The sequence below is a fragment of the Streptomyces sp. NPDC051555 genome, assembly GCF_044454405.1.
GTDB lineage: Bacteria > Actinomycetota > Actinomycetes > Streptomycetales > Streptomycetaceae > Streptomyces.
This window is the reverse complement of sequence record NZ_JBITDP010000019.1, coordinates 113,141-165,837: the sequence shown is the minus strand read 5'-3', so window position 1 is coordinate 165,837 and position 52,697 is coordinate 113,141. Positions and strand designations below refer to the sequence as shown.

The following is a 52,697-nucleotide window of genomic DNA, read 5'->3' as shown; positions in this document are numbered from 1 at the left end:
GGAGCGACATCGCGCAGCGACGCGACGAAGGAGCGCCCTTGACAGGTCGCCCCGGCACGGAGAGACAGTCGAACTGACGGGCAGCCCCCGGAACCCCACCGACCCCGCCCCACCCGAAGCCCCCGCCCCCGCGGCGAAGCCGCGCTACCCCCGCTTGCGGGTCGTCTGGGCGCGGACCGCGCCCATGCTCGCCGCGATCACCAGGGCGATCGCGAGGGCGTCCAGCGCGGAGAGGGCCTGGTGCAGGATCAGGAAGCCCGCGGTCGCGGCGATGGCCGGCTCCAGGCTCATCAGGATCGCGAAGGTGGGCGCCGGCAGGCGCCGTAGGGCCAGCATCTCCAGCGTGTACGGCAGCACCGAGGACATCACCGCGACCCCGACGCCGAGCGCCAGCGTGCTGGGGACGAGCAGGGCCGGGCCCGCCTCGATGATGCCGAGCGGCAGCGACAGCACCGCCGCGACCGCCATCGCCAGGGCGAGGCCGTCGGCCTGCGGGAAGCGGCGGCCCGTACGGGCGCTGAAGACGATGTACGCCGCCCACATCGCGCCCGCGCCCAGCGCGAACGCGGCCCCGACGAGGTCGAGGGAGCCGAAACCGCCGCCCCCGCCGTGGCCGGAGAGCAGCACGATGCCCGCGAGGGCCAGCCCCGCCCACAGCAGGTTCACCAATCGCCGCGAGACGATCACGGACAGCGCGAGCGGTCCGAGCACCTCCAGGGTGACGGCCGGTCCGAGCGGGATCCGGTCCACCGCCTGGTAGAACAGCCCGTTCATGGCCGCCATCGTGATCCCGAAGACCACCACCGTGGTCCAGTCGGCGCGCGCGTACCCGCGCACCTTGGGCCGGCAGATCAGCAGGAGCACGATCGCGGCGGCCGCCAGCCGCAGCGTGACCACGCCCGCCGCGCCCGCGCGCGGCATGATCATGACCGCCAGAGCCGCTCCGAACTGCACCGAGAGCCCGGCCGAGACGACCAGCGCGACCGGCCCGAACCGGCTCGTACCGCCCGCGGGCGCGGGCGTCGAGGGGATGACGGAGGCGGCGGGCGTCGAGGATGCGGAGGGGGCCGGGGCGGGCGCGGGGGAGGGTGCGGACATCTCTCCAGGCTAAGGGGTTGGTAAGGAGTCTGGCTCTATGTGTTTCCTTACAACCGTGTTTCCCGCCCCTGTTTCCGACCCTGTGGCCGTTCCTGTTTCCGCCCCTGTGGCCGTTCCCTCACAGCCCCTCCGCCAGGAGTTCCGCCAGGTGCAACGCCCGCTGCCCGCCCAGCTGGGCGATCTGGGTGCGACAGGAGTAGCCGTCCGCGAGGACCGCGGTCCCCGCGTCCGCCGCGCGCAGCGCCGGGAGCAGCTGTTCCTCGGCGCAGGCCACCGACACCTCGTGGTGGCCCGGTTCGAAGCCGAAGTTCCCCGCCAGCCCGCAGCAGCCGCTGCTGAGCCCGCCGGCCAGCCCGGCCCGTTCGCGCAGTCGGCGCTCCGCGCCGTCGCCGAGGACGGCGTGCTGGTGGCAGTGGGTCTGTCCGACCACCGCGCGGTCCAGCCGGGGCGGCCGCCACCGCGGGGCGCGCTCCTCCAGCACCTGCGCGAAGGTCCGTACCGACGCGGCCAGCCGGGCCGCCCGCGGGTCGTCCGGGAGCAGCGCGGGCAGGTCGGTGCGCAGCGCCGCCGCGCAGCTGGGTTCCAGGACGACGACGGGGGCCCGTACGCCGCTCCCCTCGTCCGCCGCACCCGGCCCACCGACCGGATCCACCGCGTCCAAGGTGCGCCGCAGCACCGCGCGCGCCCGGTCGAGGCGGCCCGTGGACACGTACGTGATCCCGCAGCAGAGCGCCGTCGAGCGGCCGCCGGCGCGGGACACCCGTAGCCCCGCCGCCTCCAGGACGCGTACGGCGGCCCGCCCGACCTGCGGGGACAGGTGTTCCGTGAAGGTGTCGGGCCACAGCAGCACCTCCGGGCCGTCCGCCCCCGGAAGGTCCGCCCCCGGGCCGCCCCACTCGCGGCCGAACGGCGCCCGCGCCAGCTGCGGCAGCGATCGTTCCCGGGCCAGCCCCGGCACCGGCACCACCCGCCCGACCGCGTTGACCAGCGGGGCGGCGCGCAGCGCGGCGATGAGGCGCAGCCACTGTGGGAGCCCGCCCATCGTGTAGTGGGCCAGCGGTCGGATCCGGCCCGCCCAGTGCCGGTGCAGGAACTCGCTCTTGTAGGTGGCCATGTCCACACCCACCGGGCAGTCGCTGCGGCACCCTTTGCAGCCGAGGCACAGGTCGAGGGCCTCGTGCACCTCGGCCGAGCGCCAGCCGTCCGTGATGATCTCGCCGGCCAGCATCTCGTGCAGCAGCCGGGCCCGGCCGCGCGTGGAGTGCCGTTCCTCCCCCGTCACCCGGTACGAGGGGCACATCACGTCCGCGGCGGGCCCGGTGGACCGGCACTTCGCGACCCCGACGCAGCGGGCGACCTCCCGGGCGAGCCCGCGCGCGGACCCGAGCCCGCCTTCGGCCCCGGACGCGGCCCCCTCCCCCAGCGGCAGCACCGCGAAGCGCAGGTTCTCGTCCAGAGCGGCCGGGCGGGCGAGCATGCCGGGGTTCATGCCGCCGGCCGGGTCCCACACGTCCTTGTACGCGCCGAAGAGGCGGACCAGCTCCGGTCCGTACATCCGGGGCAGCAGTTCGGCGCGCGCCTGGCCGTCGCCGTGCTCCCCCGACAGCGAGCCGCCGTGGGAGACGACCAGGTCGGCGAGTTCCTCGGAGAAGGTCCGGAAGCGGGCCACGCCCGCCGCGGAGACCAGGTCGAAGTCGATGCGGACGTGCACGCACCCCTCGCCGAAGTGCCCGTACGGCGTTCCGCGCAGCCCGTGCGCGGCGAGCAGGGCCCGGAACTCGCGCAGGTAGGCGCCGAGCCGGGCGGGCGGGACCGCGCAGTCCTCCCAGCCGGGCCAGGCCATTCGTCCGTCCGGCCCCCTCGTCGCCGTGCCCGCGGCGTCCTCGCGGATCCGCCACAGCGCGCGCTGTCCGGCCGGGTCGGCGATCACGCGCGCGTCCAGCGCGTCGGCGGCCCGTACGGTCTCGCGCGCGGCGCCCGCGTCCCGCGCCTCCACGAACAGCCAGGCGCCCCCGCGCGGCAGCGATCCGGCCTCCGCGTCCCCCACCAGGTCCGCCGCCATCCCCTCCACGGTCAGCGGCCCCAGCGGCAGCAGCCCCGCGGCCGCGTCCGCCGCCGCGCCCTCGTCGGCGTAACCGAGCACCACGAGGACCGGCGCGGGCGGCGCCTCCACCAGGCGCACGACGGCCTCGGTCACCACCCCGAGCGTGCCCTCGCTCCCGCAGAAGGCCCGGGCCAGCCCCACGCCCCGTTCGGGCAGCAGCGCGTCCAGCGCGTACCCGGAGATCCGGCGCGCGAGGTCGCGGGGCATCCCGGTGCGCAGCGGTTCCAGGTTCTGCGCGACCAGGTCCCGCAGCCCGGTCGGGGCGCCGGCCCAGCCGGTGCCGATCCGGTGCGCGGCGCCCCCGTACGTGGTGACCGCGAGCTCGTGCACGTTGTCGGCGGTGGTGCCCCAGGCCACCGAGTGGGCCCCGCAGGCGTTGTTGCCGATCATGCCGCCGAGGGTGCAGCGGGAGTGGGTGGAGGGGTCCGGTCCGAAGGTCAGGCCGTGCGGGCGCGCCGCGTCCCGGAGCCGGTCGAGGACGAGGCCGGGCTGGACCACCGCCGTCCGCGCGGCCGGGTCAAGCGACACCAGGGCGTTCATGTGCCGGGTGAGGTCGAGCACCACGCCGGTCCCGGTGGCCTGGCCGGCGATGGAGGTGCCGCCGCCGCGCGGGACGACGGGCACGCCCGCGTCGGCGCACACGCGCAGGGCCGCCGCCACGTCCTCGGTGTCGCGCGGGGCGACCACGCCGAGCGGGACGCGGCGGTAGTTGGAGGCGTCCATGGTGGTCAACGCCCGGGCCGCGGCGCCGAAATCCACCTCTCCGCGCAGCTCGACCCGCAATGCCCGTTCAAGATCCCCGGTTCCCGTCACGCGAACACCCTGCCACCGTCCCCGCGCGTCTCACCGGGTGGACGCGCCTCCGAGGGGCGGCCCGGTACCGGATACGCTCCGCTCGTGGCCGAGATCCAGATTCCCGCTGACATCAAGCCCGCCGACGGACGTTTCGGCGCGGGCCCCTCCAAGGTGCGGACGGACGCGCTGGACGCGCTGGCCGCCACCGGTACCTCCCTCCTCGGAACCTCCCACCGACAGGCCCCGGTCAAGAACCTGGTCGGTTCGGTGCGCCAAGGCGTCCGGGACCTCTTCTCCCTCCCCGAGGGTTACGAGGTGATCCTGGGCAACGGCGGCTCCACCGCCTTCTGGGACATCGCGACCGCCGGTCTGATCGAGCGGAAGTCCCAGCACCTCACCTTCGGCGAGTTCTCGTCCAAGTTCGCGACGGCCGCGAAGCTCGCGCCGTGGCTGGACGCGCCGTCCGTCATCTCCTCCGAGCCGGGAACCCACCCCGAGCCGGTCGCCGAGGCGGGCGTGGACGTGTACGCGTACACGCACAACGAGACCTCGACGGGTGTCGCCGCGCCCATCAAGCGCGTCGTGGGCGCCGACGAGGGTTCACTCGTCCTGGTGGACGCGACCTCGGGCGCCGGCGGCCTGCCGGTGGACATCACCGAGACCGACGTCTACTACTTCGCCCCGCAGAAGTCCTTCGCCTCCGAAGGCGGCCTGTGGCTGGCCGCCTTCTCCCCGGCGGCCCTGGAGCGCGCGGCCCGCGTGCACGCCTCCGGCCGGCACATCCCGGAGTTCTTCTCGCTGCCGACGGCGATCGACAACTCGGTCAAGAACCAGACCTACAACACCCCCGCGCTGTCCACCCTCTTCCTGCTGAACCAGCAGCTGGAGTGGATCAACAGCCAGGGCGGACTGGACTGGGCGACCGCCCGTACGGCGGCCAGCGCGGCCAACCTGTACGGCTGGGCCGAGGCGTCGAAGTACGCGGAGCCCTTCGTCACGGACGCCTCGAAGCGCTCGTCGGTGATCGGCACGATCGACTTCTCGGACGACATCGACGCGGCCGCGATCGCCAAGGTGCTGCGCGCCAACGGCATCGTGGACACCGAGCCGTACCGCAAGCTGGGCCGCAACCAGCTGCGCGTGGCGATGTTCCCGGCGATCGACCCGGCGGACGTACTGGCGCTCACCGCCTGCATCGACCACGTGATCGAGAAGCTCTGACCGTACGGGCCGCTCCGAACGAGCCCTGCGCGACCCCCGGTGACGATCCGTCGCCGGGGGTCGCGCGTTGTGGGGCGCGGGCCGGCCCACCTCCGGGACTTTGGTCCCAAAAATCAGGGCAAAGAGCCCGCAAACGGACCACCCCGATCCCCGCGCCCGCCTGCGGATTCACCCCGCGGGACCTTCGGCAGGGCCCTCCTCCACCGGTCCGGAGCCCTGCAACCGAGCACCCCAGGATGTCCCTCATGTCTGGTGTGCCGGGAAAAACCCCGGCCCGTTCAGGAGGAAATCCCATGCGCAAGGCACTTACCTTCTCGGCGATCGCCCTCGCCTCCTCGATGGCCCTGGCGGTCCCCACCGTCGCCTTCGCCGCCGATGCCAGCCCGACGGCGTCGAGCAGCCCCAGCCCCAGCAAGGACGCCCACGCCGCGCCGGTGGCCCTGAAGCTGTCGACCTCCGCCGCCAAGCCGGGCGACTCCATCTCGCTCTCGATGGAGGTGCCGGACGGTTCGACCAACCTCCACATCTCCTCCAAGGCGCTGGACGACGTCAAGATGACCGACGGCCGGGGCGCCACCGCCAAGGTCGCCAAGGTGGCCGCGGGCAACTACGGCGTCTCCCTCACGGGCACGGGCCCCGACGGCAAGAAGCTCGACGCCACCGCCCAGCTCACCGTCAAGTCCGGCAACCCGGACCCCAAGCCGCAGCCGTCCACCCTCCAGCTCTCCACCGACTTCGGCCACCCCGGTGACAAGGTCGTCGTCACCCTCAAGACCACCGAGAAGAACGCCTCCGTCACGTCGGACGCCTTCGGCGGCAAGGTGAACCTGAAGAACGACGGCAAGGGCACCTGGACCGGCACCGCGACCGTCGCCAAGGACGTGAAGACCGGCTACTACGGCGTCGACGCCTTCGCCGGCGGCAAGAAGTTCGACACGGTCAAGTTCTCGGTCGAGGCCAAGGGCAGCAAGGGCGACCACGACCTGAAGCCCCTGAACCCGAGCGAGCACAAGAAGCCCAAGGGCTCCGTGAACACCGGTCAGGCCCCCGTCGGATACGTCGCCGAGGACACCGCGAACAATGGCTGACCAGCTCCTCCCCCGCCAGGGCGGCCGCGCACGCCGCGCGGCCGCCCTGGCGGGCGCCGCCGGCCTCGCCGCCGTCCTCGTCACCGGCTGCTCCGGCAGCGGCGCCGACACCAAGTCCGCCCCTGCGGGCGCCTCGAACGCCTCGGTGCTGGAACCGTCCGTACCGGACCACATCAAGATCCCGGACATCAAGGTCGACGCCGCGCTCGACACGGTCGGCCTCGACGCCAAGGGCCACATGCAGGATCCGGACTTCGCCAAGCCGAAGGACGCGGCCTGGTACAAGGAGGGCCCCACCCCCGGGGAGAAGGGCGCCGCGGCCGTCGTCGGCCACATGGACACGCCGCAGGCCCCCGAAGCCGTCTTCTTCAACCTCAAGCAGCTGAAGAAGGACGAGAAGATCGAGATCCACCGGGCCGACGGCAGCACCGCCGTCTTCGCGGTGGACCGCATCGAGACCTACAAGAAGGACGCGTTCCCCACCGACACCGTCTACGGGGACACGCACGGCAAGGCCGAACTGCGGCTGATCACCTGCGGCGGCAAGCTCACCAACGACCGCCACTGGGACGCCAACGTCGTGGTCTACGCCCACCTCACGGGCAAGGCGTAGGCACCACCGGCACGGTCGGCCCCCGCCCGCGGCCCGGCGCGACCGGGCCGCCGCGACCGCGATACCTTCGGGGCTTCGGCATTCGATGAATGCGGTACAGCTGGGAGGCAGCGGCGTGAGCGTGCGAGTAACGGCGGCCGAAGGCGGCGTGGACCCCTTCGGGACGGCCCGGCTGCGACGCGGAGTCCTCGATTCCTGGGGCGCGGGCCCGACCCGGTTCCGGGAGGACGCCAACGCCGAGGAGGACCTGGCGCTCGGCGGCTACCGGGACCGGCTCGTCGTCGAGCTGGCCCAGAACGCGGCCGACGCCGCCGCCCGGGCCCACACCACCGGGCGGCTCCGGCTCACCCTGCACTCCGGCGAGGGCGGTCACGGCGTGCTCGCCGTCGCCAACACCGGTGCCCCGCTGGACGCCACCGGCGTGGAGTCGCTGAGCACCCTGCGCGCCTCCGCCAAGCGCGAGGCCGCCGGGGACCGACCCGGCGAGAGCGCCTGGGACAGCGTCGGCCGCTTCGGCGTCGGCTTCGCGGCCGTCCTCGCCGTCACCGACGAACCCGCCGTCCTCGGCCGGCACGGCGGGGTCCGCTGGTCCCTGGCCGAGGCGCGCGAGTTGGCCCGGGGCGCCTCCCAGGGCAGCCCCGGCCTCGGCGACGAACTGCGCCGCCGCGACGGCCACGTCCCGCTGCTGCGACTGCCGTTGCCCGCCGAGGGCACCGCGCCCGACGGCTACGACACCGTGGTCGTCCTGCCGCTGCGCGACGCGGCCGCCGCCGACCTCGTCGAGCGGCTGCTGGCCGGGATCGACGACGCACTGCTGCTGACCCTGTCCGGGCTGACCGAGGTGGTCGTGGAGACCCCGGCGGGCGTGCGCACGCTGCGCCGCCGCGCGGAGGGCCCGTACACGGTCATCGAGGACAGCGCCGCCGCCGGTGGCGACGGCGTCCGGCGTTGGCGCACCGTGCGGGACACCGGCGCCATCGCCCCCGAACTCCTCGCCGACCGGCCCGTCGAGGAACGGCTGCGGCCCGCCTGGTCCGTCTCCTGGTCCGTGCCCGTCGACGCGGACGGCGCGCCCGTGCGCCCGGCCACCGCACCCGTCGTGCACGCGCCGACCCCCACCGACGAACCCCTCGGCATCCCCGCGCTGCTCATCGCGACCCTGCCGCTGGACACCACCCGCCGCCACCCCGCGCCCGGGCCGCTGACCGACTTCCTGGTGCAGCGGGCCGCCGACGCCTACGCCGCGCTCCTCGGCGCGTGGGAGCCGGTGAGCACCGCCCTGGTCGACCTGGTGCCCGGACCGCTCGGCAAGGGCGAGTTGGACGGCGCGCTGCGGGCCGCCGTGCTGGAGCGGCTGCCCCGGACCGCCTTCCTCGCCCCGGCCGCCGTGCCGGCCGCCGCGCCCGACGCGGATCCGCAGGAGGGCCGGGCCGCGCTGCGCCCCTTCGAGGCCGAGGTGGTGGAGGGAGCGGGCGCCGACACCGTACGGGTCCTGGCCGAGGTGCTGCCGACCCTGCTCCCCGCCGGGTTGGAGCGGCGCGCCGAGCTGCGCACCCTGGGCGTCGGACGGCTCCCGCTCGGCGACGCCATCGAGCGGATCGCGGGCGCGGACCGGCCGCCGCACTGGTGGTACCGGCTGTACGACACCCTCGCGGGCGTGGACCCCGAGCGCCTGTCGGGCCTGCCGGTGCCGCTGGCGCCGACCGGCGAAGAGCCCGGGGGCCCCGGCGAGCACACCGCCTTCGACGCCTTCGACGCGTACGACACGTACGACTCCTTCGGCGAGCCGGAGCGCTCCGCCGCCCCCGGCATCCGCACCGCCATCGGCCCGCGGCACGTCCTGCTCCCCGGCCCCGACACCCCGGGCGGGCTGACCCGGCTCGGCCTCAAGGTGGCCCACCCGGACGCCGCGCACCCGCTGTTGGAGAAGCTGGGCGCGCTGCCCGCGACCCCGCGCGCCGTGCTGGGCACCCCGCAGGTGCGGGCCGCGGTGGCCGCTTCGCTGGATGCGGGCGAGATCTGGGACGAGGACGCGCTCGACCCCGAGGAGCTGGCCGACATCGTGCTCGGCCTGATCCGCGGCGCCGCCCTCGCGCCCGGTGACGAACCCTGGCTGGGCGCCCTCGCGCTGCCCGACGAGGACGGCGAGCTCACCCCCGCCGGCGAACTGCTGCTGCCCGACAGCCCCCTGGCCTCGGTGATCCGCGAGGACGAGATCCCGTACGTCGACGGCGAACTGGCCGCGAAGTGGGGGGCGGACACCCTCGCCGCGTGCGGGGTGCTCGCCACCTTCCAGCTGGTGCGGGCCACCGACGTGGTGCTCGACCCGGACGAACTGGAGCCGCGCGAGGGCGACTTCGCCGAGCCGGACGACGCGGGGCTGCTGGACGCGGTGGACGTCTGGTGCGAGGACCTGCTCGACCAGCTCCCCGAGACCCCGGTCCCGCCGGTCGCCACCGAGCTGGTCGCGGTACGGGACCTGGACCTGGTCGACGACGACTGCTGGCCGCGCGCGCTGGCCATGCTCGCGCAGCCGCCGCTGCGGGACGCCCTGACCCAACCGGTGCGGGTGTTGCTCCCCGACGGCACCACCCGGTCGGTGCGCTCGTACACCGCCTGGTGGCTGCGCGACCACCCGGTGCTCGACGGCCGCCGCCCGGCCGGGCTGCGCGCGGCGGGCGGGGACCCGCTGCTCGCCGGGCTGTACACCCCGGCCGACGCCACCGGGTTCGAGGACGAGCAGGTCCTGCGGGCGCTGGGCGTACGGACCTCCGTGGCCGCCCTGCTGGAGGAGCCCGGCGGCGCGGCCGAGCTGCTGGGGCGGCTCGGCGACCCGGACCGCGAGGTGAGCGGACACCAACTGCACGCCCTGTACGGGGCGCTGGCGGACCTGGACCCCGAGCAGGTCACGCTGCCCGACGCGCTGCGCGCGGTGGAGGACGGCGAGGTGGTCGTGGTGGACGCGGCCGACGCGCTGGTCGCGGACGCCCCGGACCTGCTCCCGTTGGCCGCGGGCCTGCCGCTGCTGCCGGTGGCTCCGGCGCGGGCGGCCGACCTGGCGGAGCTCTTCCAGGTGCGGCGGCTCTCGGACACGGTGGCCGCGGAGATCGACGCCCCCGGTGAAGAGCACGACGTACCGGAGCCGGTGCGGGTCCTGCTCGGGCCGGCCACGCCGGCGACGTACGTCGAGCACGAGGAGCTGCTCGCGGGCGGGGTCGAGCTGGACTGGCGCCGCACGCCGGACGGTACGGTGCACGCGGCCACGCTGGAGGGTGTGGCGGCCGGTCTCGCCTGGGCGGCGGGCCAGTGGCCGCGCCGCTTCGAAGTCGCCGCCCTCCTGGAGGACCCCTCCCGCACCCCGGAACTGGCCCGCGACCGCTGGTTCGACTGACCCCGCGCCTCAATCGCCGGCGAGGCTGGGCGATTCCAGCCCGCCCGCCGGGGCTGGGCGATCCAGCCCTCCCGGCGGGGCTGGGCGATTCCAGCCCGCCCGGCGATTGAGGGCCCGCCGGAGGCCCCACCGGGCCCCAGCCCGGACCACCCCACCAGCAGACACCTGCCCGGCCCGTCCAGCCTCCGGCGGCGCCTCAAACGCCGGCGAGGCTGAGGTTGGCCACCCCCGGGGCGATCCAGCCCGCCCGGCGATTGAGGGCCCGCCGGAGGCCCCACCGGGCCCCGCCCGGATCACTCCGCCAGGCGCACGGCCCCGGTGCCGGCTACGCGGGGAAGCGGCGGTCCACCCAGCGGAAGACGAGCTCGATCAGGGCGGAGGCGACCACCGCGATGCCGACGGCGGTCCACGGCATCACGGCCCCCTCCAGCTTCAGCTGGAAGAAGTCCTGGAGCCACGGCACCACCAGGACGATCAGGAAGGCCACGCCCATCGCACCGACCAGCGCGACCCGCCACCACGTGTACGGCCGGGCGATGATCGCCAGGACCCACATCGAGGTCAGGAAGAGCGCCAGGGTCGCGGCGCTGGTCTCGGCCTTGAGGGAGTCCGGCCCGGTGTAGTGGGCCCGCGCGATCAGGTACGTCACGAAGGTGGCCACGGCCGCGATCGCCCCGCCCGGGATGGCGTACCGCATGACGCGTTTCACGAAGTGCGGCTGCGCCCGCTCCCGGTTCGGCGCCAGGGCCAGGAAGAAGGCCGGGATGCCGATGGTGAGCGTCGACAGCAGGGTCAGGTGGCGCGGCAGGAACGGGTACTCGACCTGGCTGCACACCACCAGGACGGCCAACAGCACCGAGTAGACGGTCTTGGTCAGGAAGAGCGTCGCCACCCGGGTGATGTTGCCGATCACCCGACGCCCCTCGGCCACCACCGAGGGCAGGGTCGCGAAGCTGTTGTTGAGCAGCACGATCTGCGCCACCGCGCGGGTCGCCTCGGAGCCGGAGCCCATCGAGACGCCGATGTCGGCGTCCTTGAGCGCGAGGACGTCATTGACCCCGTCGCCCGTCATGGCCACGGTGTGGCCCTTGGACTGGAGGGCGGCGACCATGTCCCGCTTCTGCTGCGGGGTGACCCGGCCGAAGACCGAGTTCTCGTCGAGGACCTTGGCCAGCTCGTCCTGGTCGGTCGGCAGGTTGCGGGCGTCGACGGTGTTCTCGGCGCCCGGCAGGCCCAGCTTGGCCGCGACCGCTCCGACCGAGACCGCGTTGTCGCCGGAGATGACCTTCGTGTGGACGTTCTGCTCGTCGAAGTAGCGCAGGGTGTCGGCGGCGTCGGGCCGCAGCCGCTGCTCCAGCACCACCAGGGCGGTCGGCTTGACGGCGCTGGTGACCTGCTCGTCGTCCAGCTCGCGGGCGGAGCGGGCGAGCAGCAGGACGCGCAGGCCCTGTTCGTTGAGGTCGTTGATCTCGTCGAGGGCGGGATCGCCGACGGGCAGCAGGACGTCGGGGGCGCCGAGCAGCCAGGTGGAGTTCTCGCCGTCGCCCTCGCTGAAGCTGGCGCCGCTGTACTTGCGGGCGGAGGAGAAGGGCAGCGACTCGGTGCAGCGCCATTCCTCACTGTCGGGGTAGGCGTCGATGATGGCCTGGAGGCTGGCGTTGGGCCGCGGGTCGGACTCGCCGAGGGCGCCGAGGACCTTCTTCACGTACGCCGCGTCCGCGCCGCCGAGCGGGCGCAGCTCGGTGACGTCCATGCCGCCCTCGGTGAGGGTGCCGGTCTTGTCGAGGCACACGACGTTCACGCGGGCGAGGCCCTCGATGGCGGGCAGCTCCTGCACCAGGCACTGCTTGCGGCCGAGCCGGATGACCCCGATGGCGAAGGCCACGGAGGTGAGCAGGACCAGCCCCTCGGGGATCATCGGGACGATGCCGCCGACGGTGCGGGCGATGGAGTCCTTGAGGTTGGAGTCCTTGCCGACCAGCTGGCTGATGATCAGGCCGATGGAGGTCGGGATCATCATCCAGGTGACGTACTTGAGGATGGTGGAGATGCCGGTGCGCAGCTCGGAGTGGACGAGCGTGAAACGGGAGGCCTCTTCGGCCAGCTGGGCGGCGTAGGCCTCGCGGCCCACCTTGGTGGCGGTGAAGGCGCCGCCGCCGGCGACGACGAACGAGCCGGACATCACGGGGTCGCCGGGCTTCTTCAGGACGGGGTCGGCCTCGCCGGTGAGCAGCGATTCGTCGATCTCCAGGCCGTCGGCCTCGCCGGTGACGCCGTCGACGACGACCTTGTCGCCGGGTCCGAGCTCGATGACGTCGCCGAGGACGATCTCGGAGGTGGAGATCTCGGCGGTGGCGCCGTCGCGGCGGACGCTCGGTTTGGCCTCGCCGATGACGGCGAGGCCGTCGAGGGTCTTCTTGGCGCGCAGTTCCTGGATGATGCCGATGCCGGTGTTCGCGATGATCACGAAGCCGAAGAGGCTGTCCTGGATCGGCGCGACGAACAGCATGATCACCCAGAGCACGCCGATGATCGCGTTGAACCGGGTGAAGACGTTGGCCCGGACGATGTCCGGGGTGGAGCGCGAGGAGCGCACGGGGACGTCGTTGACCTCACCGCGGGCGACCCGTTCCGCGACCTCGGCGGTGCTCAGGCCGCCGGACCGGAAACGCGGTGCGGGCGGCGCCATCGGGTGCACCGGGTCCAGCTCCGCCCCTGCGTCGATGGCGGTGGTGCCGGCGGTGGTGCCGCCCGGCTCCGGCCCGTCGGAATCTATCCTCGCCCGCTGCGTCATGCTTTCGACGGTAAAGGGCCTTCGAACGGTTCACCCGCCGAGCAGTACGAAGATCCGACTTCGGGATGACCTGAATCGTCCCCCGGTACGCCCTTTAACCGGCGGTGTGGTTCCCGGGGGGCTTGACTGCGGCTCCCGACGCCTGTTCGGCCGCCCGGGCCTCGGACTGCCGGGCCTCGGACTGTCGAGTCTCGGACTGCTGCGTCTCGACCGCCTGCGTCTCGACCGCCTGCGTCTCGGCCGCCTCGGCAGCCGCGTGGCGCTTGAGGGCCGCGTCGCGGCCGCGGACGTACCAGACGCCGATCAGGCCGAGCACGCCACCCGCCGCACAGCACCACACCCACCACAGCAGGTCGTGGTCCGCGAACCAGCCGTAGAACGGCAGCTGGACGAGGAAGAGCGCGAACCAGAGGATCGTGCCACCGGTGACGGTCGCGACGATCGGGCCCTCCAGGGGCTCGGGCGCCTCGTGCTGTGCGGTCCATTTCGCCATGTCACCAGTCTATTGGGCGCGCGCCCGGGGCCCGCGGCGGGCGCCCGCTCGGCTCCCGCTCACCCCCCGCCCACCCCCCGCCCACCTCCCGGGTCGACTCCGGGCCGCCGCCACGCCCCTTTCACCCCTTGGCTCTACGCGCGGAGATGGCGCCACAGTTCTCATCTGTTCATACTGAAACGGTTTGCCTATGACGGGTTTCATTCGTACGAACCCACCAAAACGAACCAGTTTGAGGACCGCATGAGCACCTCGGCACCTGCCGCGGCCCCCACTCCGACGCCCACCAACGGCGTCGACCGCTACTTCAAGATCTCGGAGCGCGGTTCCACCGTCGCCCGCGAGATCCGGGGCGGCTTCGCCACCTTCTTCGCGATGGCCTACATCATCGTGCTGAACCCGATCATCCTCGGCAGCGCGAAGGACATGTACGGCCACCAGCTCGACGGCGGCCAGCTGGTCACCGCCACCGTGCTGACCGCGGCGTTCTCCACCCTGCTGATGGGCGTCATCGGCAACGTGCCGATCGCGCTCGCGGCCGGGCTCGGCGTGAACACCGTCGTCGCCCTCCAGCTCGCCCCGCGCATGAGCTGGCCCGACGCGATGGGCATGGTGGTCCTGGCCGGCTTCGTCGTGATGCTGCTGGTCGCCACCGGGCTGCGCGAGCGGGTCATGAACGCCGTGCCGCTGGGCCTGCGCAAGGGCATCGCGATCGGCATCGGCCTCTTCATCATGCTGATCGGCCTGGTCGACTCGGGCTTCATCTCCCGCATGCCCGACCTCGCGCACACCACGGTCCCGCTCCAGCTGGGCAGCAACGGACACCTGCACGGCTGGCCCGTGCTGATCTTCGTCGTCGGCGTCCTGCTCACCCTGGCGCTGATCATCCGCAAGACGCCCGGCGCGATCCTGATCTCGATCGTCGCCATGACCGTCGTCGCGGTCGTCGTCCAGCTGGTCACCGAGCTGCCGAACGAGGCCTGGGGCCTGACGGTCCCCGAACTCCCGGGCAACCCGGTGGCCGCGCCCGACTTCGGACTCGTCGGCCAGGTCAGCCTGTTCGGCGGCTTCCACAAGGTCGGGGTGCTGACCGGCGTCCTCTTCGTCTTCACCGTGCTGCTGTCGTGCTTCTTCGACGCGATGGGCACGATCCTCGGCGTCGGCGACGAGGCCAAGCTGATCGACGCGGACGGCAACTTCCCCGGCATCAACCGGGTCCTGCTGATCGACGGCCTCGCCGTCGCCTCCGGCGGAGCGACCTCCTCCTCGGCCACCACCTGCTTCGTGGAGTCCACGGCGGGAGTCGGCGAGGGCGCGCGCACCGGCCTCGCGAACGTGGTGACGGGTGGCCTGTTCACCGTGGCGCTGTTCCTCACGCCGCTCGCCACGATGGTCCCGTCCCAGGCCGCGACCCCCGCCCTGCTGGCGGTCGGCTTCCTGATCCTGGCGGGCTCGGTCAAGGACATCGACTGGAGCGACTTCACCGTCGCCGTCCCCGCCTTCCTGGCGATGACGATGATGCCCTTCACCTACTCGATCACCAACGGCATCGGCATCGGCTTCGTGAGCTTCTGCGTGCTGCGGCTGGCGACCGGCCGGGGCCGTGAGGTCCCGGTGGCCATGTACGTCGTGTCGGCGGTGTTCGTCTTCTACTACGCGATGCCCGCCCTGGGCCTCACGTGAGGCCCCGCCTCACGTGAGGATCACGTGAGGCCGTAGAACCTCTCCGTCTCGTCGACCGCCACCTTGAAGCGTTCGTCGAAGTCGTCGCGAATGAGCGTCCGGACCACATAGTCCTGGACGCTCATTCCGCGTTTTGAGGCGTGTTCCCGGAGCCGGTCCAGCAGCTCCCCGTCTATCCGCATGCTGAGCACATGAGTCCCCATGCCCACAGGGTCGGGCCACGGGGCGTGGACGCGTGTCACTTTCCGGAGCCGACTCACCCGTACGAGTGACGGAAAGAAGCCGGTGTTCTTTAGCTAGAGTAATGAGTTACTCTAATGAACATGCAAGACCTTTCCCATGGTGACGACGCCGCCGCCGTGAACGACCTCCGGTCCGCCGTGATGCGGCTCGGCCGACGCCTCAAGCACCAGCGCGTCGACGAGTCGCTCAGCCCGACCGAGATGTCGGTCCTCGGCACCCTCGCCCGCTGTGGCCAGGCCACCCCTGGCGAGCTGGCCCGCCGCGAGCACGTACAGCCGCCGTCGATGACCCGCATCGTCGCGCTGCTGGAGGCCAAGGGACTGGTCCGGCTGGAGCCGCACCCCGACGACCGCCGCCAGAAGGTGGTCAGCCAGACCGAGGAAGCCGAGGCGATGCTCGAAGAGAGCCGCCGCAAGCGCAACGCCTTCCTGGCCGGGCTCGCGGCCGAGCTGTCCGAGGACGAATGGGCCAAGCTGCGCGAGGCCGCACCCGTCCTGGAGAAGCTCGCGCACTTGTAACCGAACACGCCAGGAGGCGCACCCTTGAGTACGGGAAACGGAGCAGACTCCGCACCCGGCCACACATCCGCTCCCAACGCCACACCCGCTTCACCCACCGGCACCACCACGAACTCGATGTTCAGCTCGCTGAAGATCCGCAACTACCGGCTCTTCGCGACGGGACAGGTCGTCTCGAACACCGGCACCTGGATGCAGCGCATCGCCCAGGACTGGCTGGTCCTGTCGCTGACCGGCTCGGCCAGCGCCGTGGGCATCACCATCGCGCTGCAGTTCCTGCCGATGCTGATGTTCGGCCTCTACGGCGGCGTCCTCGCCGACCGGCTGCCCAAGCGGCCGCTGCTGATCGCCACCCAGAGCGCCATGGGCCTGACCGGGCTCGCGCTCGCCGGGCTCACCCTCGCCGGACACGTCCAGGTCTGGCACGTCTACCTGGCCGCCTTCCTGCTCGGCCTCGTCACCGTCGTCGACAACCCGGCCCGGCAGTCCTTCGTGTCCGAGATGGTCGGACCGGACCAGCTCGGCAACGCCGTCAGTCTGAATTCGGCCAACTTCCAGTCCGCGCGGCTGGTCGGCCCGGCACTGGCCGGCGTGCTGATCACCGCCGTCGGATCCGGCTGGGCCTTCCTGCTGAACGGGCTGTCCTTCGCCGCGCCGATCGCGGGGCTGCTGCTGATGCGGGCGCACGAGCTGCACCGCACGGAGGTCCAGCCGCGGGCCAAGGGCCAGCTGCGGGAGGGCCTGCGCTACGTCGCGGGTCGCCCCGAGTTGATCTGGCCGATCGTGCTGGTCGGCTTCATCGGAACCTTCGGCTTCAACTTCCCGATCTGGTTGTCGGCCTTCACCAGCGACGTCTTCCACGGCGACGCGGGCACATACGGGCTGTTCAACACGCTGATCGCGGCGGGCTCCCTCGCGGGCGCGCTGCTGGCGGCCCGGCGGACGCAGTCCCGGCTGCGGGTGCTGGTCGCGGCGGCCGTGCTGTTCTCCGTCCTGGAGATCGTGACCGCCTTCGCGCCCGGATTCTGGTTGTTCGCGCTGCTGCTGGTGCCGATCGGGATGTTCGGGCTGACGGTCAACGTCACCGCGAACTCCAGTGTCCAGATGACCACCGATCCCGAGATGCGGGGGCGGGTCATGGCGCTGTTCATGATGGTCTTCACCGGGGGTACGCCGGTGGGCGCGCCGCTGGTCGGTTGGGTGACGGACACCTACGGGGCGCGGATCGGCATGGCGGCGGGGGGTGTGGTGGCGCTGGTCGCCGCGCTGGCGATCGGGCTGGTGCTGTCCCGGGTCGGGAACCTCCGGCTCCGCGTGGACCGCCACCACGGCCTGGCCCTGGTCCCCCGCCAGCCGTCCCGAACCCTGGTCCCCGCGGCCTGATTGCCCTCAAACGCCGGGCGGGCTGGATCTGAACCCTTCAGCCCCGCCGGCGATTGAGGCGCCGCCGGAGGCGCCACGGGCACGCGGTCGTCCCACGGCCGGGCGGGCTGGATCTGTCCGGAGGCGGGGGGCGGGGATATGGTCGGGGGATGAGACTGTTCGCGGCCGTGTTGCCGCCCGCGAGGGCCACCGCGGAGCTGGCGACAGCCGTCCGCGCCGTCTCCGCCGCACCGGACCTCCGCTGGACCGCACAGGACGGCTGGCACTACACCCTCGCCTTCATGGGCGAGGTCGGGGAGGAGCTCCTCCCCGACCTCCACGCCCGCCTGGCGCGGGCCGCCGCGAAGTCGGCCCCCTTCACGCTCCGCGTGCACGGCTCGGGCCACTTCGGCGACCGCGCCCTCTGGGCCGGCGCGGCCGGCGGCCTGGACGGCCTGCGGATGCTCGCCGAGGCCGCCGACGCCGCCGCCCGGCGGGCCGGCGTACCCATGGAGCAGCACCACCGCTACACCCCGCACCTCACCCTGGCCCGCAGCTCCGAAGGGACGGACCTGCGCCCGTACACCGAGGCCCTCGCCGGCTTCGAGGGCACGCCGTGGCCGGTGCGCGAGCTGAGCCTGGTGCGCAGCAACCTCACCCCGGCGGACGGGCCCCGCTACGACGTCGTCGGGGCCTGGCCGCTCGGCGGCTGACCCCGACGCGTTAGTCTCAACAGGTGGATCCCAAGACCCGTAACCGTGTGATGGCCGGTGTGCTCGTACTGATGTTCGTCGTCGTGGCGGTGGCCGCCGCCGTCGGACAGTAGGCGGCGGCCCCCGCACCCGCCGCTACCAGGCGAAGGCCTCCGGTGAGGCGCCCGGTCCCGGGAAGATCTCGTCGAGGCCGTCCAGCACCTCCTGCGAGAGCTCCAGCTCGATCGCGCGCAGCGCGGAGGCGAGCTGCTCCGGCGTACGCGGCCCGACGATGGGGCCGGTGATGCCGGGGCGGGTCAGCAGCCAGGCGAGGGCCACGTCACCCGGCTCCAGGCCGTGCTTGTCGAGCAGGTCCTCGTACGCCTGGACCTGCGCCCGCACCGTGCTGTTGGACAGCGCGTCCGCCGAGCGGCCCGTGGCGCTGCGACCGGATTCCGCGGACTTGCGGATGGCGCCGCCGAGCAGCCCGCCGTGCAGCGGGGACCAGGGGATGACCCCGAGCCCGTACGCCTCGGCGGCCGGGATGACCTCCATCTCGGCGCGTCGCTCGGCCAGGTTGTAGAGGCACTGCTCGGTGACCAGGCCCAGCCGCCCGAGCCGCGCCGCCGCCTCGTTGGCCTGGGCGATCTTCCAGCCGGGGAAGTTGGAGGAGCCCGCGTAGAGGATCTTGCCCTGCTGGACCAGGACCTCGACGGCCTGCCAGATCTCCTCGAAGGGGGTGTTCCGGTCGACGTGGTGGAACTGGTAGACGTCGATGTAGTCCGTGTTCAGGCGCTTGAGGCTGGCCTCGACGGCCCGCCGGATGTTCAGCGCCGAGAGCCGGTCGAAGTTCGGCCACGGGTCGCCCTCGGCGGCCATGCTGGCGTAGACCTTGGTGGCGAGGACCGTCTTCTCGCGGCGGCCGCCGCCCTGGGCGAACCAGGTGCCGATGATCTCTTCGGTGCGGCCCTTGTTCTCACCCCAGCCGTAGACGTTGGCGGTGTCGAAGAAGTTGATCCCGGCTTCGAGCGCGGAATCCATGATCGCGTGGCTTTCCGGCTCCCCGATCTGGGGGCCGAAGTTCATCGTGCCGAGGACAAGTCGGCTGACCTTGAGGCCGGTGCGTCCGAGCTGCGTGTACTTCATGGGACCCAAGCCAACTGCCTGGAGCGCGCTCGAAGCAAGGCCCCACGGTGAAGCGCGTGTTACAGCCCCCCGGCCGCCGCATACGGCGCGCCGATCCCCCAGGCCTGGTGCATGACGGCCGCGAACTCGCCGGCGAGCCGGTGTTCGCCCGAGGCGCTGGGGTGGGTGCCGTCGTAGGTGTCGTGGCTCAGGGCGTAGTCCTGCGGGCGCGCGGCCAGCAGCAGCGGCGAGGCGTCGGTGGAGAGGTCGGCGACGGCCTTGGCGAGCAGCTCGTTGAAGCGGGCCACCTCGGTGGCGAAGGGCGCGTCCACGTCGGCGCGGACGTTGGGGATGACCGGGAGCAGCACCATCCGGATGCGGGGGCGTGCGGCCCGGGCCGCGGCGACGAACAGCCGGACGTTGGCGGCGGTCTGCTCGGCGTCCGTGTAGAAGCCGAGGTCGATCAGACCGAGGGAGACGAGCAGCACGTCCGGCCGGTGGGTGCGGGCGGCGTCGCCGATGAGCGGGACCATGTGCTGCCAGCCCTCGCCCCAGCCGGCCAGGTGGCGGCGTGCGTGGTCGGGGAAGTCGGGGTCGGCGTAGACGTGGCTGGTCGGCGCGTCGGCGCAGGTGTCGTAGACCTCGCTGCGCGGACCGACGATCTCGTGGGGGCCGCCGAAGTGGGCGCTCAGGTGCTGCCACATCCGGTAGCGCCAGGTGAAGTCGCCGGCGCGTCCGATGGTCATGGAGTCGCCGACGAACATGAAACGCATCCGGTCATCATCGCGGATCACCGCCCGGCTGCCCACGTGATGCGGGACACGCGGGTACGCGGGTACGCGCGCGGGCCTGGCAGGCTGGGGGGATGCGCCCGCTCCTGCCTGCCGCCGCCGTCACCACCGCCGTTGCCGCCGCCGCCACCGCCGTCGTGGCTCTCTCCGCCCTGGCCGCGGGGACGGGCGTCGCGGCCGCCGCCGGGTCACCGGCGCCCGCCCCGGGATCCGCCTCCTTCACGATCTCGGACCCGCGGATCAAGGAGTCCAGCGGGCTGGCGGCCAGCAAGCTCCATCCGGGGATCTACTGGACGCACAACGACAGCGACGACGGGCCGTACGTGTACGCCGTCGACTCGGCCACGGGCCGCACCGTCGCCCGCGTCACGATGGAGGGCGTCGGCGCCCCGCGCGACGTCGAGGCGATCTCGCTCGGTCCGGACGGGCAGCTCTACGTCGGGGACATCGGCGACAACCTGGGCGGCACCTGGGACCACGTATGGATCTACCGCTTCCCGGAGCCGGCGCAGCTCGGCGACGTGACGGTCAAGCCGGTGCAGTTCACGGTGCGTTATGCGGACGGCCCGCGCAACGCCGAGGCCCTGATGGTCCATCCGGTGACCGGGCGGGTGTACATCGCGAGCAAGAGCGAGGACAAGGGCGGCCTGTACGAGGGGCCCGAGCACCTGTCGGCGTCAGGGAGCAACGAATTCCGCCGGGTCGCGGACGTGCCGTGGGTGACGGACGGGGCGTTCGCGCCGGACGGCGGGAGCCTGACCCTGCGCGGGTACTTCTTCGCGCGGACCTTCCCCTGGAAGGACGGCAGGCCGCAGGGCGAGGGCGCCCGGGTGGACGCGCCGTGGCAGGGGCAGGCGGAGTCGGTGACGTACACGCCGGACGGCAGGACGCTGATGTTCGGGTCGGAGGGGGCGAACAGCCGGGTGGTGGCGGTTCCGGTGCCGGGGGCGGCTCCGCCACCGAAGCCGGGGTCCACGCCGTCGCCCGGGGGGACGCCCGCCACCACGGGGTCGGCGGACGCCCCCGACGGGGGCAACTTCGGCGTCGGGGCGATGGTGCTCCTCGGTGCCACGGCGCTCGTGCTGCTGGGCAAGCGGGTGGTCGGGCGGGGCCGACGCCGGGACTGACCCGGGCCCGTAGCGCCTCCGGCGGCGCCTCAAACGCCGGCGGGGCTTGATCGTGCCGGCGAGGCTCAAGGAGTCGGCCCCATCCGGGCCCGAAGAGCCGGCCCCGTTTCCAGCCCGCCCGGAAGGGCTACGGCTTCGGGGTGCGGCCGCCCGAGAGCCCGCCCGCGAGTCGGCGGATGCCCTCCGTCAGGTCCGCCGCCGTGGCCGCGGTGGCGGGGTTGAAGCGCCACTGGACCATGACGCCGGTCAGCAGCGCCTGGTAGACCGCCCCCAGCGTCCGCATGTCGTCCTCGTCGAGCTCCTCCTCCGGGATGCCCGTGAACAGGGCGATCAGGCCGCGCCGCCCCTCGCCCTCCGAGGCCGCCAGCATGGCCGCCAGCTCCGGCATCCGGTCCGGGGCGAGCGCGATCTCCGTGCTGGCCGCCCACATCGCCGTGAACTGCTCGTGCCGGCCGAGGATGCCCTCCCAGACCGAGGTGAAGCGGTCCAGCGTGCCACCCTCCCCCGTCACCTCCGGGGTGACCGCGGCGCCCCAGTCCTCCGCGATCCCGATGAACGCCTGGATCAGCAGGGCGTCCTTGGAGCCGTAGTGGTAGCCGATCGAGGCGAGATTGGCGCCGGACGCGCTGACGATGTCCCGCGCGGTCGTACGCGCGAAACCCTTCTCCAGGAGGCACTTCTTGGCGCCTTCGAGCAGATCTTCACGATGTCCCATGCCCCCGAGGATATACGAGCGTTCTATACAGACGTCCCATACATCCGTACTAGACAAGCGTTTATGACGCTTGTACATTACTGCTCATGACGAACCCCGCAGCACGTCTCGCAGGTCGCCGGGAATGGATCGCCTTCACCGTCCTCCTGCTCCCCCTGCTCCTGGTCTCGATGGACGTCTCCGTCCTCTACTTCGCGATCCCCTCCATCACGCAGGAGCTGGACCCCACGGCGACGCAGCAGCTGTGGATCTTCGACAGCTACGCCTTCGCACTCGCCGGACTGCTCATCACCATGGGTTCGCTCGGTGACCGGATCGGCCGCCGCAAGCTGCTGCTGATCGGCGCCGCCGCCTTCGGCCTCGCCTCCGTCTGCGCCGCCTACGCGACCAGCGCCGAGATGCTCATCGCCGCCCGCGCCCTGCTCGGCATCGGCGGCGCGACCCTGATGCCGTCCACGCTGGGGCTCGTGCGCAACCTCTTCCATGACGACAAGCAGCGCGGCCAGGCCATCGGCATCTGGTCCGGCGCGATGGCCGGCGGCATCGCCCTCGGCTCGGTCATGAGCGGGCTGATCCTGAACCACTTCTGGTGGGGCTCGGTCTTCCTCATCAACGTCCCGGCGATGCTGCTCCTGCTGCTCCTGGTCCCCGTGCTCGTACCGGAGTTCAAGGACCCCGCCCCCGGCCGCTTCGACCTGCTCAGCGTCCCGCTCTCGATGGCCGCCGTGCTCCCCGTCGTCTACGGCCTCAAGGAGATCGCCGCCGAGGGCTTCGAGCCCCTCTACCTCGGCTGCCTCGCCGCCGGACTGCTCTTCGGGTCCCTCTTCGTCCGCCGCCAGCTCACCCGCGACGACGCCATGATCGGCCGGGACCTCTTCCGGGGCCGCGGCTTCGCCGCCGGGGTCGCCTTCAACACCGTCGCCGCCTTCGCCATGATGGGCTCGGCCTACTTCACCACCCAGTACCTCCAGTCCGTCCTCGGCATGGGCACCCTGGAAGCCGCCCTGTGGTCCCTGGCCCCCTCGGTCGCCGTCGGCGTCGCCGCCCCCGCCTCCACCGCCCTCGGCCAGAAGCACGGCCGCCCCGTGGTCATCGCCGGCGGGTTCGTCATCGGCGCCGCCGGATTCGCCGTCCTCGCCCTCACCGGCACCGACTCGCTGTGGCTGCTGCTGACCGGCGCCGCCGTCCTCGCCTCCGGCATGGTCACCGTGATGGCGCTCGTCTCCGACATGGCCCTCGCCTCGGCCCCCGCCGAGAAGGCCGGTTCCGCCGCCTCGGTCCTGGAGACCGGCAGCGAGTTCGGCGGAGCGCTCGGCATGGCCCTGATGGGCAGCCTCGGCACCGCCGTCTACCGCGGCGACCTGGCCGACGCGCAGCCCGCCGTACGGGAGACGCTCGGCGGGGCCGCGGCGGTCGCCCGGCAGATCGGCGGTGCGGCCGGGGAGACCGTACTGGCCACCGCCCGCGAAGCCTTCGTCCACGGCATGCACACCGCCTCCTACGGCGCCACCGCCCTGCTGCTGGTCGCCGCGGTCATCGCGGTGACCCGGGTCCGGCGCGCCGAGGCCGGCCGGGCGGCGGAGCCGGAGCACCCCCCGGTCCTCGCCGGCTGAGGGGCGCGAGGAGAACGGATGAACGGGCCCGGGGTCTCCCCGGGCCCTTCCCGCGTAACCTGCCGGTATGGATCAGGACATGGTGGGGATGACCGGGCGGGTCACCGGCACGGTGGGGCCCGGACTCGTGGGCGAGGTCATCGTCCGGATCCGGGGCGGCGCGGAGCACTTCCTGGCCCACCCGGCGCTGAACGAGCGGGAGTCGATCCCCGTCGGCACGGTGGTCACGGTGGTCGAACACCTGCCTCCGCGCACGGTGTACGTCACGGCCGCCTACGTCAACTGACCCTCCCTCGACCTGCGCCCGACCTCCCGCCGCCGCTCCGCCGACCCGCTGACGAGCGCCGCGGCGGCCGGCCTCCGCGGCGTTGCGTATCAAGATTGCGACAAGGACCCTCTCGCGTCTTCACGCCAAACGACGACGGGCGCAGACTCGGCCCCATCGGTGCCGCAACGGCACTGCACTAAGGGGGCGTTTGCCGATGGCTATCGGCGTCGTGGCGGGACTCGTTCTCGCCGCACTACTCGTTCTGATCGGCCTGTTCAAGCTCATGTGGCGGGTGGCCGAACCGAACGAAGCACTTGTCATCTCCGGCTCCACGCACAAGACCGAGGGCCTCGGCGAGGGCATGGGCTTCCGGATCGTCACCGGCCGCGGCACGCTCGTCCTGCCCGGCGTCCAGGCGGTCCGGAAACTGTCCCTGGACCTGAACGAGACCCAGCTGCTGGTGGACTGCGTGACCCACCAGGGCATCCCGCTCAAGGTCAAGGGCGTGGTGATCTTCAAGGTCGGGGACGACATGGTCTCGATCGCGAACGCGGCTCGGCGTTTCCTGGACCAGCAGAAGATGATCCCGGAGCGCGTGCACATCGTGTTCGCCGGTCACCTGCGCTCCATCGTCGGCGGGCTGACGGTCGAGGACATGATCCGCGACCGCGAGAAGCTGACCGGCCAGACCCGGGCGGCCTGCGGCAGCGAGATGGAGAAGCTCGGCCTGATCGTCGACTCGCTCCAGATCCACGAGATCGAGGACCCGACCGGCTACATCAAGAACCTCGCGATGCCGCACGCGGCCGCCGTCCAGCGGGACGCGCGGATCGCCCAGGCCGACGCGAACCTGCTGGCGACCGAGGCCGAACAGGCCGCCTTCGCCCGCATGTCGGAGGCCACCCGGGACAGCGAGATCCTCCAGGCGGGCTACCAGGCCGAGCGGGACAAGGCCGCGGCCTCCTCCCGCCAAGCCGGTCCGCTCGCGGACGCCGCCGCCCGCCAGGAGGTCGTCGTCCAGGAGACCCGGGTCGCCGAGCTGGAGGCCAACCGGCGCGAGCAGCAGCTCCAGGCGGACGTGCGCAAGCCCGCGGACGCCAAGGCCTACGAGCAGCGCACGCTCGCCGAGGCCGACCGCGACTCCCGGATCTCGGCCGCCCAGGCCAAGGCCCAGGAGACCGAACTCGCGGCGGCCGCCGAGGCCACCCGGGTCAAGGCGGCGGCCGCCGCCGAGGCCGAGGCCATCGAGGCCCGCGGGCTGGCGGCGGCGAAGGCCACCCGGGCCACCGGTGAGGCCGAGGCCGCGGCGACGCAGGCCAAGGGCCTCGCGGACGCCGAGTGGGCGCGGGCCAGGGGCCTGGCGGAAGCGGACGCGGCGAAGGCCAAGGGTCTCGCCGAGGCCGAGTCCATCAAGGCGCGCGCGGCGGCCCTGGCGGAGAACCAGGAGGCCGTGGTCGCCCAGCAGCTCGCCGAGAACTGGCCCAAGATCGTGGAGGCGGGCGCGAGCGCCTTCGGCAACGTCGAGCACATGGTGCTGCTGAACGGCGCCGAGGGCATGTCGGAGATGTTCGCGAAGGCCCTCACGATGGGCGGCACCGGACTGGGCCTCGCGCGCCAACTGCTGTCGTCGATGAGCCCGACGCCGGACGCCCAGGGCGGTGCGACGGGCGGTGCGACGGGTGCGGTGACGGGTGCGGTGACGGGCGTCCCGAAGACGGTCGTACCGACGCCGGGCGCCCACTCGGCGAACGGGGTCCAGCCGATCCCGATCACCGAGGACGGGCGGGCGTGACCCGCGGCCCGGGGGCCGGCGGGCCCGCGCCCGCCGGCCCCCGGGCCGTTCATCAGGGGGCCCGCTCCCCCGCGGCCGACTCGTCCAGCCGGTACTGCTCGCTGTCCGCGCGGTAGCCGTACAGCTCCGCGTAGCGGCCCCAGTCGGTGGCCGTCTCCAACTGCTGCTCCAGTTGCTCGCTCGTGTAGTGGTGCGCCAACAGGTCCCGGAAGAAGCCCGCCCGTTGGGTGCCGCCGCCCGAGCGGCGCAGGGTCGTGGTGATCAGGTGGACCAGCGGGGCCTCCATCGCACCCTGCGCGAAGAGCTCCTTCGACTCCTGTACGTCGGCCCCCGCGAAGGCGATCCCGCGCGGGGTCAGCACCAGGTGCAGGTCGCGCACCTCGGCCAGCCCGAGCAGTTCCAGACCGTCCACCAGGGGCAGTACGTCGTCCACCTCCAGCCCCAGCTCGTCCGCGAGGTCCGCCAGGTCCTCGCTGTTGTCGCGGCCGCGCTGGAGCACGATCTCGGCGAGGCCCGCCATGCCGTCCACGCTGGCCGCCGGGAGCGGGGTGTTCGCGGGCGTCCGGCGCGCGGGCGGGGCGGCCGGGGCGGCCGCCTTCGCGGTCCGCCCGGTCATCACGGCGTACACCGCGTCGACCACCCGCTCGAACTCGGGCGCCGTGCGGTCGCGCGGCCGCTCCAGCGCCACCTCGAAGGTCTCCTTGATCGTGCCGTAGGGGCGCGAGCCGAGGACGACCACCCGGTCCGCCATCAGCACGGCCTCCTCGATGTTGTGCGTCACCAGCACCACGGCCTTCGCCGGGAAACGGCCCGAGACCCACAGCTCCATCAGTTCGCCGCGCAGGTTCTCGGCGGTCAGCACGTCCAACGCGGAGAACGGCTCGTCCATCATCAGCACGTCCGGCTCGACCACCAGCGCGCGGGCGAAGCCGACGCGCTGGCGCATGCCGCCGCTCAGCTCCTTCGGGTAGGCCGACTCGAAGCCGTCCAGACCGATCAGGTCGATGGCCTCCACCGCCTGGCGGGCCCGGGCCGCGCGGTCCACTCCCTTGGCCTCCAGGCCGAGTTCCACGTTCTGCTGGACCGTCAACCAGGGCAGCAGCGCGAAGGTCTGGAAGACCATCGCGGTGCCCGGATTGGCCCCGCGCAGCTCCTCGCCCCGGTAGGTGACCGCGCCCGAGCTGACCGGGACCAGCCCGGCCAGGCAGCGCAGCAGGGTGGACTTGCCGCTGCCGGACTTGCCGAGCAGGGCGACGATCTCGCCCTCGTGGATGTCGAGGTCGATGCCGCCGAGCACGGGCAGTTCGCCGTCGGCGCCGGCGTAGGACTTGGTGAGCCCGGCGGCCCGCAGAAGGGTCGGCGGGGGCGTCGGCAGCGTCATGGCGGGGGTCCTCACATCGAGTAGCGGCGTTCGGCGAGGGCGTAGAGCGGCCGCCAGAAGAGCCGGTTGAGCCCGACGACGTACAGGCTCATCACCGCGATCCCGGCGATCAGCTTCGGGAAGTCACCCGTCTCGGTGGCGTGGAAGATGTACGCGCCCAGGCCCGTCGCCGTCAGCGTGGTGCCCGCGAAGGTGACCACCTCGCCGACGATCGAGGCGTTCCAGGCGCCTCCGGAGGCGGTGATGCCGCCGGTGACGTACGCGGGGAAGACGGCCGGGAGGATCAGGCGCTTCCAGCGCTGGAGGCCGCGCACCCCGAGGTCGTCCATCGCCTCCTTGAGGTCGGTGGGGATGGCCATGGCGCCGGCGATGGCGTTGAAGAGGACGTACCACTGCGCGCCCAGCGCCATCAGCAGGACGCATCCGATGTTGATGTCCAGCCCGGTCTTGAGGAAGAACCAGACGGCGAGCGGGAAGAGCAGGTTCGCGGGGAAGCTGGCCAGGACCTGGACGACGGGCTGGGCGATCTTCGTCAGCCGGGGCGAGGAGCCGATCCACACGCCGATCGGCACCCAGACGACGGTGGCGGCGGCGACCAGGACGACCACCCGGACGAAGGTGATCAGGCCGAGCCACAGGGGCTCCCCGAAGACCCCGAGGCCGGTCTCGCGCCGGAGGTAGCGCAGCAGGTCGTACAGGCCCCACAGCAGTACGGCGCAGGCGATCAGCCCGAAGATCAGGTCGCCGGTGCGGCGGCGGACGGGGTCCACCGCGAGCGCCTTGTCGTCGCGCCCCAGCACCACCCGGCCGGCCCGGCCGAGGCCCTCCCGGGCGGGGGCGGAGGCGCGGCCGAGGAGGGTGGACCACTGGGAGCGGCGCAGGAAGTCCAGGACGTAGCTGCGCTGCACGTCGGTGGCCTCGGACTGCTCGTTCTTGAACTTCTCGGCCCAGGCGGTCAGCGGCCGCCAGAAGAGGAAGTTGACGGTGACGATGGTGAGCGTCATCGCGACGATGCACCACCCGATCTTGTCGAGGTCGCCCTCGCCGATGGCGGTGCCGGCGTACGAGCCGAGGCCCGGTACGGCGTAGTCGTGGCCGCTGACGCTGACGGCCTCGGAGGCGACGAGCATGAACCAGCCGCCGGCGAAGCTCATCATCCCGTTCCACACGAGGTCGATGACCCCGGCGGGGACCTCGATCCGCCAGAAGCGCATCCAGCGGCTGAAGCCGAACGAGCGCGAGACCTCGTCGAGTTCGCGCGGGAGGGAGGTGAGGGTGGCGTAGAAACCGAAGGTCATGTTCCAGGCCTGGGAGGTGAAGATGGCGAAGACGACGGCGCACTCCAGGCCGAGGAGCGAGCCGGGGAAGAGGGCCACGAAGAACGTCACGAGGACCGAGAGGAACCCCAGGACGGGAACGGACTGGAGGATGTCCAGGGCCGGGATCAGGATCCGCTCCAGGCGGCGGCTGCGGGCGGCGGCGTAGGCGTAGCCGAAGGTGAAGACGACGGAGGCGCCGAGCGCGATGAACATGCGCAGGACGCTGCGGGCGGCGTAGTACGGCAGCCGCGCCGGGTCGGTGTCCACGTCGGGGACGTCGGCGGGGTCGAAGTTGACGGTGGTGCCCTGGCCGACCCGGAGGGCGAGGTAGCCGAGGACCAGGACGGCCGCGGCCACGGCGAAGTCGACCCAGGACAGGCGGCGTCGGTTGGGGACGAGCCGGCCCCCACCGCCTGTTCGCCTGGCGGCGGGCCGCCGCCGCTCGGTGATCCTCATCCCGCCCAGCGGACCACGCCACCCCCCACCCCACACCCCGGGTCACCCATCCGAGCACCCGGCCCACACCCTGCCCTCAAACGCCGGGCGGGCTGAACTTGGCCCACCCACCCTTGACTCGCCCTCAAACGCCGGGCGGGCTGGATGTGGCCCAACCCAGCCTCGCCGGCGTTTGAGGCGCCCCCGGAGGGCCACCGGGCCACAGCTGCCCTCAAACGCCGGGCGGGCTGGAAGCGGCTCGGCCCGGCCGATGGCCGCGGCTCAAGGCGCCCTCAAACGCCGGGCGGGCTAGATGTGACCCAACCCAGCCTCGCCGGCGTTTGAGGCGCCCCCGGAGGGACACCGGGCGCAGCTGCCCTCAAACGCCGGGCGGGCTGGACTTGCCTCGGCCTGGCCGATGGCTGCGGCTTGACGCGGCCTCAAACGCCGGGCGGGCTGGAGCTGGCCCAACCCAGCCTCGCCGGCGATTGAGGCGCCCCCGGAGGGGCACCGGGCGGGTCGGTCAGGAGTGGCCGAGGTCCGAGGGGGTGGCGTCCGGCTCGGGCGACGTGCCCGCGGCGGCGACCGGCCGCAGCGAGAACTCGTCCGAGGCCATGGAGTCCAGCACCGGCGGCGCAGGCCGCATCGGCGCCGGCATGACCGCCGCCTCGGAGTGCCCCCCGCACCCGTACGACAGGGACACGAGCCGCCCGTCGGCGGGACCGAACTCGTTCGCGCAGATACCGAAGGCCTGCCCCAGCGAGCCGCCGATCGCCACGAGGAAGCCGCAGGACATGCAGGAGGCGGGCGCCGCCTGCGCCATCGGGGTCTTCGCGCCGAAGGACTCGTCCCAGCGGTCGGCCGCGGTGTGCAGACCGTAGCGGGACAGGACCCGCGCCCGCCGCATGCCGAGCTCCTCGGCCACGGAGGCGATGGAACCGCGCGCCGGCACCACCGGAGTCACCGCACGGTCCGTGACGTCGGCGTCTTCCGCTTCGACCAGCTGGGCCATCTCCGCGGAGACCACGGAGTTCGGCGGCGGCGCGTCCTCGCCGGACCAGCCGGGCTCCAGCCGCAGGTCCTCGGCATCGGTGGGCAGCAGGTCGCCCGGCCCCATGTCACCCGGCCGCAGCCGCTCGCTCCACGGCACCCACTCGGGCGCGAGGAGCGCGTCGGAGCCGGGGAGCAGCACCGTTTCGTCGAGGGTGACGTTCTTCGCGCGGGAAGCGCGGGTCACCGTGACGGCCCACCGCCATCCGCGGTAGCCCGGCTCCTTGGCCTCGAAGTAGTGGGTGACGACCCGGTCGCCCTCCGCCACCGCGGAGACGTGCTCTCCCACCACTCCGGGGAAGGCGGCATCCTCGGCCGCCGCCCGCGCGAGTTCTACCGCCTCGACGCACAGGCGGTCAGGGGTACGCGGGGTACGGCTTCGCGTCGTCGCAGCACTCACTGGTCTCGTTCTCTCCTACGCCGTCTCACGTGTGCGCCGTCCGTACTGTCGTCCACAACGACCCGTCGGTGCTGTCCGTACGTGGCGCGGGCGGAGCGGACCAGAGGGCCGCGTCGACGTCCGCACCCGATCGGCCTCGGGCGCACCTAGCGCGATCCATTCTGCGGGATCGCGAAGAGGCGCGCGGCCAAGAGCAACCGCCGGTGGCGCGCTACGCACGCTACCTCTTCTTCGGGCCTGGGCCCACATGCAAGTCCGATTCGCGGACGTCCGGCTCCCTCCGGTTCGGTCCGCGCACACGCCACGGGCACGCCGCGGGCACGCCGGGAGCGTGCCGGGAGGGGTCCTCGGGGGCCGCGTGGGGCACTATGGCCAGGTGGCACCCGTACGGTCGTCCGATGACGGCTCGGGACCGGTCCGGAGGGCCGGCCGGGCATTCGGCCGTGCCCTGCACCTGCCGATCACCGGTACGGCGCGCGGGATCCGGCGGGCCACGCACGCGCACGGGGCGGGTGAATCCGGCCTCGGCAAGCTGATCGAGCTGCACGCGATCAACGGCGCCGGGGATGTGATGATCACCGTCGCGCTCGCCTCGACGGTCTTCTTCTCCGTCCCCACGGACGAGGCCCGCGGTCGGGTCGCCCTCTACCTCGCCATCACCATGGCGCCCTTCACCCTCCTGGCCCCCGTCATCGGCCCGCTGTTGGACCGCTTGCCGCACGGCCGCCGGGCGGCGATGGCCGCGGCGATGTTCACCCGGGCGGTGCTCGCCGTGATGATGTCGGGCGCGGTGGCCACGGGCGGACTGGAGCTGTATCCGGCGGCGCTGGGGGTGCTGGTCGCGTCCAAGGCGTACGGAGTGGTGCGCAGCGCGGTGGTGCCGCGGCTGCTGCCGCCCAAGTTCTCGCTCGTCAAGGCGAACTCCCGGGTGACGCTGGCCGGGCTGTTGGCCACCGGGGCCGCGGCGCCGGTGGGGGCGGCCCTGCACGCGATCGGCCCGCCCTGGCCCTTGTACGGGGCCTGCGCGATCTTCCTCGCCGGCACCTTCGCGGCCTTCACCCTGCCGCACAAGGTGGACGAGGCGAAGGGCGAGCGGCGGGCCCGGCTCTCCACCCATGAGGCGCACTCGCGGCGGCCCGGGCTGCGGACGGTCAGCAGGTCGGTGCTGTGCGGGCTGCTGGCGAACGCCGCCATGCGCGGCCTGTCCGGGTTCTTGATCTTCTTCCTGGCGTTCCTGCTGCGGGAGCACCCGCTGGCCGGACAGAGCGCGGCCGTCTCGCTGGGGATCGTGGGCGTCTCGGCGGGCGTGGGCAACGCGTGCGGGACGGCGGTGGGCGCCTGGCTGCGGGCCCGTGCGCCGGAGACGATCATCGCGGTGGTGCTGTGCGTCACGCTCGGCGTCGCGGTCGTGGCGGCGGTCTTCTTCTCCGGGGTCCTGATGGCGGTGCTGGGCGCGACGGCGGGCTTCTGTCAGGCGCTGGCCAAGCTGTCGCTGGACGCGATGATCCAGCGGGACGTGCCGGAGGCGGTGCGCACCTCGGCCTTCGCGCGATCGGAGACGCTGCTCCAGGTGGCCTGGGTACTGGGCGGGGCGATCGGGATCGCGCTCCCGCTGCACGGGGTGTTGGGGATGGGGGTGGCGGCGGCCATCGTCGCGCTGGGCACGGTGATGGCGGTCCGCGGACTGCTGGCCTCCCCCCGCCACCACCACCCGGGCGCGTCCCGCCCCCGGGTGGCTTAGCGCGGCGCCGCGCGGATGTGACGGCCCGCCGGAAAAAACTTCCGCGGGCGGCCCGCCAGGGGACCCGGTGCGGGGCGGGGGCGCGGTGGCCCGATAGCCTTCGGCTCATGACCGCACCGCTTTTCTCGGGTAGGGCCCGCCGCAGTGTCGCGGCCCTCGGAGCCGTTTCCGCCGGCCTCCTCGTCCTCTCCGCCTGCGACAAGCCGACGCCCCTGGCGACCGTGACGGTCGGCAGCTCGTCGGTTTCCGCGCAGGCCGCCTGCCGCCTCCAGGGCTCGGAGAAGGAGTTGTCCGAGGCGCGCGTCCAGGAGTGCCTCTCCGACGAGAAGGGCACGGAGGGCGCGAAGACCATCGACTACACCGCCGGTGAAACCCTGCGCCTGGGCGTCGAGCCCGACGTGGTGGAGGACGGCAAGAAGTGGCTGGCCGCCGTCGGCACCCAGCGCCTCGGCGACCTCAGCACCAACACCTACCAGAGCTTCCCGGGCCTGAACCCCTTCTCCACCGGTGGCCAGGGCGCCGCTCCGGAGGCCCAGCCGCTGCACATCATCGAGCTGAGCAAGGCCGGCAAGCCCACCTCCGTCTGGACCTTCAACCTCAAGCTCAAGAAGTAGTCCGTCCGGTGCGCGCGCTCATCGTGACCGCGGTGGCGGCGGAGGCCGACTCCGTCGTCGCCGGTCTCACCCCTCATCCGGACCCCTCCGGGTCAGCTGAGCCGCGCACCCTCCCCGGCGGGTACCTCATCACCCGTCGGGACCTGCCCGGCCTCGCCCTCGACGTGCTCGTCGGCGGGGTCGGCCCGGCCGCCGCCGCCGCGGCCACCGCCACCGCGCTCGCGACCTCCCTCGTGGGCGTGCCCGGCAAGGGCGGTCCCGCCCCCTACGGCCTCGTCGTCAGCGCCGGCATCGGCGGCGGCTTCCAGCCCGCCGCTCCCCTCGGCTCGCTCGTCGTCGCGGACGCGCTCGTCGCCGCCGACCTGGGGGCCGAGACCCCCGACGGCTTCCTGGACGTCCGCGCACTCGGCTTCGGCCATACCGTGCACCTGCCGCCCGCCGAGTTGGCCGCCCGGGCCGCCGAGGCGACGGGCGCCCTGCTGGCGCCGGTGCTCACCGTGTCCACCGTCACCGGCAGCGCCGAGCGCGCCGCGCTGCTCGCCGCCCGGCACCCGCTCGCGGGGGCCGAGGCCATGGAGGGCTTCGGGGTCGCCGAGGCCGCCGCCGCGTACGGAGTGCCGGTACTGGAGATCCGCGCCGTGTCCAACGCCGTGGGCCCGCGCGAGCGCGCCGCCTGGCGGATCGGGGACGCGCTCGCCGCGCTCACCGACGGCTTCCGCGCGCTGGGGCCCGTACTCGCGAACTGGGGAGAACGCCAGCATGAGCACCACTGAACCGCTCGCGGACGCGACGCTGAAGATCGCCTACTCGCCGTGCCCCAACGACACCTTCGTCTTCGACGCGTGGGCGCACGGCCGGGTGCCCGGGGCGCCCGCGCTGGAAGTGACCTTCGCGGACATCGACGTCACCAACGGCATCGCCGAGCGCGGCCCGGACGCCCCCGCGGACGCGGCCGACCTGGCCGGGCTCGACGTGCTGAAGGTGTCGTACGCCGTACTGCCCTGGGTGCTGGAGGACTACGCGCTGCTGCCCTGCGGAGGGGCGCTGGGCCGCGGCTGCGGGCCGCTGGTCCTGACCCGGGAGCCGGGCACCGACCTGACCGGTAGGACGGTGGCCGTGCCGAGCGAGCGCTCGACCGCCTACCTGCTCTTCCGGCTGTGGGCGGCCGACGTGCTGCCGGGCGGTGTGGGCGAGGTCGTGGTGCTGCCGTTCAACGAGATCATGCCCGCGGTGCGCGAGGGCCGGGTGGACGCCGGACTGGTGATCCACGAGGCGCGCTTCACCTACCAGGACTACGGGCTGCACTGCCTGGCCGACATGGGCGAGCACTGGGAGTCCACGACCGGACTGCCGATCCCGCTCGGTGCGATCATCGCGCGGCGCTCGCTGGGCGCCGAGGCGCTGCGCGCGCTGGCCGAGGCGGCCCGTACGTCGGTGCGGATGGCGTGGGAGGACCCCGAGGCGTCCCGCCCCTACGTCCGGGCGCACGCGCAGGAACTGGATCCCGCGGTGGCCGACCAGCACATCGGGCTGTACGTCAACGAGTTCACGGCGGACCTGGGCGAGGACGGCTACGCGGCGGTGCGCGGGCTGTTGACCCGGGCGGCGGCGGAGGGCCTGGTCCCGGCGATCGCGCCGGGGGCGCTCGACTTCCCCTGAGGCCACGCGACGTCGCCCCGGTCCCCCGCCGGGTGGCGGGTGACCGGGGCGCGGTCGTACGGGTCGGACGCGGATCTCGGACGCGGGTCTCAGACGTCGAGCTGGTCGGCCACCGCGCGCAGCATGCCGGCGATCTTCGCGCCGTGCGCCTTGTCGGGGTAACGGCCGCGCTCCAGTTGCTGCGTGACGTTCTCCAGCAGGGTCGTCAGGTCCTGGACGATCGAGGCCAGCTCGTCCGGCTTGCGGCGCTGCGCGGCCGCGACCGACGGCGCCGGGTCCAGGACCGTCACCGAAAGGGCCTGGTCGCCGCGCTGGCCCGCGACCACGCCGAACTCCACGCGCTGGCCGGGCTTGAGCGCGTCGAGCCCGTCCGGCAGTACCGACGAGTGGACGAAGACGTCGCCGCCGTCGTCGCGGGAGAGAAAGCCGAAGCCCTTCTCACTGTTGAACCATTTGACCTTGCCGGTAGGCACGTCCGTCCTCTGTCCTTGTGCTCGTCGGTGTGGCGGGTCATCTGTGACCTGTCACCTTCAAGGTGAATGATCAGGGCAGCCCTGACAAGGCGTCCCCCGGTCCTTCCTGCAGTGTCCCTTCGGCCAGGGAACTACCCTGGTGAGGTGACTCCCACTCCCCATTCGGAAAATGCGCGGCCTGATGAAGCGCGGCCCGGCGACGCGTTGGTCAAGGCCGGCGGCATCGTCTTCATCCTCGGCGCCGTGGCGACGCTCGCGACGATGGCCCCGCTGTTCCTGCACACCGATCCGTTCCCCTCGTACGCGTGGGCCGTGTGCATGCTCATGGGCGTCGGCTTCGCGATCTCGGCCGCCGGCGTGCTCCGCTCGGCCGGCGCCCAACGCCGCGCCGCCCGCCGCTCGCAGGCCGCCGCCCGGTAGACCCCGGCCCGGCGAACCCGGTGGACCCGTTGGACCCGGCCCGGCGGGCCGCGCGCCTCAGGCTTCCTGGACCACCGCGGCGGGCACGTGGGTGCGGACGTACTGCGCCAGCCAGGCCGGCAGCTCCGTCAGGTCCGCCAGGACCACGTCCGCGCCCGCCTCGCGCAGCTCCGGCGCGGGGCAGGGCCCGGTCGGCACGGCCACCGACAGCGCGCCCGCCGTCCGCGCCCCGCGCACGTCGCCCACGTGGTCGCCGACGTAGACCCGCGCCCCGTACTCGCGCAGCGCGACCGCCTTCGCCTCGGCCCAGAGCGAGCCGATCACCGCGTCGGGCTCGATGCCCAGGTGCGTCAGGTGCAGCCGCGCGTTGGGCTCGTACTTCGCCGTCACCACGATCGCCCGCCCGCCGAGCGCCCGCACCGCCTCGACCGCCTCGCGCGCCCCGCTCATCGCCGGGCTCGGCTCGATGGCGTACGTCGGGTACATCGCCCGGTAGCGGTCGGCCATCTCCGCGATCCGCTCCTCGGGGAACCAGTGCGCCAGCTCCTGGTCCAGCGGCGGCCCGAGCCGGGTGACGGCCGCGGCGGCGTCGATGAACGTGCCCGTCTCGACGGAGAGCACCTCGAAGGTGGCCTTGATGCCGGGGCGCGAATCGATGAGCGTCATGTCGAGGTCGAAGCCGACGGTGAAGGGGTGGGACGCGGGGGAAGTCATGCCGTCCATTGTGCCGAGACCGGGCGAACGCGGGGGAACGTAGACTTAGGCTCGCCTTACCAGATCATGAAATTGGGTGAGATGTCAGCCCCCGCTCCCAGCGCCGCCCCGCGGCGCGCCCTGACGGCCCGTCGCCTCGGCTGGACGGTGGCCGCGCTCGCCGCGCTGCTGTGCGCCGTCGTGCTGAGCCTCGCCGTCGGCGCCCGTTCCATACCCCCCTCCGAGGTCTTCGACGCGCTGTTCCGCGGCGCGCACACCCCCGACGCCGAGGTCGTCCGCAGCCTGCGGGTCCCGCGCACCCTGGTCGCCCTGATGGTCGGCGTGGGCCTCGCGCTCGCCGGGACCACGCTCCAGGGCATCACCCGCAACCCCATCGCCGACCCCGGCATCCTCGGCATCAGCCAGGGCGCCGGGGTCGCCGTCGTCTGCGCGATCGCCTTCGCCGGGGTGCACACGCTCACCGGCTACGTGTGGTTCGCCTTCGCGGGGGCGGCGGTGGCGTCCGTCGCCGTGTACGCCATCGCCGCGAGCGGGCGCGGGGGCGCGACCCCCGTGAAGCTCGCCCTCGGCGGGGCCGCGATCAACGCGCTGCTCGCCTCCGTCACCATGGCGGTCCTGACGACGAAGGCGTCCACGCTGGACGAGTTCCGCTTCTGGCAGGTCGGCTCGGTCGCCGGGCGCGACCTCCAGGTCGTCTCCCAGATCTGGCCGTTCCTGCTGGTGGGGGCGGTCCTCGTGGCGTCCGTGGCGCGCGGTCTGGACGCGCTCGCGCTCGGCGAGGACGTCGCCAAGGGCCTGGGGCAGAACGTCGCCGCCGTCCGCGTCGTCGGCGGCCTCGGGGCCACCGTGCTGACCGGCGCCGGGGTCGCGGCGGCCGGGCCGATCGCCTTCATCGGGCTGGCCGTGCCGCACATCGCGCGGGCCGTGGTGGGCGGCGACCACCGCTGGGTGCTGCCGATGGCCGCGCTGATCGGGCCCGTGATGCTGCTGGTCGCGGACGTGGTCGGGCGGGTCGTGGTGCCGCCGGGCGAGGTGCCGGCCGGGGTGATGACCGCGCTCATCGGGGTGCCGTTCCTGGTCGCCCTGGTCCGCCGCAAGGCGGTGGCCGCGTGAGCACGGTACGGACATCACCGTCGACCCGACCGGCCGGGTACGCGCTCGTACGGGCCGGGCGCGGATCCTTCCTGCTGCACCGGCGGGCCGCCGTGGTCGCGCTCTGCCTCGTGGGGCTGCTGGCCGCGGCGTGCGTGGCGTACCTCTGCGTCGGCGAGTCCTTCGTGGCGCCCGGCGAGGTCGTCAAGGTGCTGCTGGGGCAGCCCTCCCCGGACGAGCTGGTCGTCGCCGACCTGCGGCTGCCCCGCCTGACGGTGGGTCTGCTGGTCGGGATCGCCTTCGGGATCGCGGGCGCGCTGATCCAGACCGTCGCCCGCAACCCGCTGGCCAGCCCCGACATCATCGGGATCAGCCAGGGCGCGGGCGCGGTGACCGTGGCGGCGCTGACCTTCGGGGTGACCTCGTACGCCGTCCTGCCCTACCTCTCGGTGCTCGGGGGGCTCCTCGCGGCCGCCCTGGTCTACGTCTTCGCCTGGCGCGGCGGCCTGCACGCGGGGCGCTTCGTCCTCATCGGCATCGGCTTCGCCATCGCGCTGCGTTCGGTGACGACGCTGCTGATGACCAAGGGCGACTACCTGGTGGCCCAGCAGGCCCAGATCTGGATGACGGGCTCCCTCAACGGGCGCGGCTGGGACATCGCGGCGCCGCTCGGCTGGGTGCTGCTGGCACTGGCGCCCGCCGTGCTGTGGGCGGCGCGGGCGCAGCGCACGGTCTCGCTCGACGACGACACCGCGACCGCGCTCGGGGTCCGGCTGGGGCCGGTGCGGCTCGGGCTGGTCGCGCTGGGCGTGGTCCTGGCGTCGGTGGCCACGGGGGCCGCCGGGCCCGTCGACTTCGTCGCGCTGCTGGCCCCGCAGATCGCGCGCCGGATGACCCGGACCGCGCAGATCCCGCTGCTGTGCTCGGCACTGACCGGCGCCGTGATCGTGGTCCTGGCCGACCTGTTGGCGCGCCGGCTGCTGTCCCCGACCGAGCTTCCCGTGGGCGTGCTGACCGCCGCGGTGGGAGCGCCCTACCTGATCTGGCTGATCGTGCGCAGTCGTGGTGTCCGTAGCGTTCGTGGTGGAGGAAAAGCATGAGCCGTCTGACGGCGAGCGGGCTGACGCTCGCGTACGAGGACCGGGTCGTCGTGGAGGACCTCGACCTGTCCGTCCCGGACGGGAAGGTGACGGTGATCGTCGGGCCGAACGCCTGCGGGAAGTCCACCACCCTGCGGGCGCTGGGTCGGCTGCTGAAGCCGCGGGCGGGGGCGGTCCTGTTGGACGGCGAGGCGCTCGCCTCCCTGCCCACGCGGCGGATCGCGCAGGCCATCGGGCTGCTCCCGCAGTCCCCGGTGGCGCCGGAGGCGATCACGGTCGCGGACCTGGTGGCGCGCGGGCGCCAGCCGCACCAGCGGTGGTGGCAGCAGTGGTCCGAGGCGGACGAGCGGGCCGTGGTCGCGGCGATGGAGCGGACGTCGGTCGCCGACCTCGCGGACCGGCCCGTGGACGCGCTGTCCGGCGGGCAGCGGCAGCGGGTGTGGATCGCGATGGCGCTGGCGCAGGAGACGGACCTGCTGCTGCTGGACGAGCCGACGACGTTCCTGGACATCGCGCACCAGGTGGAGGTGCTGGACCTGGTGCGGCGGCTCAACCACGAGCGGGGGCGGACGGTGGTGGCCGTCCTGCACGACCTCAACCAGGCCGCGCGGTACGCGGATCATCTGGTGGCGATGAAGGCGGGGCGGGTGGTGGCGCAGGGTCCGCCCGCCGCCGTGGTCACGGCCGACCTGGTCCAGGAGGTCTTCGGCCTGACCTCCCTGGTCATCCCGGACCCCGTCACAGGCTCCCCCCTCATCATCCCCACCTCCCCGTGGTCCCCCTAGCCACCCCCGGCAGGCCCTCAATCGCCGGGCGGGCTGGAATCTCAGCCCCACCCCCAACCCGCCTCCGACGGGCGCCCTCAAACGCCGGGCGGGCTGGAATTTCAGCCTCGCCCCCACAACCCGCCTCCGGCGGGCGCCCTCAAGCGCCGGGCGGGCTGGATCTGCCGGGCCAGCGGGCACACCCAGCCCCGCCGGCGTTTGAGGCGCGGGGTCCGGGGCGGAGCCCCGGGGGCCCGGCGCAGCCCCGCCCCCACCACGTGCCTCCGGCGGGCCCTCAAACGCCGGGCAGGCTGGATTTGCCGGGCCAGCGGCACCGGGCAGGCTGGAATTTCAGCCCCGCCGGCGTTTGAGGCGCGGGGTCCGGGGCGGAGCCCCGGGGGCCCGGCGCAGCCCCGCCCCCATCGCGCGCCTCCGGCGGGCCCTCAAACGCCGGGCAGGCTGAACTCGGCGGGCCGACCTTGCCCCTGACAGCCCCGCCGGCGTTTGAGGCGCGGGCCCGGGCGGGTCAGCGGCGGCGGGCTCGCCAGGCCAGGTGGAGGGCCGAGGCGACGGCGGCCCCGCGGACCAGCCAGGGCCACATCCCCTGGAAGGCCTCGCCGAGGTGGCCGTCGACGATCGGGTCACCCCAGTGGCCGTTCATCCGCCCCCACACCCACACCACCGCACCCGCGAACACCACCCCCGGCAGCCCGAACACCACCCACTTCTTCTCGGCGGGCCCGAGCACCCGCGAGAGGTAGGCCACCAGCCAGCCGAACCCGAGCAGCACCCAGTACCCGGTGACCGCACCGACCGCCAGCAGCAGCGCCGCGAGCAACAGGAACGCGTGCGGTCTCGGGTTCCCGGAGACGACCGCGCGCCCCTCCCCCTCGCCCGGCGCCGCCGCGGCCGCCGCCGCCTCCTTGCGCCGCCGACGCCGCTCGCGCAGCGCCCGTACCGCGGCCCGGCCTCGCGATCCGCCCGTACCCGCCGCCCCGGTCGCGGCGGCCTCGGCCGCCTCGTCCTCCTCCGCCGGGACCTTGAAGAGGTCCGGCAGATCCGGCATCTCGATGCCGCCCGCGAACCCCTCGACCTGCGGACCGGCGCCGTAGCGGCCCGGCCCGACCCGCCACCAGTCGGGCTCGGCCGACCCGCCCCCGTCGGGGCCGAGTTCGTCCATCCCGGCCAGGTGCGGCGACGCGGGCCCGACCGGCGCGGCGGCCGTCGGCTCCGCGGGCCGCGGCGGCGGCACGGGCTTGCGGCCGAGCAGCCGCCCCGGCCCCCGCTGGACGGGCACGCCCCGCGGAGTCGGAGCCGGAGCCGGGGCAGGAGTCCGGGCCGGGGCCGGCGCCGGGTCACGGCCAGCCGCCAGCGCGTCGAGGATCTCCTCCGGGCTGCCGATCCGTTCGAGGATGCGGCGCACGGCGGCCGGGGTGTCCGGGTCGTACTTGGCGCGGCGCCGGTCGATCTCGTCCCGCAGGCCCGTCACCAGCCGCATCCGGTCGCCCGACGCCAGCTGGCGCCGCTGGGCCAAGTCGCCGACCCGGCTCAGATATTCGTAGACCAGATGGTCGCTCTCGATCCCCACGCCCCGGCTCCTCCCGTACCACCTCGTCGAAAGGTAGCGCGTGCGCCCGTGGAGCGGCCGCCCACGCAGCGGATAACGTGGACCGGATGGGGACCGGCCGACGACCGGCCGACGCGACCAGGAGGCGACCGTGCCCGAGGCAAGCACCGCAGGGACCGCTCCGCGTTCCCTGGCCGAGGCGCTGCGCGCCCGCGACGACACCGCGCTCGCCGCACTGCTGCGCGCCCGGCCGGACCTGCTGAACCCGGTGCCCGGCGACGTCACCCAACTGGCGACCCGGGCCGGGACCCGCGCGTCGGTGGTGCGCGCCCTGGAACACCTGGACCGCTTCGCCCTCCAGTGCGCGGAAGCGCTGGCGGTGGCCCCGGACCCGTGCCCGTACCCGGTGCTGGAGGCCCTGCTCACCGGTACGGCCCCGGGCGGCGAGGACGACCGCGCGCCGCTCGCCGACGCCGTGCGGGCCGCGCTGCCCGGGGCCCTGCGGACCCTGCGCGACCAGGCCCTCCTGTGGGGCGGGGACGACGCGCTTCGACTGGTGCGCACCGCACGCGAGTTGCTGGCCCCGTCCGCCTCCCGCCCCTCCGCCACCGGGCTCGGCCCGACCGTCGCCGAGGCGACCGCGGGCATGTCCCCGGGCCGGGTCCAGGAGATCGTGCTGGCCGCCGGACTGCCCGCCACCCACGACCCGGTGTCCGCGGTGTCCGCGCTGACCGCCCTGTTCACCGACGGGTCGCGGATGTCGGCGCTGCTCGACGAGGCGCCCGCCGAAGCCCACCAGGTGCTGGGCCGGCTGGTGTGGGGGCCGCCGTACGGGGAGGTGACCGCCAACCCGACGCCGCCCGTGCGCTGGTTGCGCGACCGCGGGCTGCTGCTGCCCGCCTCGACGCGTACGGTCGTCCTGCCGCGCGAGGTCGCCCTGCACCTGCGCGGCGGGTCGGCCCACCGGACGGTGGAACCCGTGGCCCCGACGGTGGCCGCCGCGCGCGAGCACCGTCCGCCGCTCGTGGACGCGAACGCGGCCGGGCAGGCGCTCGCCGCGCTGTCCACCGTCGAGGAGCTCGTCAAGCACTGGGAACACACCGGCCCCGCCGTGCTGCGCGCCGGCGGCCTCGCCGTGCGCGACCTCAAGCGGGCCGCCACCGCCCTGGACACCACCGAGGCCCTCGCCGCGTTCTGGATCGAACTCGCCTACGCAGCGGCCCTGTTGGCCAGCGACGGCGAGGCCGACGAGCGGTACGCGCCGACCCCCGCCTTCGACACCTGGGTCGAACTCCCGCCCGCCGAGCGGTGGTCGGCGCTCGCCGTCGCCTGGCTCCCCGCCACCCGGACGGCCGCGCTGGCCGGGGAACAGGACGCCAAGGGCCGCACCCTGTCCGTCCTCGGCCCCGACCTGGACCGCAGCGCCGCCCCCGAGGTGCGCCGCCGGGTCCTGGAACTGCTCGGCGCGCTGCCCGAGGGCGGCTCCGCCGATCCGGCGGACCTGCTCGCCCGCCTCGCCTGGGAGCGCCCGGTGCGCGGCACCAGCGAGCTGCGGGCCCGGCTCGCGCGCTGGACCCTGGACGAGGCGGAGCTGCTCGGCGTGACCGGGCGCGGGGCGCTCTCGGGCCCCGGCCGGGCGCTGCTCGCGCACCAGGACCCGGGGCCGCTGCTGGCGCCGCTGCTGCCGGAACCGGTGGACCACGTACTGCTCCAGGCCGACCTGACGGCCGTCGCGCCGGGCCCGCTGCGGCGGCCGCTCGGGGACGTACTGGCCGTGCTCGCCGACGTGGAGTCCAAGGGCGGGGCGACGGTGTACCGCTTCACACCCGGCTCCGTACGCCGCGCCCTGGACGCCGGGCGGACCGCCTCCGACCTGCACTCCTTCCTGGTCGAGCACAGCCGCACGCCGGTGCCGCAGCCGCTGACCTACCTGATCGACGACGTGGCCCGGCGGCACGGGCACCTGCGCGTGGGCACGGCCTCCTCGTACGTGCGCTGCGACGACGACGCGGTGCTCGGCGAGCTCCTCGTCGACAAGCGTTCGGCCGGGCTCGGGCTGCGCCGGCTCGCGCCGACCGTCCTGGCCGCGCAGGCCGAGCCGGGCGCGCTGCTCGACGGGCTGCGGGCGATGGGCTACGCCCCGGCCGCGGAGTCGCGCACCGGTGACGTGCTGGTGTCGCGGGCCGACACGCACCGCACCCCGCGCCGCGCCGCGCCCGTCCCGGTGCCGGACGGGCCGCCGGTGCCCGACGCGACGCTGCTGGGCGCGGCGGTACGGGCGATCCGCGCGGGCGACCTGGCGGCGACGGCGGTGCGCAAGGAGACCGTGCAGAGCGCTTCGAGCACGGGGGCCGCTCCCCAGCCCGGCGAGCTGCCGCGCACCAGCGCGGCCGAGACCCTGGCGACCGTGCAGGCGGCGGCGCTGACCGGGTCGGCGGTGTGGATCGGGTACGTGAACGCGGACGGCGCGGCCAGCCAGCGCGTGATCGCACCGGTCCGGGTCGAGGGCGGCTACGTCACCGGCTACGACCACACCGCGGACGAGGTCCGCACGTACGCCCTGCACCGGGTCACGGGCGTGGCGGAACTGGCCGACGACCAGGTGTGAGCCGTCCGCCGCAACGAACAGAAGCGGGTACGGCCGGGAAAACCGGTGGCCGGGCGGGTCGGCGGGCGGTGATCCTGGGGCATGTCCACAGAACCGTCCCGCCGGATCCGGGCGGCGCACACCGCCGACACGATCACCGTCTACCAGGCGTACTCCCCGCGACTGGGCCTCCCGGCCGCCCGCGACGGGCGGTTCCCGCCCGACTGGAAGCGGGACCGGATGACGTGGATCAAGCCGTCGTTCCTGTGGATGATGTACCGCTGCGGCTGGGGGACCAAGGAGGGCCAGGAGACGGTCCTGGCCGTCGAGATCACCCGGGCCGGCTTCGACCACGCGCTGCGCCACGCCTGCCTGTCCCACTACGCGTCCGGCGTCCATCCCGACCGCACCACCTGGCGCCACGCACTGCGCGCCGCCCCGGCCCGCGTCCAGTGGGACCCCGAACGCGACCTCCACCTGAACGCGCTGCCCCACCGGTCCCTGCAACTGGGCCTGTCCGGATCCACCTCCCGCGCCTACGCCGACGAGTGGACGCTCTCCATCCGCGACGTCACCCCGCTGGCCCACGAGGTCCACGCCCTGGTCCGGGCCGGTGACGACACCGCGGCCCGCGCCCTCCTCCCGGCCGAAACCCCCTACCCCGCACCTCCGTTGCCCCATCTGGGCGCCTGAGCCTTCCTGCGGGACCCCCACAGCCGGCGGGGGATGCGGCAGACTGGAGGTTTGGCCGTCCGCGCCCGGACGGCCACACCGCCGGAAAGGGACGCTCTTGAACGGGCCTCTGATCGTCCAGAGTGACAAGACCCTCCTGCTGGAGGTCGACCACGAGCTGTCCGCCGCCGCGCGGCGGGCGATCGCGCCCTTCGCCGAGCTGGAGCGGGCCCCCGAGCACATCCACACCTACCGGATCACCCCGCTCGGGCTGTGGAACGCCCGGGCCGCCGGGCACGACGCCGAGCAGGTCGTGGACGCGCTCGTCGAGTTCTCCCGCTATCCGGTGCCGCACGCGCTGCTCGTCGACGTCGCCGAGACGATGGCCCGCTACGGGCGGCTCACCCTCAGCAAGCACCCCGTGCACGGGCTGGTCCTGACCAGCACGGACCGGCCGGTGCTGGAGGAGATCCTGCGCTCCAAGAAGGTCGCCCCGCTCGTCGGCGCACGGCTCGACGCCGACACGGTCGCCGTGCACCCCTCCGAGCGCGGGCAGATCAAGCAGACCCTGCTCAAGCTGGGCTGGCCCGCCGAGGACCTCGCCGGTTACGTCGACGGCGAGGCGCACCCGATCGAGCTGGCCGAGGACGGCTGGGCGCTGCGCCCCTACCAGCAGCAGGCCGTCGAGGGCTTCTGGCACGGCGGTTCGGGCGTGGTCGTGCTGCCCTGCGGCGCGGGCAAGACGCTGGTGGGCGCCGGGGCCATGGCACAGGCCAAGGCGACCACGCTGATCCTGGTCACGAACACCGTCTCGGCCCGTCAGTGGAAGCACGAGCTGATCAAGCGGACCTCGCTCACCGAGGAGGAGATCGGCGAGTACTCGGGCACCCGCAAGGAGATCCGCCCGGTCACGATCGCGACGTACCAGGTCCTGACGACGAAGCGGAAGGGCATCTATCCGCACCTGGAGCTCTTCGACTCCCGGGACTGGGGCCTGATCGTCTACGACGAGGTGCACCTGCTGCCCGCGCCGGTCTTCAAGTTCACGGCGGACCTGCAGGCCCGGCGGCGGCTCGGGCTGACCGCGACGCTCGTGCGCGAGGACGGCCGCGAGTCGGACGTCTTCTCGCTGATCGGCCCCAAGCGCTTCGACGCGCCGTGGAAAGAGATCGAGGCGCAGGGATACATCGCGCCGGCCGACTGCGTCGAGGTGCGGGTCAATCTCACCGAGAGCGAGCGGCTCGCCTACGCGACGGCCGAGACGGAGGAGAAGTACCGCTTCTGCGCGACGACCGCGACGAAGCGGAAGGTCACCGAGGCGTTGGTGCGCAAGCACAAGGGCGAGCAGACGCTGGTCATCGGCCAGTACATCGATCAGCTCGACGAGCTGGGCGAGCACCTGGACGCGCCCGTCATCAAGGGCGAGACCTCGAACGCGCAGCGGGAGAAGCTGTTCAACGCCTTCCGCGAGGGCGAGATCAGCGTGCTGGTCGTGTCGAAGGTCGCGAACTTCTCGATCGACCTGCCGGAGGCGACGGTGGCCATCCAGGTGTCGGGCACCTTCGGCTCCCGCCAGGAGGAGGCACAGCGCCTGGGCCGTGTGCTGCGCCCGAAGGCGGACGGTCACGAGGCGCGCTTCTACTCGGTGGTGGCCCGGGACACGATCGACCAGGACTACGCGGCCCACCGCCAGCGCTTCCTGGCCGAGCAGGGCTACGCCTACCGGATCATGGACGCGGACGAACTGCTGGCTTCCGACTAGCGGATCGTGGCCGAACGGTGAGGGGCCGGGGGCCAGGAGCCGGGGGCGTCAGCGGCGTACGACGCCGGCGTCCTCGGCGTACTCACCGAGCAGGACCACGCTCACGGCGGTCCCGGCGAATATCTTCGCGGCCCGCAGCAGACCGCCCTTGCGGCGCTGACCGGGATGCGCGGGGGCGGCCGCTCTCGCGGTGTGGCCGTCGGGGGCGGAGCCGGCGGGGGTCGTGGTGGTGGCGCCGCGAGTGTGGCGGCCCTGGCTCGGGGTGAAGGTGGCGGTGCTCATGTATCCCATGGTCCTTTTCCGGCCCGGACATCACATCGCCCTGGGGGCGGAACCGGGCCCCCTCCCAGCTCCTCCTCGCGACGCATGGCATCCCCTAGGGACTCTGCCGGAGGTAGGAGCCTCCTCCCCCTCCCGTACTACCCCCCGCCGCACGACCCGGTGGCCCCGGTAATCCGTTCGCGCCGCGCCGCCGCGCTGACTACAATCTCCGCTCTTGCCGCCTCCCCTCCCGCCGTCGATCCATCACGCCGCCGGGGAGAGCCGCCGTCCGCTCGGAAACCGGACGGTCCGATCACAGAGATCAGCAGCTGGAGGCAGTTCCGTGTCCGCAGGTAGTTCCACGTCGTCGGCCGAGACGTCCACCGAACCGTCCGCCGAACCGTCCGCCGAGCCGTCCGTCGAGCCGTCCGTCGACCCGCTCGCCCGCGAACGGGCCCACCTCGCCGCGTCCCGTTCCGCGCTGCGCGCCATGCGCGAGGACGTCGAATCCCTCGACATCCGCGACGTCACCGCGAACTGGGTCAACGCCGTCGTCCTGCAGGCCCAGATCGACGACCGGATCAAGGCCCTCGCGGACCTGGCCCACACGCCCCTCTTCTTCGGCCGCCTCAACTACCTCCACGCGCCCGGTGCGTCCCTGGCCGAAGGCGCGGAGGGCGAGCAGTTCTACATCGGCCGCCGCCACGTCCACGACGCGGGCGGCGACCCGATGGTCATCGACTGGCGCGCGCCCGTCTCCCAGCCCTTCTACCGCGCCTCGAAGAACGACCCGCAGGACATCGGGCTGCGCCGCCGCTTCGGGTACACGGGCGGCGAGCTGACGGCGTACGAGGACGAGCACCTCTCCGACCCCGCCGAGGCCTCCGCCGTCAGCAAGCTCCTCCAGCAGGAGATCGAGCGCCCGCGCGTCGGTCCGATGCGCGACATCGTCGCCACGATCCAGCCGGAGCAGGACGAGATCGTCCGGTCCGGCCTCGGCGGCTCGGTCTGCGTCCAGGGCGGCCCCGGCACCGGAAAGACCGCCGTCGGCCTGCACCGCGTCGCCTACCTCCTCTACGCGCACCGCGACCGGCTCGCCCGCACCGGCACCCTGGTCATCGGGCCGAACCGTTCCTTCCTCCACTACATCGAGCAGGTCCTGCCGGCCCTGGGCGAGCTGGAGGTCAAGCAGGCGACCGTCGACGACCTGGTGGCCCGCCCGGGCGTGGCCGAGGTCCGGGCCGTGGACGGGGCCGCCACGGCCGTGGTCAAGGGCGACGCCAGGATGGCGGAGGTGCTGCGCCGGGCCCTGCGGTCGCACGTCACGCCGCCGACCGAGCCGCTGATGGTGGTCCGCGGATCACGCCGCTGGCGGGTCCCGGCGTACGAACTCGCCGAGATCGTCGAAGAGCTCCAGAACCGCGACATCCGCTACGGCGCCGCCCACGACGCGCTCCCGCAGCGCATCGCGCACACCGTGCTCGTCCGGATGGAACAGGCGGGCGAGGCCCCCGACGACCGCGTCCAGGACGCGGTGGCCCGCAACCCCTCCGTCAAGGCGGTCGTCAAGCAGACGTGGCCGTCGGTGGACCCGGCGAAGCTGGTGCTGCGGCTGCTCGCCGACCCGGAGTTCCTCGCGGAGCACGCCGCCGGGATCCTCGACGAGGACGAGCAGCGGCTGTTGCTGTGGCCGAAGCCCTTCCGCAGCGTGAAGTCCGCGAAGTGGTCGCCGGCCGACCTGGTCCTGATCGACGAGGCGGGCGACCTGGTGGAGCGCACGCACTCGCTCGGCCACGTCGTCCTCGACGAGGCGCAGGACCTGTCCCCGATGCAGTACCGGGCGGTGGGGCGGCGCTGCACGACGGGCTCGGCGACGGTACTGGGCGACCTGGCCCAGGGGACCACGCCGTGGGCCACGCGGAGCTGGGCGGAGGCGCTGGGGCACCTGGGCAAGCCGGAGGCGGTGCTGGAGGAGCTGACGGCCGGCTTCCGCGTGCCGCGCGAGGTGATCGCGTACGCCTCGCGGCTGCTGCCGCAGATCTCGCCCGGGCTGGCGCCCGTGTCCTCGGTGCGTGAGACGCCGGGGTCGCTGGACGTGCGCGAGGTGGACGCCGGGGAGCTGACCGGGGCCGTCGTCGCGGCGTGCCGGGAGGCGCTCGTGCACGAGGGGTCGATCGGGCTGATCGCGGCGGACGCGCGGATCGAGGAGCTGGGCGGGGCGCTGGTCGCGGCCGACCTGCCGTACTTGGCGCCGGGCGAGGAGACCACGGCCGAGTCGCGGTTGACGCTGGTGCCGGCGTCGTTGGCGAAGGGCCTGGAGTACGACTACGTGGTGCTGGACGAGCCGGGGGCGATCGTGACGGGCGAGCCGGACGAGCGGACCGGGTTGCGGCGGCTGTACGTCTGCCTGACGCGTGCGGTCTCGGGGCTGACGGCCCTGCACACGGGTGCGTTGCCGGGGGCGCTGGTCTGAGCCGTTCGGGGGCGGACCCCGGATGGGCTAGTCCTCGTGGTGGGTGGCGGGGTGCGGGTCGAGACTCGGACGTGGGCTCCGGCCCGGCCGACCCGCATCCGGGGCGGCCCACCCGCGGACGACCTCGGAGTGCGACGTGGACGACTATCCGCTGCTCAACCTCTTCTGGACCATGCTGTGGCTCTTCCTCTGGGTCATGTGGTTCTTCCTGCTCTTCAAGGTGATCTCGGACATCTTCCGCGACCACGAGCTGCACGGCTGGGGCAAGGCCGGCTGGCTGGTCCTCGTGCTGCTGCTGCCGTACATCGGCGTCTTCGTCTATCTCGTCGTCCGCGGCCGGGGCATGGGCAAGCGGGACGTGAAGCAGGCCGAGGCGGCGGAGCAGTCGTTCCGCCAGTACGTGCAGAAGGCGGCCGGTACCGGCGCCGGGGCCGGGGCCCACGGCAGCGCGGCCGACGAGCTGCACAAGCTCTCCGCGCTGAAGGAGAAGGGCGACATCACCCAGGAGGAGTTCGACCGGGCCAAGGCGAAGGTGCTCGCCTGATCCCGTGGCGGCGACCGGGGGCCCGACCGGGCCCGGGGCGCTCCCCGGTCCCGGTCGCCGCGGGCGGCGTCAGGCCAGCGCCTCGCGCCACCGCGCCACCGCGGCCGGGTCGACCGGCGCCGACCAGCCCTGGGGGCGGGCCGCCCCGCCGATGTGGAAGGCGTCCACGCCCGCCGCCCGCAGCCGCGGCAGGTGGTGCAGCCCCAGGCCGCCCCCGACCAGGATCCGCGGCCCGTACCCCGGCTCGCCGCGCCGCGCGGCCTCCGCCAGCAGGGTCGGCAGACCGGCGTCCACCCCGTCGGCGGCGCCCGCCGTCAGGTAGGTGTCCAGGCCCGGCAGGTCCGCGAGCGCCTTGCGCAGCCCGTCCCGGTCCGCGGCCCGGTCGATGGCCCGGTGGAAGGTCCAGCGGCAGCCGTCCAGCTCCGCGACCAGCGCCTCGACGGCCTTGAGGTCCGGGGTCCCGTCGGCGTCCAGGAAGCCGAGCACGAACTCCTGCGCCCCCTCCGCCCGCAGCGCCCGCGCGTCCTTGAGCAGCCCCTCGACGTCGCCCGCCGCGAACCCGTCCGCCGCCCGCAGCATCACGCGCAGCGGGATGTCCACGGCCGCCCGGATCGCCGCGAAGGTCTCGCGCGGCGGGGTGAGCCCGTCGGCCGCCATGTCGGTGACCAGTTCGAGACGGTCCGCCCCACCGGCCTGGGCCGCGACCGCGTCCTCCGCGTCGAGGGCGATCACCTCCAGGAGCGCACGGTTGCTCATTTGACCCCATCCTTCGGATTGCTGCTCGTATGACTGATATGGAAAATAGGTCTAGTCCAATGTCCAGGGTACGGCTCCGCCGGCACCCTTCACCAGCGGAATCACGCCACCCGCACAATGTGGGCATGGACTCCGACACACCGCAGCCCCAGCAGGGCACCGGCGAGGACCTGCGCGCCGCCTGGCACCGGACCGCCACCGGGGCCGGAGCCGACCGCGACCCCGCCCCCTACGCCGACCGGCTGCTGACCGCCTGGGCCGAGCCCCAGCGCCGCTACCACTCCACCGCGCACCTGGCCGCCGTGCTCGCCCACGTCGACACCCTGGCCGCACACGCCGCCGACCCGAGCGCCGTCCGCCTCGCCGCCTGGTTCCACGACGCCGTCTACCGCCCCGACCGCTCCGAGAACGAGGAGCGCAGCGCCGCCCTCGCCGAGCGCGCCCTGCCCGAGCTCGGCATCGACGCGGCCCGCACCGCCGAGGTCGCCCGGCTCGTCCGGCTCACCGTCACCCACGACCCGGCCCCCGGCGACACCGACGGCGAGGTGCTCTGCGACGCGGACCTCGCGGTCCTGGCCGGCGCCCCGGACGCCTACGCCGCCTACGCCGCCGCCGTCCGCGAGGAGTACGGCTTCGTCCCCGACGAGACCTTCCGCGCCGGCCGCGTCGCCGTACTGCGCCAGCTCCTCGCCCTGCCGCGGCTCTTCCGCACCCCGTACGGCGCCGACCACTGGGAGGCGCCGGCGCGCGCCAACCTCGCCGCCGAGGCGGCCCGTCTCGATCAAGCAGCCCATCAGGAATAAAAACACGCAAAACGGAATCACCGGGAATGCGGGAGCGCCCCGCGTCGTTGGTGCAAGTCATGCCCGCAGCAGCCGAACGCACCCGCATGCCCGTCGCCGTCTACGTCCTCGGCCTCTCCGTCTTCGCCCTCGGGACCAGCGAGTTCATGCTGTCCGGGCTGCTGCCACCGATCGCCGAGGACATGGGCGTCAGCATCCCGCAGGCGGGCCTGCTCATATCCGCCTTCGCGATCGGCATGGTCGTCGGCGCCCCGCTGCTCGCCGTGGCCACCCTGCGCCTCCCCCGCCGCACCACCCTCGTCTCCCTCATCAGCCTCTTCGGCCTCGGGCAGGTCGCGGGCGCGCTCGCCCCGACCTACGAGCTGCTCTTCGCCTCCCGCATCGTCTCCGCCCTCGCCTGCGCGGGCTTCTGGGCCGTCGGCGCGGCCGTCGCGATCGCCATGGTCGAGCGGCACCAGCGGGCCCGCGCGATGGCGGTCATGATCGGCGGCCTGTCCATCGCGAACGTCCTGGGCGTCCCGGCCGGCGCCTTCCTCGGCGAGCACCTCGGCTGGCGCTCCGCCTTCTGGTCGGTCGGCGTCGCCTCCGCCATCGCCCTCGTCGGCATCCTCGCGCTGATCCCGCCGATCCCGCTGCCCGACGAGAAGCCCCGCCTGGTGCGCGAGCTGGCCATCTACCGAGACCGCCAGGTCTGGCTGTCCATCGGCGTCACCGCGCTCGCCGCGGGCGGCGTCTTCTGCGCCTTCAGCTACCTCTCGCCGCTGCTCACCGACGTCGCCGGGCTCGACGCGGGCTGGGTCCCGTGGATCCTGGGCCTCTTCGGCGTGGGCGCGCTCGTCGGTACGACCGTGGGCGGCCGGGTCGCCGACGCGCACCTCTTCGGGGTGCTGCTGTGGGGCATCAGCGCCTCCACCGTCTTCCTGACCGCGCTCGCACTGCTCGCCTCCGCGCAGGTGGCCGCGATCGCCCTGGCGTTCCTGCTCGGCTTCTCCGCCTTCTTCACGGCCCCGGCGCTCAACGCCCGCATGTTCAACGTGGCGGGCGCCGCCCCCACCCTGGCCGGGGCCACCACCACGGCCGCCTTCAACCTGGGCAACACCGGCGGCCCCTGGCTCGGCGGTACGGTCATCGACGCCGGCTGGGGCTTCGCCGCCACCGCCTGGGCGGGCGCCGCCATGACGGTCACCGCGATCGCGCTGGCCGTCGTCTCCCTGCGCCTGGAGCGCCGTACACCGCCCCGCACGACCCGCGTCGTCACCTCGTCCGACGCCGCCGCGCCCACGTCCGCGCCCACCCCGCAGGAGCAGCGGGCCTGAGCGGCCCGGCCCGCGCGCGGTGTTCCGCGCGCGGGCCGGGCCGTCCACTTCCCGGCGCTGCGACCGGTCAGAGACCGCCGGTGAACAGCAGCCTGTTCGCGCCGCTCTTGCTGACGCTCGTCAAGGCGTCCTTGGTCGACTCGTCGTCGAGGAACTCCGCGACCTCCCCCGGATCCGCCTTGGGGTGGGCGGCCTTGTAGAGGGCGGCGACTCCGGCGACGTGCGGGGCTGCCATGGAGGTGCCGTCCAGGGCGATGGATCCGCCACCGAGCTTCGCGGAGACGATGGCCTCGCCGGGCGCGTAGACGGAGACGCATGAGCCGTAGTTGGAGAAGGAGGTCTCCTCGTCGTACTGGTTGCTGGCCGCGACCGTCAGCACCTTGGACGCGGAGGCCGGGGAGATGGAGCAGGCGTCCACCGAGGAGTTGCCCGCGGCGATGACCGGCAGCACGCCGGACTCGGACAGGGCGTTGGCAGCGTCGTTCAAGGCCTGGGACTTGTCACCGCCCAGGGAGCCGTTCAGGACGGCGGGCTGCTTGGCGTTCTTGGCCACCCAGTCCAGTCCGGCGATCATCGCGGAATACTCGCCCGCGCCGTTGCAGCCGAGGACACGGACGCTGACCAGGTTGACCTTGCGCGCCACCCCGTACGTCTTGCCTCCGAGCGTGCCCGCGACGTGCGTGCCGTGGCCGTTGCAGTCCTGCCCCTTGGCCAGGGCGTCGACGGCGTCGTAGCCGAAGACGGCCCGCCCGCCGAACTCCTCGTGGGCGTAGTCGATGCCGGTATCGAGGACGTACGCGGTCACCCCCGCGCCGTTCCCCTCGGTGCTGAAGTCGTTGTCGAGCGGCAGTTCCTTCTGGTTGATCCGGTCCAGGCCCCAGGACGCGGACGGGGACCGGGTCCCGGTCGAGGAGACGGGCATCGGCGTGGACATCACCTTGGCGTCCTGCTCCACCGACTTCACCCCCAGGCTGTTGCGCACGATCGTCAGCTGGAGCGGGGTCAGCGGGGCGGCGAAGCCGTTCAGGGCGGAGCCGTAGACGAACGACGGATCCAGGCCCAGCTTCTTCGCGGCCTTCGCCGCGTCCACCCCCTTCTCCAGGGTCACGATGTACTAGCCGGGCACCGGGTTGGCAGCGGTGAGCAGCGGGGCCGGAGTCGGCTCCGGGGCGGCGGCAGAGGCCGTACCGGCGGCCACCGGGGCCAGGGCGATGACGGCGGCGGTCGCCACACGTGCGAACAAGCGCACGGAAGGAACTCCCTGACGG

At 73.5% G+C, this 52,697-nt stretch carries 45 protein-coding genes; 27 read left to right on the top strand and 18 right to left on the bottom strand.

Annotated elements, in window-relative coordinates:
• Window positions 1-144: 144 nt before the first annotated feature.
• Window positions 145-1,098, bottom strand: coding sequence for an EamA family transporter (locus tag ACIBEA_RS31950; protein ID WP_399266675.1), 954 nt, complete (start codon window positions 1,096-1,098; stop codon window positions 145-147).
• Between the two features lie 118 nt (window positions 1,099-1,216).
• Window positions 1,217-3,925, bottom strand: coding sequence for an FAD-binding and (Fe-S)-binding domain-containing protein (locus ACIBEA_RS31945; RefSeq protein WP_399266685.1), 2,709 nt, complete (start codon window positions 3,923-3,925; stop codon window positions 1,217-1,219).
• Between the two features lie 174 nt (window positions 3,926-4,099).
• On the opposite strand from ACIBEA_RS31945, the gene serC reads away from it, so the two are divergent.
• The 4 genes from serC to ACIBEA_RS31925 all read left to right on the top strand — a co-directional run bounded on the left by serC (window position 4,100) and on the right by ACIBEA_RS31925 (window position 10,310).
• Window positions 4,100-5,218, top strand: a complete 1,119-nt coding sequence (serC, locus tag ACIBEA_RS31940) for a phosphoserine transaminase (protein WP_399266674.1) — start codon at window positions 4,100-4,102, stop codon at window positions 5,216-5,218.
• 293 nt (window positions 5,219-5,511) lie between these two features.
• Window positions 5,512-6,306 (top strand): hypothetical protein, encoded by a 795-nt coding sequence (locus ACIBEA_RS31935; protein ID WP_399266673.1) that lies wholly within the window; start codon window positions 5,512-5,514, stop codon window positions 6,304-6,306.
• Window positions 6,299-6,919: a class F sortase gene (locus ACIBEA_RS31930; protein WP_399266672.1), complete on the top strand. Its 621-nt coding sequence runs from the start codon at window positions 6,299-6,301 to the stop codon at window positions 6,917-6,919. The genes ACIBEA_RS31935 and ACIBEA_RS31930 overlap by 8 nt, the downstream gene beginning before the upstream one ends.
• A gap of 115 nt (window positions 6,920-7,034) precedes the next feature.
• Window positions 7,035-10,310 carry a sacsin N-terminal ATP-binding-like domain-containing protein gene (locus ACIBEA_RS31925; RefSeq protein ID WP_399266671.1) on the top strand — a complete coding sequence of 1,092 codons (3,276 nt, stop codon included), beginning with the start codon at window positions 7,035-7,037 and terminating at the stop codon, window positions 10,308-10,310.
• Between the two features lie 325 nt (window positions 10,311-10,635).
• Here the strand turns inward: ACIBEA_RS31925 and ACIBEA_RS31920 are convergent, their stop codons facing one another.
• Both ACIBEA_RS31920 and ACIBEA_RS31915 read right to left on the bottom strand, forming a co-directional pair.
• Complete coding sequence (locus ACIBEA_RS31920) at window positions 10,636-13,104, bottom strand: cation-translocating P-type ATPase (protein WP_399266670.1); 2,469 nt, start codon at window positions 13,102-13,104, stop codon at window positions 10,636-10,638.
• A gap of 94 nt (window positions 13,105-13,198) precedes the next feature.
• Window positions 13,199-13,597 carry a DUF2530 domain-containing protein gene (locus ACIBEA_RS31915; protein WP_399266669.1) on the bottom strand — a complete coding sequence of 133 codons (399 nt, stop codon included), beginning with the start codon at window positions 13,595-13,597 and terminating at the stop codon, window positions 13,199-13,201.
• Window positions 13,598-13,840: 243 nt separating this feature from the next.
• Between ACIBEA_RS31915 and ACIBEA_RS31910 the strand changes: the two genes are divergently transcribed.
• On the top strand, window positions 13,841-15,280 hold the full coding sequence (locus tag ACIBEA_RS31910) for an NCS2 family permease (protein ID WP_399266668.1): 1,440 nt from the start codon (window positions 13,841-13,843) through the stop codon (window positions 15,278-15,280).
• A 20-nt stretch (window positions 15,281-15,300) separates the two neighbouring features.
• On the opposite strand, the gene ACIBEA_RS31905 is transcribed toward ACIBEA_RS31910, so the two are convergent.
• Window positions 15,301-15,483 (bottom strand): ribbon-helix-helix protein, CopG family, encoded by a 183-nt coding sequence (locus ACIBEA_RS31905; RefSeq protein WP_283458154.1) that lies wholly within the window; start codon window positions 15,481-15,483, stop codon window positions 15,301-15,303.
• Window positions 15,484-15,603: 120 nt separating this feature from the next.
• Between ACIBEA_RS31905 and ACIBEA_RS31900 the strand changes: the two genes are divergently transcribed.
• The 3 genes from ACIBEA_RS31900 to thpR all read left to right on the top strand — a co-directional run bounded on the left by ACIBEA_RS31900 (window position 15,604) and on the right by thpR (window position 18,116).
• Window positions 15,604-16,041 (top strand): MarR family winged helix-turn-helix transcriptional regulator, encoded by a 438-nt coding sequence (locus tag ACIBEA_RS31900; protein ID WP_399266667.1) that lies wholly within the window; start codon window positions 15,604-15,606, stop codon window positions 16,039-16,041.
• Between the two features lie 24 nt (window positions 16,042-16,065).
• Window positions 16,066-17,424 carry an MFS transporter gene (locus ACIBEA_RS31895; protein WP_399266666.1) on the top strand — a complete coding sequence of 453 codons (1,359 nt, stop codon included), beginning with the start codon at window positions 16,066-16,068 and terminating at the stop codon, window positions 17,422-17,424.
• 149 nt (window positions 17,425-17,573) lie between these two features.
• A complete protein-coding gene (gene thpR, locus ACIBEA_RS31890; RefSeq protein ID WP_399266665.1) occupies window positions 17,574-18,116 on the top strand; it encodes an RNA 2',3'-cyclic phosphodiesterase in 543 nt (180 codons plus the stop codon).
• 135 nt (window positions 18,117-18,251) lie between these two features.
• Here the strand turns inward: thpR and ACIBEA_RS31885 are convergent, their stop codons facing one another.
• Entirely contained in the window at window positions 18,252-19,241 is a 990-nt protein-coding gene (locus ACIBEA_RS31885; protein WP_399266664.1) for an aldo/keto reductase, read from the bottom strand.
• Between the two features lie 59 nt (window positions 19,242-19,300).
• Window positions 19,301-19,993 (bottom strand): GDSL-type esterase/lipase family protein, encoded by a 693-nt coding sequence (locus ACIBEA_RS31880; RefSeq protein WP_399266663.1) that lies wholly within the window; start codon window positions 19,991-19,993, stop codon window positions 19,301-19,303.
• Between the two features lie 92 nt (window positions 19,994-20,085).
• On the opposite strand from ACIBEA_RS31880, the gene ACIBEA_RS31875 reads away from it, so the two are divergent.
• On the top strand, window positions 20,086-21,138 hold the full coding sequence (locus ACIBEA_RS31875) for a WD40 repeat domain-containing protein (RefSeq protein WP_399266662.1): 1,053 nt from the start codon (window positions 20,086-20,088) through the stop codon (window positions 21,136-21,138).
• 127 nt (window positions 21,139-21,265) lie between these two features.
• Here the strand turns inward: ACIBEA_RS31875 and ACIBEA_RS31870 are convergent, their stop codons facing one another.
• Window positions 21,266-21,853 (bottom strand): TetR/AcrR family transcriptional regulator, encoded by a 588-nt coding sequence (locus tag ACIBEA_RS31870; protein ID WP_399266661.1) that lies wholly within the window; start codon window positions 21,851-21,853, stop codon window positions 21,266-21,268.
• A gap of 86 nt (window positions 21,854-21,939) precedes the next feature.
• Here ACIBEA_RS31870 and ACIBEA_RS31865 point away from each other — a divergent pair, with 86 nt between their 5' ends.
• The 3 genes from ACIBEA_RS31865 (at window position 21,940) to ACIBEA_RS31855 (ending at window position 25,526) form a co-directional block, all read left to right on the top strand.
• Entirely contained in the window at window positions 21,940-23,466 is a 1,527-nt protein-coding gene (locus tag ACIBEA_RS31865) for an MFS transporter (protein WP_399266659.1), read from the top strand.
• A gap of 67 nt (window positions 23,467-23,533) precedes the next feature.
• On the top strand, window positions 23,534-23,752 hold the full coding sequence (locus ACIBEA_RS31860) for a hypothetical protein (RefSeq protein ID WP_399266658.1): 219 nt from the start codon (window positions 23,534-23,536) through the stop codon (window positions 23,750-23,752).
• A gap of 196 nt (window positions 23,753-23,948) precedes the next feature.
• Window positions 23,949-25,526 carry an SPFH domain-containing protein gene (locus ACIBEA_RS31855; protein WP_399266657.1) on the top strand — a complete coding sequence of 526 codons (1,578 nt, stop codon included), beginning with the start codon at window positions 23,949-23,951 and terminating at the stop codon, window positions 25,524-25,526.
• Window positions 25,527-25,578: 52 nt separating this feature from the next.
• On the opposite strand, the gene ACIBEA_RS31850 is transcribed toward ACIBEA_RS31855, so the two are convergent.
• The 3 genes from ACIBEA_RS31850 to ACIBEA_RS31840 all read right to left on the bottom strand — a co-directional run bounded on the left by ACIBEA_RS31850 (window position 25,579) and on the right by ACIBEA_RS31840 (window position 30,111).
• Window positions 25,579-26,907, bottom strand: a complete 1,329-nt coding sequence (locus ACIBEA_RS31850) for a nitrate/sulfonate/bicarbonate ABC transporter ATP-binding protein (RefSeq protein WP_399266656.1) — start codon at window positions 26,905-26,907, stop codon at window positions 25,579-25,581.
• 11 nt (window positions 26,908-26,918) lie between these two features.
• A complete protein-coding gene (locus ACIBEA_RS31845) occupies window positions 26,919-28,682 on the bottom strand; it encodes an ABC transporter permease (protein WP_399266654.1) in 1,764 nt (587 codons plus the stop codon).
• Between the two features lie 502 nt (window positions 28,683-29,184).
• Window positions 29,185-30,111 (bottom strand): DUF3027 domain-containing protein, encoded by a 927-nt coding sequence (locus ACIBEA_RS31840; protein WP_399266653.1) that lies wholly within the window; start codon window positions 30,109-30,111, stop codon window positions 29,185-29,187.
• Window positions 30,112-30,469: 358 nt separating this feature from the next.
• Between ACIBEA_RS31840 and ACIBEA_RS31835 the strand changes: the two genes are divergently transcribed.
• The 4 genes from ACIBEA_RS31835 to ACIBEA_RS31820 all read left to right on the top strand — a co-directional run bounded on the left by ACIBEA_RS31835 (window position 30,470) and on the right by ACIBEA_RS31820 (window position 34,125).
• Entirely contained in the window at window positions 30,470-31,852 is a 1,383-nt protein-coding gene (locus ACIBEA_RS31835; protein ID WP_399266652.1) for an MFS transporter, read from the top strand.
• A gap of 107 nt (window positions 31,853-31,959) precedes the next feature.
• Window positions 31,960-32,466: a DUF2771 domain-containing protein gene (locus ACIBEA_RS31830; RefSeq protein ID WP_399266651.1), complete on the top strand. Its 507-nt coding sequence runs from the start codon at window positions 31,960-31,962 to the stop codon at window positions 32,464-32,466.
• An 8-nt stretch (window positions 32,467-32,474) separates the two neighbouring features.
• Entirely contained in the window at window positions 32,475-33,239 is a 765-nt protein-coding gene (locus tag ACIBEA_RS31825) for a futalosine hydrolase (protein ID WP_399266650.1), read from the top strand.
• The gene (locus ACIBEA_RS31820) at window positions 33,226-34,125 is read left to right on the top strand and encodes a 1,4-dihydroxy-6-naphthoate synthase (protein ID WP_399266649.1); all 900 of its coding nucleotides are present in this window, start codon (window positions 33,226-33,228) and stop codon (window positions 34,123-34,125) included. Before ACIBEA_RS31825 ends, ACIBEA_RS31820 begins: the two co-directional genes overlap by 14 nt.
• Window positions 34,126-34,214: 89 nt before the next feature.
• Here the strand turns inward: ACIBEA_RS31820 and ACIBEA_RS31815 are convergent, their stop codons facing one another.
• Window positions 34,215-34,598 (bottom strand): cold-shock protein, encoded by a 384-nt coding sequence (locus tag ACIBEA_RS31815; protein WP_385778512.1) that lies wholly within the window; start codon window positions 34,596-34,598, stop codon window positions 34,215-34,217.
• 144 nt (window positions 34,599-34,742) lie between these two features.
• Between ACIBEA_RS31815 and ACIBEA_RS31810 the strand changes: the two genes are divergently transcribed.
• Window positions 34,743-35,018: a hypothetical protein gene (locus ACIBEA_RS31810; RefSeq protein ID WP_399266648.1), complete on the top strand. Its 276-nt coding sequence runs from the start codon at window positions 34,743-34,745 to the stop codon at window positions 35,016-35,018.
• A 57-nt stretch (window positions 35,019-35,075) separates the two neighbouring features.
• Here ACIBEA_RS31810 and ACIBEA_RS31805 read toward each other — a convergent pair whose 3' ends face one another.
• Window positions 35,076-35,732, bottom strand: a complete 657-nt coding sequence (locus tag ACIBEA_RS31805; protein WP_399266647.1) for an HAD family hydrolase — start codon at window positions 35,730-35,732, stop codon at window positions 35,076-35,078.
• Window positions 35,733-35,813: 81 nt separating this feature from the next.
• On the opposite strand from ACIBEA_RS31805, the gene ACIBEA_RS31800 reads away from it, so the two are divergent.
• Genes ACIBEA_RS31800 through ACIBEA_RS31790 form a run of 3 tightly spaced genes read left to right on the top strand, consistent with a single transcriptional unit; the run spans window position 35,814 to window position 38,709 of the window.
• A complete protein-coding gene (locus tag ACIBEA_RS31800; protein ID WP_399266646.1) occupies window positions 35,814-36,845 on the top strand; it encodes a FecCD family ABC transporter permease in 1,032 nt (343 codons plus the stop codon).
• A complete protein-coding gene (locus tag ACIBEA_RS31795; RefSeq protein WP_399266645.1) occupies window positions 36,842-37,924 on the top strand; it encodes a FecCD family ABC transporter permease in 1,083 nt (360 codons plus the stop codon). The genes ACIBEA_RS31800 and ACIBEA_RS31795 overlap by 4 nt, the downstream gene beginning before the upstream one ends.
• On the top strand, window positions 37,921-38,709 hold the full coding sequence (locus tag ACIBEA_RS31790; protein WP_399266644.1) for an ABC transporter ATP-binding protein: 789 nt from the start codon (window positions 37,921-37,923) through the stop codon (window positions 38,707-38,709). Before ACIBEA_RS31795 ends, ACIBEA_RS31790 begins: the two co-directional genes overlap by 4 nt.
• A gap of 505 nt (window positions 38,710-39,214) precedes the next feature.
• On the opposite strand, the gene ACIBEA_RS31785 is transcribed toward ACIBEA_RS31790, so the two are convergent.
• Window positions 39,215-40,276 carry a hypothetical protein gene (locus ACIBEA_RS31785; protein WP_399266643.1) on the bottom strand — a complete coding sequence of 354 codons (1,062 nt, stop codon included), beginning with the start codon at window positions 40,274-40,276 and terminating at the stop codon, window positions 39,215-39,217.
• A gap of 130 nt (window positions 40,277-40,406) precedes the next feature.
• Between ACIBEA_RS31785 and ACIBEA_RS31780 the strand changes: the two genes are divergently transcribed.
• The 3 genes from ACIBEA_RS31780 (at window position 40,407) to ACIBEA_RS31770 (ending at window position 45,276) form a co-directional block, all read left to right on the top strand.
• The gene (locus ACIBEA_RS31780) at window positions 40,407-42,863 is read left to right on the top strand and encodes a helicase C-terminal domain-containing protein (RefSeq protein ID WP_399266642.1); all 2,457 of its coding nucleotides are present in this window, start codon (window positions 40,407-40,409) and stop codon (window positions 42,861-42,863) included.
• Window positions 42,864-42,944: 81 nt separating this feature from the next.
• On the top strand, window positions 42,945-43,535 hold the full coding sequence (locus tag ACIBEA_RS31775) for a DUF4291 domain-containing protein (protein WP_399266641.1): 591 nt from the start codon (window positions 42,945-42,947) through the stop codon (window positions 43,533-43,535).
• 97 nt (window positions 43,536-43,632) lie between these two features.
• Entirely contained in the window at window positions 43,633-45,276 is a 1,644-nt protein-coding gene (locus ACIBEA_RS31770; protein WP_399266639.1) for a DNA repair helicase XPB, read from the top strand.
• A 48-nt stretch (window positions 45,277-45,324) separates the two neighbouring features.
• Here the strand turns inward: ACIBEA_RS31770 and ACIBEA_RS31765 are convergent, their stop codons facing one another.
• The gene (locus tag ACIBEA_RS31765; RefSeq protein ID WP_399266638.1) at window positions 45,325-45,558 is read right to left on the bottom strand and encodes a hypothetical protein; all 234 of its coding nucleotides are present in this window, start codon (window positions 45,556-45,558) and stop codon (window positions 45,325-45,327) included.
• 469 nt (window positions 45,559-46,027) lie between these two features.
• Here ACIBEA_RS31765 and ACIBEA_RS31760 point away from each other — a divergent pair, with 469 nt between their 5' ends.
• Together ACIBEA_RS31760 and ACIBEA_RS31755 are read left to right on the top strand one after the other, a co-directional pair.
• The gene (locus ACIBEA_RS31760) at window positions 46,028-48,010 is read left to right on the top strand and encodes a HelD family protein (protein WP_399266684.1); all 1,983 of its coding nucleotides are present in this window, start codon (window positions 46,028-46,030) and stop codon (window positions 48,008-48,010) included.
• A gap of 136 nt (window positions 48,011-48,146) precedes the next feature.
• A complete protein-coding gene (locus tag ACIBEA_RS31755) occupies window positions 48,147-48,554 on the top strand; it encodes an SHOCT domain-containing protein (RefSeq protein ID WP_399266637.1) in 408 nt (135 codons plus the stop codon).
• Between the two features lie 69 nt (window positions 48,555-48,623).
• Here ACIBEA_RS31755 and ACIBEA_RS31750 read toward each other — a convergent pair whose 3' ends face one another.
• Window positions 48,624-49,310 (bottom strand): copper homeostasis protein CutC, encoded by a 687-nt coding sequence (locus tag ACIBEA_RS31750; protein ID WP_399266636.1) that lies wholly within the window; start codon window positions 49,308-49,310, stop codon window positions 48,624-48,626.
• Between the two features lie 125 nt (window positions 49,311-49,435).
• On the opposite strand from ACIBEA_RS31750, the gene ACIBEA_RS31745 reads away from it, so the two are divergent.
• Together ACIBEA_RS31745 and ACIBEA_RS31740 are read left to right on the top strand one after the other, a co-directional pair.
• The gene (locus ACIBEA_RS31745) at window positions 49,436-50,113 is read left to right on the top strand and encodes a hypothetical protein (RefSeq protein ID WP_399266635.1); all 678 of its coding nucleotides are present in this window, start codon (window positions 49,436-49,438) and stop codon (window positions 50,111-50,113) included.
• Window positions 50,114-50,199: 86 nt separating this feature from the next.
• Window positions 50,200-51,429, top strand: coding sequence for a Cmx/CmrA family chloramphenicol efflux MFS transporter (locus ACIBEA_RS31740; protein ID WP_399266683.1), 1,230 nt, complete (start codon window positions 50,200-50,202; stop codon window positions 51,427-51,429).
• 67 nt (window positions 51,430-51,496) lie between these two features.
• On the opposite strand, the gene ACIBEA_RS31735 is transcribed toward ACIBEA_RS31740, so the two are convergent.
• Both ACIBEA_RS31735 and ACIBEA_RS31730 read right to left on the bottom strand, forming a co-directional pair.
• A complete protein-coding gene (locus ACIBEA_RS31735; RefSeq protein ID WP_399266634.1) occupies window positions 51,497-52,537 on the bottom strand; it encodes a S8 family serine peptidase in 1,041 nt (346 codons plus the stop codon).
• Between the two features lie 6 nt (window positions 52,538-52,543).
• On the bottom strand, window positions 52,544-52,678 hold the full coding sequence (locus ACIBEA_RS31730) for a hypothetical protein (protein WP_399266633.1): 135 nt from the start codon (window positions 52,676-52,678) through the stop codon (window positions 52,544-52,546).
• Window positions 52,679-52,697: the final 19 nt, after the last annotated feature.

What these genes read in the sequence shown, in the direction of transcription:
- ACIBEA_RS31830 (WP_399266651.1), top strand. Translation starts at nt 31,960, where the DNA reads ATGACCGCACCGCTTTTCTCGGGTAGGGCCCGCCGCAGTGTCGCGGCC.
- ACIBEA_RS31805 (WP_399266647.1), bottom strand. Translation starts at nt 35,732, where the DNA reads ATGACTTCCCCCGCGTCCCACCCCTTCACCGTCGGCTTCGACCTCGAC.
- ACIBEA_RS31790 (WP_399266644.1), top strand. Translation starts at nt 37,921, where the DNA reads ATGAGCCGTCTGACGGCGAGCGGGCTGACGCTCGCGTACGAGGACCGG.
- ACIBEA_RS31915 (WP_399266669.1), bottom strand. Translation starts at nt 13,597, where the DNA reads ATGGCGAAATGGACCGCACAGCACGAGGCGCCCGAGCCCCTGGAGGGC.
- ACIBEA_RS31845 (WP_399266654.1), bottom strand. Translation starts at nt 28,682, where the DNA reads ATGAGGATCACCGAGCGGCGGCGGCCCGCCGCCAGGCGAACAGGCGGT.
- ACIBEA_RS31880 (WP_399266663.1), bottom strand. Translation starts at nt 19,993, where the DNA reads ATGCGTTTCATGTTCGTCGGCGACTCCATGACCATCGGACGCGCCGGC.
- ACIBEA_RS31760 (WP_399266684.1), top strand. Translation starts at nt 46,028, where the DNA reads ATGCGCGAGGACGTCGAATCCCTCGACATCCGCGACGTCACCGCGAAC.
- ACIBEA_RS31905 (WP_283458154.1), bottom strand. Translation starts at nt 15,483, where the DNA reads ATGGGGACTCATGTGCTCAGCATGCGGATAGACGGGGAGCTGCTGGAC.
- ACIBEA_RS31765 (WP_399266638.1), bottom strand. Translation starts at nt 45,558, where the DNA reads ATGAGCACCGCCACCTTCACCCCGAGCCAGGGCCGCCACACTCGCGGC.
- ACIBEA_RS31885 (WP_399266664.1), bottom strand. Translation starts at nt 19,241, where the DNA reads ATGAAGTACACGCAGCTCGGACGCACCGGCCTCAAGGTCAGCCGACTT.
- ACIBEA_RS31745 (WP_399266635.1), top strand. Translation starts at nt 49,436, where the DNA reads ATGGACTCCGACACACCGCAGCCCCAGCAGGGCACCGGCGAGGACCTG.
- ACIBEA_RS31935 (WP_399266673.1), top strand. Translation starts at nt 5,512, where the DNA reads ATGCGCAAGGCACTTACCTTCTCGGCGATCGCCCTCGCCTCCTCGATG.
- ACIBEA_RS31740 (WP_399266683.1), top strand. Translation starts at nt 50,200, where the DNA reads ATGCCCGTCGCCGTCTACGTCCTCGGCCTCTCCGTCTTCGCCCTCGGG.
- ACIBEA_RS31875 (WP_399266662.1), top strand. Translation starts at nt 20,086, where the DNA reads ATGCGCCCGCTCCTGCCTGCCGCCGCCGTCACCACCGCCGTTGCCGCC.
- ACIBEA_RS31850 (WP_399266656.1), bottom strand. Translation starts at nt 26,907, where the DNA reads ATGACGCTGCCGACGCCCCCGCCGACCCTTCTGCGGGCCGCCGGGCTC.
- ACIBEA_RS31775 (WP_399266641.1), top strand. Translation starts at nt 42,945, where the DNA reads ATGTCCACAGAACCGTCCCGCCGGATCCGGGCGGCGCACACCGCCGAC.
- thpR (WP_399266665.1), top strand. Translation starts at nt 17,574, where the DNA reads ATGAGACTGTTCGCGGCCGTGTTGCCGCCCGCGAGGGCCACCGCGGAG.
- ACIBEA_RS31930 (WP_399266672.1), top strand. Translation starts at nt 6,299, where the DNA reads ATGGCTGACCAGCTCCTCCCCCGCCAGGGCGGCCGCGCACGCCGCGCG.
- ACIBEA_RS31865 (WP_399266659.1), top strand. Translation starts at nt 21,940, where the DNA reads ATGACGAACCCCGCAGCACGTCTCGCAGGTCGCCGGGAATGGATCGCC.
- ACIBEA_RS31910 (WP_399266668.1), top strand. Translation starts at nt 13,841, where the DNA reads ATGAGCACCTCGGCACCTGCCGCGGCCCCCACTCCGACGCCCACCAAC.
- ACIBEA_RS31750 (WP_399266636.1), bottom strand. Translation starts at nt 49,310, where the DNA reads ATGAGCAACCGTGCGCTCCTGGAGGTGATCGCCCTCGACGCGGAGGAC.
- ACIBEA_RS31900 (WP_399266667.1), top strand. Translation starts at nt 15,604, where the DNA reads ATGCAAGACCTTTCCCATGGTGACGACGCCGCCGCCGTGAACGACCTC.
- ACIBEA_RS31860 (WP_399266658.1), top strand. Translation starts at nt 23,534, where the DNA reads ATGGATCAGGACATGGTGGGGATGACCGGGCGGGTCACCGGCACGGTG.
- ACIBEA_RS31820 (WP_399266649.1), top strand. Translation starts at nt 33,226, where the DNA reads ATGAGCACCACTGAACCGCTCGCGGACGCGACGCTGAAGATCGCCTAC.
- ACIBEA_RS31800 (WP_399266646.1), top strand. Translation starts at nt 35,814, where the DNA reads ATGTCAGCCCCCGCTCCCAGCGCCGCCCCGCGGCGCGCCCTGACGGCC.
- ACIBEA_RS31945 (WP_399266685.1), bottom strand. Translation starts at nt 3,925, where the DNA reads ATGGACGCCTCCAACTACCGCCGCGTCCCGCTCGGCGTGGTCGCCCCG.
- ACIBEA_RS31950 (WP_399266675.1), bottom strand. Translation starts at nt 1,098, where the DNA reads ATGTCCGCACCCTCCCCCGCGCCCGCCCCGGCCCCCTCCGCATCCTCG.
- ACIBEA_RS31920 (WP_399266670.1), bottom strand. Translation starts at nt 13,104, where the DNA reads ATGACGCAGCGGGCGAGGATAGATTCCGACGGGCCGGAGCCGGGCGGC.
- ACIBEA_RS31855 (WP_399266657.1), top strand. Translation starts at nt 23,949, where the DNA reads ATGGCTATCGGCGTCGTGGCGGGACTCGTTCTCGCCGCACTACTCGTT.
- ACIBEA_RS31870 (WP_399266661.1), bottom strand. Translation starts at nt 21,853, where the DNA reads ATGGGACATCGTGAAGATCTGCTCGAAGGCGCCAAGAAGTGCCTCCTG.